This is a genomic window from Alloyangia pacifica, assembly GCF_003111685.1.
Taxonomy (GTDB): Bacteria; Pseudomonadota; Alphaproteobacteria; order Rhodobacterales; family Rhodobacteraceae; genus Salipiger; species Salipiger pacificus_A.
Window position 1 is genome coordinate 725,547 of the sequence record NZ_CP022189.1, and the last position, 56,693, is coordinate 782,239.

General features: G+C 65.8%; 47 protein-coding genes, 3 tRNA genes and 3 rRNA genes (1 of these 53 only partly in view). 27 read left to right on the forward strand and 26 right to left on the reverse strand.

All coding sequences use genetic code 11. From position 1 onward, the window contains the following. Window positions 1–89: 89 nt before the first annotated feature. From CEW88_RS03535 to argC, 7 genes are all read left to right on the forward strand, one after another. Window positions 90–2,474: a hypothetical protein gene (locus tag CEW88_RS03535; RefSeq protein WP_159099542.1), complete on the forward strand. Its 2,385-nt coding sequence runs from the start codon at window positions 90–92 to the stop codon at window positions 2,472–2,474. A 263-nt stretch (window positions 2,475–2,737) separates the two neighbouring features. Beyond that, a complete protein-coding gene (locus tag CEW88_RS03540) occupies window positions 2,738–3,535 on the forward strand; it encodes a S49 family peptidase (protein ID WP_108967520.1) in 798 nt (265 codons plus the stop codon). A 1-nt stretch (window position 3,536) separates the two neighbouring features. After that, window positions 3,537–3,716: a hypothetical protein gene (locus CEW88_RS03545; protein WP_095881157.1), complete on the forward strand. Its 180-nt coding sequence runs from the start codon at window positions 3,537–3,539 to the stop codon at window positions 3,714–3,716. A gap of 1 nt (window position 3,717) precedes the next feature. Beyond that, complete coding sequence (locus tag CEW88_RS03550; RefSeq protein WP_108964710.1) at window positions 3,718–4,677, forward strand: calcium/sodium antiporter; 960 nt, start codon at window positions 3,718–3,720, stop codon at window positions 4,675–4,677. 21 nt (window positions 4,678–4,698) lie between these two features. Further along, window positions 4,699–5,487 (forward strand): SDR family oxidoreductase, encoded by a 789-nt coding sequence (locus CEW88_RS03555; protein WP_108964711.1) that lies wholly within the window; start codon window positions 4,699–4,701, stop codon window positions 5,485–5,487. Between the two features lie 355 nt (window positions 5,488–5,842). After that, window positions 5,843–7,723 carry an excinuclease ABC subunit UvrC gene (uvrC, locus tag CEW88_RS03560; RefSeq protein ID WP_108964712.1) on the forward strand — a complete coding sequence of 627 codons (1,881 nt, stop codon included), beginning with the start codon at window positions 5,843–5,845 and terminating at the stop codon, window positions 7,721–7,723. Window positions 7,724–7,851: 128 nt separating this feature from the next. Then, on the forward strand, window positions 7,852–8,793 hold the full coding sequence (gene argC / locus CEW88_RS03565; RefSeq protein ID WP_108964713.1) for an N-acetyl-gamma-glutamyl-phosphate reductase: 942 nt from the start codon (window positions 7,852–7,854) through the stop codon (window positions 8,791–8,793). 198 nt (window positions 8,794–8,991) lie between these two features. On the opposite strand, the gene ychF is transcribed toward argC, so the two are convergent. Genes ychF through CEW88_RS03585 form a run of 4 tightly spaced genes read right to left on the reverse strand, consistent with a single transcriptional unit; the run spans window position 8,992 to window position 13,069 of the window. Then, window positions 8,992–10,089, reverse strand: a complete 1,098-nt coding sequence (ychF, locus tag CEW88_RS03570; protein WP_108964714.1) for a redox-regulated ATPase YchF — start codon at window positions 10,087–10,089, stop codon at window positions 8,992–8,994. A gap of 43 nt (window positions 10,090–10,132) precedes the next feature. Beyond that, window positions 10,133–11,518 (reverse strand): MATE family efflux transporter, encoded by a 1,386-nt coding sequence (locus tag CEW88_RS03575; RefSeq protein ID WP_108964715.1) that lies wholly within the window; start codon window positions 11,516–11,518, stop codon window positions 10,133–10,135. Window positions 11,519–11,555: 37 nt separating this feature from the next. Continuing rightward, on the reverse strand, window positions 11,556–12,461 hold the full coding sequence (locus CEW88_RS03580; protein ID WP_108964716.1) for a nickel/cobalt transporter: 906 nt from the start codon (window positions 12,459–12,461) through the stop codon (window positions 11,556–11,558). Next, the gene (locus tag CEW88_RS03585; protein ID WP_108964717.1) at window positions 12,446–13,069 is read right to left on the reverse strand and encodes a DUF1007 family protein; all 624 of its coding nucleotides are present in this window, start codon (window positions 13,067–13,069) and stop codon (window positions 12,446–12,448) included. Before CEW88_RS03585 ends, CEW88_RS03580 begins: the two co-directional genes overlap by 16 nt. Before the next feature lie 119 nt (window positions 13,070–13,188). Between CEW88_RS03585 and CEW88_RS03590 the strand changes: the two genes are divergently transcribed. Further along, complete coding sequence (locus CEW88_RS03590) at window positions 13,189–13,821, forward strand: DUF2461 family protein (RefSeq protein ID WP_108964718.1); 633 nt, start codon at window positions 13,189–13,191, stop codon at window positions 13,819–13,821. A 9-nt stretch (window positions 13,822–13,830) separates the two neighbouring features. Here the strand turns inward: CEW88_RS03590 and ppk2 are convergent, their stop codons facing one another. Then, window positions 13,831–14,811, reverse strand: coding sequence for a polyphosphate kinase 2 (gene ppk2 / locus CEW88_RS03595; protein ID WP_108964719.1), 981 nt, complete (start codon window positions 14,809–14,811; stop codon window positions 13,831–13,833). An 86-nt stretch (window positions 14,812–14,897) separates the two neighbouring features. Then, a complete protein-coding gene (locus tag CEW88_RS03600) occupies window positions 14,898–15,785 on the reverse strand; it encodes an NAD-dependent epimerase/dehydratase family protein (protein ID WP_108964720.1) in 888 nt (295 codons plus the stop codon). A gap of 176 nt (window positions 15,786–15,961) precedes the next feature. Here CEW88_RS03600 and trpA point away from each other — a divergent pair, with 176 nt between their 5' ends. After that, window positions 15,962–16,753, forward strand: a complete 792-nt coding sequence (gene trpA / locus CEW88_RS03605) for a tryptophan synthase subunit alpha (protein ID WP_108964721.1) — start codon at window positions 15,962–15,964, stop codon at window positions 16,751–16,753. Window positions 16,754–16,899: 146 nt separating this feature from the next. Here the strand turns inward: trpA and CEW88_RS03610 are convergent, their stop codons facing one another. Beyond that, complete coding sequence (locus CEW88_RS03610) at window positions 16,900–17,592, reverse strand: hypothetical protein (RefSeq protein ID WP_108964722.1); 693 nt, start codon at window positions 17,590–17,592, stop codon at window positions 16,900–16,902. Between the two features lie 305 nt (window positions 17,593–17,897). On the opposite strand from CEW88_RS03610, the gene ltnD reads away from it, so the two are divergent. From ltnD to CEW88_RS03635, 5 genes are read left to right on the forward strand one after another with little or no spacing between them, the layout of a single operon-like run. After that, window positions 17,898–18,791, forward strand: coding sequence for an L-threonate dehydrogenase (gene ltnD, locus CEW88_RS03615; protein WP_108964723.1), 894 nt, complete (start codon window positions 17,898–17,900; stop codon window positions 18,789–18,791). Next, complete coding sequence (gene otnK, locus CEW88_RS03620) at window positions 18,791–20,017, forward strand: 3-oxo-tetronate kinase (protein ID WP_108964724.1); 1,227 nt, start codon at window positions 18,791–18,793, stop codon at window positions 20,015–20,017. Before ltnD ends, otnK begins: the two co-directional genes overlap by 1 nt. After that, window positions 20,014–20,658: a 3-oxo-tetronate 4-phosphate decarboxylase gene (otnC, locus tag CEW88_RS03625; protein ID WP_108964725.1), complete on the forward strand. Its 645-nt coding sequence runs from the start codon at window positions 20,014–20,016 to the stop codon at window positions 20,656–20,658. Before otnK ends, otnC begins: the two co-directional genes overlap by 4 nt. Before the next feature lie 3 nt (window positions 20,659–20,661). Next, window positions 20,662–21,441 carry a hydroxypyruvate isomerase family protein gene (locus CEW88_RS03630; protein WP_108964726.1) on the forward strand — a complete coding sequence of 260 codons (780 nt, stop codon included), beginning with the start codon at window positions 20,662–20,664 and terminating at the stop codon, window positions 21,439–21,441. 19 nt (window positions 21,442–21,460) lie between these two features. Next, the gene (locus CEW88_RS03635; RefSeq protein WP_108964727.1) at window positions 21,461–22,396 is read left to right on the forward strand and encodes a 2-hydroxyacid dehydrogenase; all 936 of its coding nucleotides are present in this window, start codon (window positions 21,461–21,463) and stop codon (window positions 22,394–22,396) included. Window positions 22,397–22,452: 56 nt separating this feature from the next. Here the strand turns inward: CEW88_RS03635 and CEW88_RS03640 are convergent, their stop codons facing one another. The 6 genes from CEW88_RS03640 to CEW88_RS03665 form a co-directional block, all read right to left on the reverse strand. After that, entirely contained in the window at window positions 22,453–23,736 is a 1,284-nt protein-coding gene (locus CEW88_RS03640) for an MFS transporter (RefSeq protein WP_254694427.1), read from the reverse strand. Window positions 23,737–23,877: 141 nt separating this feature from the next. Next, entirely contained in the window at window positions 23,878–24,783 is a 906-nt protein-coding gene (locus tag CEW88_RS03645) for a sugar kinase (protein WP_108964729.1), read from the reverse strand. Continuing rightward, the gene (locus CEW88_RS03650; protein ID WP_108964730.1) at window positions 24,780–25,931 is read right to left on the reverse strand and encodes a fumarylacetoacetate hydrolase family protein; all 1,152 of its coding nucleotides are present in this window, start codon (window positions 25,929–25,931) and stop codon (window positions 24,780–24,782) included. Before CEW88_RS03650 ends, CEW88_RS03645 begins: the two co-directional genes overlap by 4 nt. Window positions 25,932–25,983: 52 nt before the next feature. Continuing rightward, window positions 25,984–27,357 (reverse strand): FAD-binding oxidoreductase, encoded by a 1,374-nt coding sequence (locus tag CEW88_RS03655; protein ID WP_108964731.1) that lies wholly within the window; start codon window positions 27,355–27,357, stop codon window positions 25,984–25,986. Window positions 27,358–27,484: 127 nt separating this feature from the next. After that, the gene (locus CEW88_RS03660) at window positions 27,485–28,396 is read right to left on the reverse strand and encodes a dihydrodipicolinate synthase family protein (RefSeq protein WP_108964732.1); all 912 of its coding nucleotides are present in this window, start codon (window positions 28,394–28,396) and stop codon (window positions 27,485–27,487) included. A gap of 35 nt (window positions 28,397–28,431) precedes the next feature. Next, window positions 28,432–29,031, reverse strand: coding sequence for a LysE family translocator (locus tag CEW88_RS03665; RefSeq protein ID WP_108964733.1), 600 nt, complete (start codon window positions 29,029–29,031; stop codon window positions 28,432–28,434). Between the two features lie 226 nt (window positions 29,032–29,257). Here CEW88_RS03665 and CEW88_RS03670 point away from each other — a divergent pair, with 226 nt between their 5' ends. Together CEW88_RS03670 and CEW88_RS03675 are read left to right on the forward strand one after the other, a co-directional pair. Further along, window positions 29,258–30,019: an SDR family oxidoreductase gene (locus tag CEW88_RS03670; RefSeq protein WP_108964734.1), complete on the forward strand. Its 762-nt coding sequence runs from the start codon at window positions 29,258–29,260 to the stop codon at window positions 30,017–30,019. A 22-nt stretch (window positions 30,020–30,041) separates the two neighbouring features. After that, window positions 30,042–30,965, forward strand: coding sequence for an NAD(P)-dependent oxidoreductase (locus CEW88_RS03675; RefSeq protein WP_108964735.1), 924 nt, complete (start codon window positions 30,042–30,044; stop codon window positions 30,963–30,965). Between the two features lie 22 nt (window positions 30,966–30,987). Here CEW88_RS03675 and CEW88_RS03680 read toward each other — a convergent pair whose 3' ends face one another. The 3 genes from CEW88_RS03680 to CEW88_RS03690 form a co-directional block, all read right to left on the reverse strand. Continuing rightward, on the reverse strand, window positions 30,988–31,992 hold the full coding sequence (locus CEW88_RS03680; protein ID WP_159099543.1) for a LacI family DNA-binding transcriptional regulator: 1,005 nt from the start codon (window positions 31,990–31,992) through the stop codon (window positions 30,988–30,990). 317 nt (window positions 31,993–32,309) lie between these two features. Continuing rightward, a complete protein-coding gene (locus CEW88_RS03685) occupies window positions 32,310–32,630 on the reverse strand; it encodes an AzlD domain-containing protein (RefSeq protein WP_108964737.1) in 321 nt (106 codons plus the stop codon). After that, entirely contained in the window at window positions 32,627–33,349 is a 723-nt protein-coding gene (locus tag CEW88_RS03690; protein ID WP_108964738.1) for an AzlC family ABC transporter permease, read from the reverse strand. Before CEW88_RS03690 ends, CEW88_RS03685 begins: the two co-directional genes overlap by 4 nt. 222 nt (window positions 33,350–33,571) lie before the next feature. Between CEW88_RS03690 and CEW88_RS03695 the strand changes: the two genes are divergently transcribed. From CEW88_RS03695 to CEW88_RS03705, 3 genes are all read left to right on the forward strand, one after another. After that, window positions 33,572–35,353 (forward strand): IlvD/Edd family dehydratase, encoded by a 1,782-nt coding sequence (locus CEW88_RS03695; protein WP_108964739.1) that lies wholly within the window; start codon window positions 33,572–33,574, stop codon window positions 35,351–35,353. Between the two features lie 73 nt (window positions 35,354–35,426). Beyond that, the gene (locus CEW88_RS03700) at window positions 35,427–36,161 is read left to right on the forward strand and encodes an SDR family oxidoreductase (protein WP_108964740.1); all 735 of its coding nucleotides are present in this window, start codon (window positions 35,427–35,429) and stop codon (window positions 36,159–36,161) included. 81 nt (window positions 36,162–36,242) lie between these two features. After that, window positions 36,243–37,244, forward strand: coding sequence for an SDR family NAD(P)-dependent oxidoreductase (locus CEW88_RS03705; protein ID WP_108964741.1), 1,002 nt, complete (start codon window positions 36,243–36,245; stop codon window positions 37,242–37,244). A gap of 84 nt (window positions 37,245–37,328) precedes the next feature. Here CEW88_RS03705 and CEW88_RS03710 read toward each other — a convergent pair whose 3' ends face one another. From CEW88_RS03710 to CEW88_RS03730, 5 genes are all read right to left on the reverse strand, one after another. Further along, window positions 37,329–38,237: a DMT family transporter gene (locus tag CEW88_RS03710; protein ID WP_108964742.1), complete on the reverse strand. Its 909-nt coding sequence runs from the start codon at window positions 38,235–38,237 to the stop codon at window positions 37,329–37,331. Between the two features lie 254 nt (window positions 38,238–38,491). Then, a complete protein-coding gene (locus CEW88_RS03715; RefSeq protein WP_108964743.1) occupies window positions 38,492–39,982 on the reverse strand; it encodes a UxaA family hydrolase in 1,491 nt (496 codons plus the stop codon). A 161-nt stretch (window positions 39,983–40,143) separates the two neighbouring features. Further along, complete coding sequence (locus CEW88_RS03720; protein ID WP_193989053.1) at window positions 40,144–41,739, reverse strand: TRAP transporter large permease; 1,596 nt, start codon at window positions 41,737–41,739, stop codon at window positions 40,144–40,146. A 5-nt stretch (window positions 41,740–41,744) separates the two neighbouring features. After that, the gene (locus tag CEW88_RS03725; RefSeq protein ID WP_108964744.1) at window positions 41,745–42,551 is read right to left on the reverse strand and encodes a TRAP transporter small permease subunit; all 807 of its coding nucleotides are present in this window, start codon (window positions 42,549–42,551) and stop codon (window positions 41,745–41,747) included. Window positions 42,552–42,653: 102 nt separating this feature from the next. Beyond that, window positions 42,654–43,673: a TRAP transporter substrate-binding protein gene (locus CEW88_RS03730; protein WP_108964745.1), complete on the reverse strand. Its 1,020-nt coding sequence runs from the start codon at window positions 43,671–43,673 to the stop codon at window positions 42,654–42,656. 263 nt (window positions 43,674–43,936) lie between these two features. Here CEW88_RS03730 and CEW88_RS03735 point away from each other — a divergent pair, with 263 nt between their 5' ends. The 8 genes from CEW88_RS03735 (at window position 43,937) to CEW88_RS03770 (ending at window position 52,210) form a co-directional block, all read left to right on the forward strand. Next, entirely contained in the window at window positions 43,937–44,620 is a 684-nt protein-coding gene (locus tag CEW88_RS03735; protein WP_108964746.1) for a GntR family transcriptional regulator, read from the forward strand. Between the two features lie 858 nt (window positions 44,621–45,478). Beyond that, window positions 45,479–46,940: ribosomal RNA gene (locus tag CEW88_RS03740) — 16S ribosomal RNA — on the forward strand. 255 nt (window positions 46,941–47,195) lie between these two features. Next, window positions 47,196–47,272 (forward strand) — tRNA-Ile (locus tag CEW88_RS03745). A 28-nt stretch (window positions 47,273–47,300) separates the two neighbouring features. Further along, window positions 47,301–47,376, forward strand: a tRNA-Ala gene (locus tag CEW88_RS03750). A gap of 446 nt (window positions 47,377–47,822) precedes the next feature. Next, window positions 47,823–50,654 (forward strand): 23S ribosomal RNA (locus CEW88_RS03755). 112 nt (window positions 50,655–50,766) lie between these two features. After that, a 5S ribosomal RNA gene (gene rrf, locus CEW88_RS03760) occupies window positions 50,767–50,881 on the forward strand. Together the 16S, 23S and 5S rRNA genes with 3 tRNA genes alongside form the textbook arrangement of a ribosomal RNA operon. Before the next feature lie 43 nt (window positions 50,882–50,924). Beyond that, a tRNA-Met gene (locus tag CEW88_RS03765) sits at window positions 50,925–51,001 on the forward strand. 426 nt (window positions 51,002–51,427) lie between these two features. After that, window positions 51,428–52,210 (forward strand): Crp/Fnr family transcriptional regulator, encoded by a 783-nt coding sequence (locus CEW88_RS03770; RefSeq protein WP_159099544.1) that lies wholly within the window; start codon window positions 51,428–51,430, stop codon window positions 52,208–52,210. Here the strand turns inward: CEW88_RS03770 and CEW88_RS03775 are convergent. The 5 genes in view from CEW88_RS03775 to CEW88_RS03795 are tightly spaced (at most 20 nt apart) and all read right to left on the reverse strand, a layout consistent with a single transcriptional unit that may run on beyond the window. Then, window positions 52,207–52,788 (reverse strand): class I SAM-dependent DNA methyltransferase, encoded by a 582-nt coding sequence (locus tag CEW88_RS03775; RefSeq protein WP_108964748.1) that lies wholly within the window; start codon window positions 52,786–52,788, stop codon window positions 52,207–52,209. The genes CEW88_RS03770 and CEW88_RS03775 overlap by 4 nt on opposite strands. After that, the gene (locus CEW88_RS03780; protein ID WP_108964749.1) at window positions 52,785–53,507 is read right to left on the reverse strand and encodes a PIG-L deacetylase family protein; all 723 of its coding nucleotides are present in this window, start codon (window positions 53,505–53,507) and stop codon (window positions 52,785–52,787) included. Before CEW88_RS03780 ends, CEW88_RS03775 begins: the two co-directional genes overlap by 4 nt. Further along, window positions 53,504–54,571, reverse strand: coding sequence for an acyl-CoA dehydrogenase family protein (locus tag CEW88_RS03785; RefSeq protein ID WP_108964750.1), 1,068 nt, complete (start codon window positions 54,569–54,571; stop codon window positions 53,504–53,506). Before CEW88_RS03785 ends, CEW88_RS03780 begins: the two co-directional genes overlap by 4 nt. A gap of 20 nt (window positions 54,572–54,591) precedes the next feature. Further along, window positions 54,592–55,629, reverse strand: a complete 1,038-nt coding sequence (locus tag CEW88_RS03790; protein WP_159099545.1) for a glycosyltransferase — start codon at window positions 55,627–55,629, stop codon at window positions 54,592–54,594. Next, a protein-coding gene (locus tag CEW88_RS03795) for a catalase (protein ID WP_438839469.1) crosses the window boundary here: on the reverse strand, window positions 55,626–56,693 show its 3' portion. It continues 984 nt past the right edge of the window; only the last 1,068 of its 2,052 coding nucleotides appear in the window; its start codon lies off the right edge, out of view; the stop codon is at window positions 55,626–55,628. The genes CEW88_RS03790 and CEW88_RS03795 overlap by 4 nt, the downstream gene beginning before the upstream one ends.

Genomic DNA, 56,693 nt, shown 5'->3' on the forward strand with positions numbered 1-56,693 from the left:
ATACTGTGAAAACCTCAGATTCGGTCAGCTTTGGTCTCCTAGTCGGTGGTAAACAATCTGTTGCAGATCGAGTGAAAAGTGAGCGGAACATGGTGAGTTCGAGCAAGATCCTGACGGTGTCCTACGGCACGTTCTCCTGCACGGCGGAAGGCTTCGATGATCCCCTTGGCGTGGTCAAGGACACGACGCAATTCTTCCGGGGGGTGGTGCGCGAGGACCGCTTCTTTGGGGCGGAACCACCGCAGTTCGATCCCGAGCTTGCCGCTCAGCTCCTTCAGGCGCAGTTGGATGCCGAGGCACAGGGCGGCCGGCTCGTGCTGCGCGGCCCGCTCGCCGATGTGGCCGCCCCGGTTTCGCAGGCCTCGGCACCCGCCGCCGCGCCCGATGTTTCCCGGCCCGCTCCAACCCGGCCCGCCGCCGAGGTGATCGGCCCGGACGCGGACCGTGGCATGGAAGCGGCGCTGGCCGAAACCGCGGCCCGCGCCGCCGCAGAGGCGCAAGCCGAAGCCGCAGAAACGCAAGCCACCGAATCCGAGATCGCCGACCCAGAGGCAGAGGTCGCCCTTTCGCGCAGGGATTCGCTTGCCGCCGAGGCCGCCTTCTTCGCCGCGGAGGCCGGGCAGGCCGCGGGCGACGAGTATGACTACGAGGACAGCGCCTTCGAGGTCTCCGCAGCACCGGCGCCACGTGCCGCCCCGCACGAGGCGGCGCAGGACGAGGCCGCAGACAGCGTCGCCGCCAAGCTCCGCCGCATCCGCGCGGTGGTCTCGGGCGGGGCCGCCGCCTCTGCCCTCGCCGCACAAGACGAGGCCGATCAGGACGACTCGGCGCAGCAGGATGGCGCAGATACGGTGGCCGCCGTCTCTGCCATGCTCGGCAGTCTCGCGTCCGAAGAGACTGCCTCCGCCGCGCCTTACGCAGGGGTCGCGGAGGACGGTCTCGCCGCCTGCCTGATCGACGAGGCCACGAGCCCCGGAGAAAACGACGTTATCGCCGAGTCCGAGGCCGAGAGCGCGCCGGCACCGCTGGCGCTGACCCCCGAGTTTGCCGCCAAGCCCGAGGCCCCGGCCGAGAGCCCCTCCGAATCCCAGCCGACCGAGCAGCGCCGCAGCCCGCGCCGCGTGCGCGTGGTGAAGGTGACCCGCGCCGCCTTTGACGCCGCCGTCGCCTCGGGGCAGCTCGAGCAGATGGACGAACCCAAGCCCTCGAGCAGCCTCAGCGCCGAGGACGAGGCGGAGCTGGCCCGCGAGCTGGAGGCTGTGAAGGCCGAGCTCGCCGCCGGGCTCGAGAGTGAGTGGGACGAGGTCGAGGATCTCGAGGCGCTCGCCGCTGCGCCGAGCGCCGAAATTCCGCTGGAGGCCGAGCAGGTGCTCGCCGATCTCGAGACAGAGGCGGCAGAGGACGACGCGGAGGACTCCGCCTGGGGCGACGAAGACCGGGATGACGAAGACCGGGATGAAGAAGACCGGCAAGACGAAGACCGGGATGACGAGAACTGGGACGACGAGGCCCTCGACGACACCGACTGGGACTTCGAGGCGGCCGAGCCTGACGACCACGTCAAGGGTACGGCCGGTGCCGACGTCGCAGAATACGATGACGCGGATGAGGACGACCACGGCGCCGAGGACGCCGCGGCCTTTGCCGCCGCCTTCGACGAGGCCCCCGATGCGCAAGACGCAGGCCAGCAAGAGGACGCGCTCGAGGATGCCGTCGCGCGCATGGCCCATGAGGACGTGCGCAAGGCGGTGAAACTGTCGAGCCTGGCGCGGGTCATGCTCACCGAGCAGAGCGTCGAGGACAATGACACCTCGCGCATCCTCGACGAGACCAACACCCAGATGGAAGAGCCCGAGGGCAACCGTCGCCGCAGCGCCATCGCGCATCTGCGCGCCGCCGTGGCCGCGACACGCGCGGACCGGCTGCTGGGCCGCAAGAAGGATGCCGAGGCGCAGGCCCAGCCCTACCGCGAAGATCTCGCAGACGTCGTGCGCCCGCGTCGCCCTGCGGCCCCGAGCCGCGCCGAACGCCCCGATGCGCCGTCGGTCGAGACCGCCATCGAATCGCGCCCTGCGCCGCTCAAACTGGTGGCAGAGCAGCGGGTGAATGTCGCCGCCGAGGCAGCCGCCACCCCATTGCGTCCGCGCCGCGTGACCTTGGCGGACATCGACACTGCAGATGCCAGCGGGGGCGATTTCGCCGATTATGCAGACAGCGTCGGCGCCCACGATCTGCCGGAGTTGCTCGAGGCGGCCGCGGCCTACCTGTCCTATGTCGAGGGCCACGCGCAGTTCTCGCGCCCGCAACTGATGACCAAGGTACGGCAGGTCGAGGGGCAGGACTCGAGCCGCGAGGACCGGCTGCGCAGCTTCGGCCAGCTGCTGCGCGACGGTAAGATCGAGAAGACCGGCGGCGGGCGGTTCACCGTCTCCGAGCGGATCAGCTTCAAGCCCTCGGCGCGCGCCGTCGGCTGAGCCGAAGATCATCACGATCAAGAAAGGGCGGGGCGCGGCTTCCGCCCTTTTTCGTTGCCTTGGAGGGGGACTTGGTGCCGCTGGGGCAGCGCGGGGTCCGCCCCGCGCGGCCCTTGGGAGCCATGCTTCCCCGGGATGTTTCTGCCCAGAAGACAAGACTTTTTCGGGTGCCGCGTGGCGTGTGGGCGGGCCGTGCCGCATCACGCAAGAGTTCTTTTTGCCTCCGTCTTGTCGTTGCGGTGGGGCGTGTCTACATCACGCGCATGCAAATCCCGATCCCCTTCGTGAAATCAAAGCCCCTCGTCTCGGTCGTCCGCCTGCAGGGCGCCATTGGCCCGCAGGGGCGCGGCGCGCTGAACGACGCGGCGCTGGCGCCGGTGCTCGAACGGGCCTTTCGCCGCGGCAAGCCCAAGGCGGTGGCGCTCGAGATCAACTCGCCCGGCGGCTCGCCGGTGCAGAGCTCGCTGATCGGCGCGCGCATCCGCCGCCTGTCGGAAGAGACCAAGGTCCCGGTCTTTGCCTTCGTCGAGGATGTGGCGGCCTCGGGCGGCTACTGGATCGCCTCGGCAGCGGATGAGATCTTCGCTGACGAAAGCTCGATCCTCGGCTCGATCGGGGTGATCTCGGCGAGCTTCGGCGCGCAGGTCTTCCTCCACCGGCAGGGCATCGAGCGGCGGGTGCACACCGCCGGCAAATCCAAGAGCATGCTCGACCCGTTCCGCCCCGAGACCGAGGAAGATGTGGCACGGCTGAACCGCATCCTCGGACAGCTGCACGAAACCTTCATCGCGCAGGTCAAGGCGCGGCGCGGGGGCAAGCTGAAGAACGATCCCGACCTCTTTACCGGGGAGATCTGGATCGGCCGCTCGGCGGTCGAGGTCGGGCTCGCCGATGGCGTGGCGCATCTCGTGCCCGGGATGAAGGCACGCTACGGCGACAAGGTGAAATTCCGCCGCTACGGCATGAAAAAGCGGCTGATCCCGCGGCTCGGTCTGAGCCTCGCGGAAGAGGCGCTGGGGCTGATCGAGGAACGCGCGGGCTACGCGCGCTTCGGGCTCTGACATGCTGGCAAAGGTCGTCGCCCTCTTTCTGGTGGTCATCGCGGTGCTGGGGATCTTCGGCAAGCTGCGCATGCCCGGGATCGGGCGGCTGAGCCGCCGCGAGGCGGGAAGGAAATGTCCGCGCTGCGGCCGGTACCGGATCGGCAAGGGGCCGTGCCCCTGCGGCGAACGAAAGGTCTGAAATGGTATTTCTCTACGCGGCCCTGGGCCTTGTGATCCTGCTTCTTGCGGGGGATGCGCTGGTCAAGGGGGCGGTGAACCTGTCCTTGCGCATGGGCATCCCGGCGCTGATCGTCAGCCTCACGATCGTTGCCTTCGGCACCTCGGCGCCCGAGCTGCTGATCTCGATCCAGGCCGCGCTGGACGGAGTGCCGGGGATCGCGCTGGGCAACGTCGTGGGCTCGAACACCGCCAACGTGCTGCTGGTGCTGGGCATCCCGGCGCTGATCACGGTGATCCATTCTTCGACACATGACACGCGCAAGAGCTATGCCATCATGCTCGGTGCCACGGGTCTTTTCATCGCGCTCGCCTTCCGCGGGGTCTTTGACTGGATCGCCGGCCTGATCATGCTGGCGGTGATGGCGGCGATCCTCTGGGATTCGGTGCGCGACGCGCTCTGCCATCGCAAGAATGGCAAGGAGGCGTCCTGCGAGCCGGACGAGCTCGAAGAACCCGAAGGGGCGGACCCGGACATGCCGGGCTGGAAGATCGCATTCTACCTGGTGCTGGGCCTTGTTGGCCTGCCGGTGGGGGCGAACCTGCTGATCGACAGCGCCACCGAGATCGCCGCCATGTTCGGTGTGCCCGACACGGTGATCGGCCTGACACTGGTGGCGCTCGGCACGTCACTGCCCGAGCTTGCCACCACGGTCATGGCGGCGATCCGCAAGCAGGCGGATGTCGCGCTTGGAAACGTGATCGGCTCGAACGTCTTCAACCTGTTGGCGATCATCGGGGTGGCCTCGCTGATCAAACCGATGCCGGTGGACCCGCAATTCCTCAGCTTCGATCTGTGGGTGATGCTCGGGGCCTCGCTGATCCTGGTGCCCTTCGTCTTCCTTGGCCGGGACATCGGCCGGGTCTGGGGGGTTATCCTCTCGGCGCTCTACGTCGGCTATGTGACGGTGGTTCTGATTTAAACGGTTTCGGGGGAGAAACGCATGGGACTCGAGAAACGTGCGCTGGTCACCGGCGCGGGCAAGCGGCTGGGCCGCGCAATGGCGCTTTACCTCGGTGAGCGTGGCTTCGACATGGCGGTGCATTACGGCGGCTCTGCCGAGGCGGCGGACGAGGTGGCGCAGGCGCTCCGCGCCATGGGCCGCACCGCGGTCACCCTGCAGGCGGACCTGCTCGATGAGGCGCAGAGCGAGACGCTGGTGGCGCGCGCCGCCGAGGCGCTTGGCGGGCCGCTCGGGCTGCTGATCAACAACGCCTCGATCTTCGAGCACGACGACATGCAGACCGCGACCCGCGCCAGCTGGGACCGGGCGATGGAATCCAACCTGCGGGCGCCCTTCGTGCTGCTGCAGGGGTTTGCCGCCCAGGCACCGGAGGCCGAGACCGACGACCGTGGCGAGCCGCGCGCGCGGGCGCTCTGCGTCAACATGCTCGACCAGCGGCTGCGCAAGCTGACGCCTGAGTTCATCAGCTACACGCTGGCCAAGTCGGCGCTCTGGACGTTGACCCAGACCGGAGCACGGGCGCTGGCGCCGAAGGTGCGGATCAACGCCATCGGGCCCGGGCCGACCCTGCAGGGGGCTGACCAGAGCGCCGAAGGATTCGCCCGGCAGCGCGCGGCGACGGTGCTGCAGCGTGGTTCCAACCCAGAGGACATCTGCGGTGCGCTGGGGTACTTCCTGGACGCTCCGGGGGTTACCGGGCAGTTCCTCTGTACCGATGGCGGGCAGCATCTCGCCTGGGAAACCCCGGACACCTGCGACCGGGAATAAGGTCGCGGTTTGACCAGCTTGGGGAGTCCTTGCGGCACCCTCCCATGCAGTCGCTGCGGCAAGTTGTGCACGTGTCACACTTGCTTCACGAAACCGTTGGGAAAGCGTCAAGCTTTCAAGGGTTTGAAGGTGGATATCGAAATCTTTTTCGCGATATCAATGGGTTATAATTCCGCCTAATAATTGGGCAATTTAACGAAACCGTCCAAATACAAGGGAAAATCAGCGAAGCCGGGATTTGACCCTCAGGGTTATCCACAGGAATGGTGGATGCATTCCTCCTTGATCTCGGGGGGCCGGCATTGCAGCGAGGCGCAGAATCAAGGCATGCCGTGAACAGACCGGAAACGACGTGATGGACGACGAAGCAGACATCCAGAAAACGGCCCCGAAGCGCGGCTACGAGGTGATCCAGGGCTACCTGCGGACGCTGGATTCGAGCCCCGGTGTCTACCGCATGCTCGATGACCAGAGCCGCGTGCTCTACGTCGGCAAGGCGCGCAATCTCAAGGCGCGGGTGTCGAGCTATTCGCGGCCCTCGGCGCAGCATTCGCGGCGGATCACCCGGATGATCTCGGACACCGCTTCGATGATGTTCCTGACGACGCGCACCGAGACCGAGGCGTTGCTGCTCGAACAGAACCTGATCAAGCAGCTCAAGCCGAAGTTCAACGTGCTGCTGCGCGACGACAAGAGCTTCCCGAACATCCTTGTCACCACCGGGCACGATTACCCGCAGATCAAGAAGCACCGCGGCGCCAAAACCGAGAAGGGCGCCTACTACGGTCCCTTCGCCAGCGCCGGGGCGGTGAATCGCACGCTGACCCAGCTGCAGCGGGTGTTCCTGCTGCGCAATTGCACCGACTCGATGTTCGAGAGCCGCACGCGGCCCTGCCTGCTGTTTCAGATCCGTCGCTGCTCGGGGCCTTGCACCGGCGAGATCAGCCGCGACGACTACGCCGAATCCGTCGCCGATGCGCAGCGGTTCCTCTCGGGCAAATCGACCGAGATGCAGGCGCGGCTGGCGGACCAGATGATGGCGGCCTCCGAGGCGATGGAGTTCGAGCGCGCCGCGGCCCTGCGCGACCGCATCCGCGCGCTGACGCAGGTGCAGTCGGTGCAGGGGATCAACCCGCAGGGCGTGGAGGAGGCCGATGTCGTGGCGCTTCATCTCGAGCACGGACAGGCCTGCGTGCAGGTCTTCTTCATCCGCTCGGGTCAGAACTGGGGCAACCGCGACTTCTACCCACGCGTCGGCGAGGACGTGGAAGAGGCCGAGGTGCTCGAGGCCTTCCTCGGCCAGTTCTATGACAGCAAGGAGCCGCCGCGCCTGCTGCTGCTCAGCCACGAGATCGAGAACGCCGACCTGATGTCCGAGGCGCTGACGGGCAAGCTCGGTCGCAAGGTCGAGATCGCCGTACCGAAGCGCGGCGAGAAGGCCGAGCTGATCGAGGGCGCGGCGCGTAACGCCCGCGAGAGCCTCGCCCGGCGCATGGCCGAGACCGCGACGCAGGCCAAGCTGCTGCGCGGCGTGGCCGAGGCCTTCGGGCTCGACGGGCCACCGCAGCGCATCGAGGTTTACGACAACTCGCACATCATGGGCACCAATGCCGTCGGCGGGATGATCGTTGCCGGGCCCGACGGCTACATGAAAAACCAGTACCGCAAGTACAACATCCGCGGCGAGGACCTCGTACCGGGCGACGACTTCGGCATGATGAAGGAGGTGCTGACGCGCCGCTTCACCCGGCTGCTGAAAGAGGACCCGGACCGCTCGAAGGGGCTCTGGCCCGACCTGCTGCTGATCGACGGCGGTGCCGGTCAGGTCTCGGCGGTCTGGGAGATCATGCAGGAATACGGCGTCGAGGACATCCCCATGGTGGGCGTGGCCAAGGGTGTCGACCGCGACCATGGCAAGGAAGAATTCCACCGCATCGGCACGCGGCCCTTCGCGCTGCAGCGCAACGATCCGGTGCTCTACTTCATCCAGCGCCTGCGCGACGAGGCGCACCGCTGGGCCATCGGCACCCACCGCGCCAAGCGCGCCAAGGCGCAGATGGCCAACCCGCTCGACGAAGTGCCCGGCGTCGGTGCGGCCCGCAAGCGCGCGCTGCTGCAGCACTTCGGCTCGGCCAAGGCGGTGGCGCGGGCGAATCTCGCGGACCTCAAAGCGGTGGATGGCGTCAGCGAAGCGCTGGCCGAGCGAATCTACGACTTTTTCCACGAGAAGGGGTAGGAGCTCGTTTCTTCGAGGAAACGTGCAATAGGGTTCGAAGGCTTTTGATCCGCGCCTGAGGGCAGCGTAGTTCCACTGGCGCGCGGTCCATGCTATGGCGGCGCGACGTTTACCCAAGGAGAGAGGCCATGGCCCACAAGGTGTTCATCGACGGCGAGGCTGGCACGACCGGTCTGCAGATCCGCGAGCGGCTGGAGCAGCGCGCGGACATCACGCTCGTTCAGGTGGACCCGGCTCGACGCAAGGACGCCGGCGCGCGCTCCGAGGCGCTGGCCGAGGCCGATGTGGCCATTCTCTGCCTGCCCGACGATGCCGCGCGCGAGACCGTGACGCTGGCCGAGCCGCATGGCACCAAGATCATCGACGCCTCGACCGCGCATCGCGTCGCCGAGGGCTGGGTCTTCGGCTTTGCCGAGATGGCCGAGGGCCAGCGCGAGGCCATTGCGGCGGCGCAGTATGTCTCGAATCCCGGCTGCTGGTCGACCTGTGCCATCGCGCTCATTCGCCCGCTCGTCGGCGCCGGCCTTATCGACCCGGCCTCGGCCCCGGCGATCTCGGGCGTTTCGGGCTACACCGGCGGCGGCAAGGGCATGATCGCCGAGTACGAGAGCGGCGAGACCTCTGGCTCGTTCCTCTATGGTGCGTCGCAGGGTCACAAGCACCTGCCGGAGATCGTCAAGCACGGTCTGCTGAGCGCGGTGCCGCTCTTCGTGCCCTCAGTCGGCGCCTACGCACAGGGCATGGCGGTCGCGGTGCAGCTGCCGGCGATGGGTACGGATGGCATGGAAGCGGCAGAGGCCGCGCTCAAGGCGGCCTATGCCGGCGAGCGCTTCGTGTCGGTGGTTGATGCCTCAGTGCACGCGCCGCGCGTCATGCCGCAGCGGCTGAACGGCACCAATACGCTGGAGCTGTCGGTGCACGGCAACCCGGCAACCGGGGCAGTGACGCTGATCGGCGTGCTCGACAATCTCGGCAAGGGCGCCTCGGGCGCGGCGGTGCAGAACCTTAACATCATGCTCGGCTGCGACGAGGCGGCGGGGCTGCAAGCCGGGACGGCTGCGGCGGCCTGATGGCGCAAGGAGGGGCGCTGCCCCTCTTGGCCTTCAGCCAATGCACCCGGCGTGTTTGGACATGGAAAAAGGGCGCGGGCCACGGGGGCCGCGCCTTTTTTCGGGTGCGCAGAGGGGGCGTGAGGTGGCGCAGACCCCACAAAAAGCGCGGCGCCCCTCGGGGAGCGCCGCGCCGGATGTCCGGAGATGCCGGAGCGGTCAGGTGTTGAACAGGAAGTGCAGCACGTCGCCATCCTTGACCACGTAGCTCTTGCCTTCAGCGCGCATCTTGCCCGCTTCCTTGGCGCCCTGTTCGCCCTTGGCGGCGACGTAGTCGTCATAGGCGATGGTCTCGGCGCGGATGAAGCCACGCTCGAAGTCGCCATGGATCACGCCGGCGGCCTGCGGCGCCGCTGTTCCGTGCTTGATCGTCCAGGCGCGGGCTTCCTTGGGGCCGACGGTGAAATAGGTCTCGAGGTGCAGCAGCTCGTAGCCGGCGCGGATCAGCCGGTCGAGCCCGGCCTCTTCGAGGCCCAGTTCCGACAGGAACATTTCGGCTTCCTCGGCGTCGAGCTGGCTGATCTCTTCCTCGATCTTGGCAGAGATCACCACGTGGCTGTTGCCCTGCGCAGCGGCCATCTCGGCGACCTTTGCCGAGAGCGCGTTGCCGGTGGCGGCCTCGCTTTCGTCGACGTTGCAGACGTAGAGCACCGGCTTGGAGGTCAGCAGCTGCAGCATGCGCCACTGCTTGAGGTCCTCGGCATCGACCTCGACGAGGCGCGCCGGCTTGCCCTGCTCGAGCATCGCCATGGCGTCCTTCATCAGGCGCTCCTGTTGGACCGCCTCCTTGTCGCCGCCGCGCACCTTGCGCACGATGTTCTGCAGGCGCTTTTCAAGGCTCTCCATGTCGGCGATGATCAGCTCGGTCTCGATGGTCTCGGCATCGGCGACCGGATCGACGCGGCCGTCGACATGGGTGACGTCGTCATCTTCGAAGCAGCGCAGCACGTGGGCGATGGCGTCGGTCTCGCGGATGTTGGCGAGGAACTGGTTGCCGAGGCCCTCGCCTTTCGACGCACCCTTCACCAGCCCGGCGATGTCGACGAAGGTCATCCGGGTGGGGATGATCTGCTTCGAGCCGGCAATTTCCGCCAGCGTGTCGAGCCGCGGATCGGGCACGGCCACGTCGCCGACGTTGGGCTCGATCGTGCAGAAGGGGAAGTTGGCCGCCTGTGCGGCGGCGGTCTTGGTCAGGGCGTTGAACAGCGTTGATTTGCCCACGTTGGGCAGACCCACGATCCCCATGCGAAATCCCATGTCGTGCTCCTTGGCTCGGGCTTGGCGTATGATCGCGCCGCTTCTAGTCGCCGTCCGCGCCCCTTGCAAGCGCGAGGCCCGACAGATGCGGCACCTGGCGGTGCCAGAAGCGCCAGTAGAGCAGCGCCGAGGCCAGCCCGAGGCCAAAGCTCAGCCCCATCCAGACCCCGCCCGCGCCGAAACCGAGCGGGAAGCCCAGCACATAGGCCGCGGGCATGCCGACAATCCAGTAGGAGACGGCGGCGATCAGCATCGGCACGCGGGTGTCCTTCATGCCGCGCAGCACGCCCAGCACGATCACCTGGACCGAGTCGACCAGTTGGAAGATCGCGGCCATGGCCAGCAGCAGCGAGCCGAGGCGCAGGATCTCATTGTGATGGGGGTCTTCGGCCGACAGGAAGAGGTTGATCAGCGTCTCGGGGATGCCGAGGAAGAGAATCACGGTGATCACCACGATCCCGAGAGACAGGATCTGTGCGGCGACCGTGCTGCGGGTGAGGAACGACAGATCGCTCCGGCCCATGGCCTGTCCGGCGCGCACGGTGGCGACGTTTGAGAGCCCCAGGTGCACCATGAAGATCGCGCCCGAGAGCTGCATGGCGATGCCATGCGCGGCCAGCGGCACGGTGCCGAGCCAGCCGACCATCACCGCGGTGGCGGCGAAAAGGCCGACCTCGGCCAGCGTGGTCAGCCCGATCGGCCAGCCGAGGTGGAACACCTCGCGCAGCATCTCCATGTCGGGACGCCAGAAATGGAACCAGATCTGGTGCTCGGGCAGTTGCAGTCGGGCGTAGATGACAACTCCGGCGAAGGCGGCGCCATGGGCGAAGAGCGAGGCGATGGCGGCGCCGGTGATCCCGAGTTCCGGCGCGCCCCAGTTGCCGAAGATCAGCGCGTAGTTGGCCAGCCCGTTGACCACCGCGGCGGCCACGGTGATCCAGAGCACCGCGCGGGTGTGCTCGAGCGCGGCGAGGTAGCTCTTGAAGACCATTACGCCGAGGGCCGGCAGCAGCCCGACGCCGGCGATGCGCAGGTAGGTCTGGGCGTTGGCGGCGACCAGCTCGGCCTGGCCGAGCAGCAGCAGAAGCGGCCTTGAGTACCAGAACAGCGGCAGCGCCAAGAGGAAGAAGGCAATCGACAGCCAGAGCGCCATGCGCGTGGTGCGGCGCACGTTCGGCTCGTCGCCGCGCGCGGCATATTGCGCGACCATCGGCATGACGGCGAAGGCGAAGCCCGATCCGAAGAGGAAGAGCACCGAAAAGACCGTCATCGAAAGGCTCAGAGCGGCAAGTTCGGGCACCCCGTAGCGGCCCATCATCACCATGTCGGTCAGGCCGATGGTGAGCTGCGCCAAATGGCCGCCGATCAGCGGCAGGCCCATCATCAGAACGGCGCGGATGTGGGCGGAATAGGGGAGAACTTGCGACATAATTGGGCTTTAGAAGGCGGTCGGGCTTCGCGCAACCTCAGAGTGAGCCGAGCAGCAGTTGCCCCGCCAGAAGTGTGACCAAAGCGCCCGCCGCGGTCTCGAGCAGGGCCAGCGCGCGGGGCATGCCGGGGCCGATGGCGTGGCGCGTGAGCGCGCCTTCGCGAAGCGTGACAGAGGCGAGGGCGACGACCAGCGTCACGCTCGCGGTGCCGAGCCCCATGGCAAAGGCGCCAAGGATGCCGGCGCCGGCGATGCCCATGCGCCAGGTGAGGATCAACAGGAAAAGCGCGCCGGTGCAGGGGCGCAGGGCGATGGCCCCGACCAGCAGCAGCGCGTCTCGGAGCGAGTGGACCTCCTGCGCCTGCTCAAGGCTCGGGCCATGGGCATGGCCGCAGCTCGGGCAGAGGTTGTCGTGGTCGTGGTCGTGGTGGTGATGAGCGTGCGGCCGGGGCACCGCCCGCAGCCTGCGCGCCCCACGCAGCAGCAGCCAGAGGCCGATTGCTGCGATCGCGGCGTAGCTGGCCGGGGCGAACCAGACCTCGGCCGCCGCAGTCATCCGTTCGCGGCCCCAACCCAGCAGGCCGACCCCGGCGTAGACCAGCAGCACTGCTGCGGCCGCTTGGGCAACGCTCGAGGTCACCGCCAGAACCGAGAGCCTCCAGAGCGCCACCCGCCGGCCGAGCCCGTAGCCGCCGATCAGCAGCTTGCCATGGCCTGGCCCCGCCGCGTGGAAGAAACCGTAGCCAAAGCAGACCGTCATCAGCGCGAGAAGCGCACCCGGCTCGCCCGCGCGCAGCGCCCGCAGACCCCGCGCCATGGCGTTCTGCGCCTCGCGCTGGCCCTCGATGGCCATGAGCGCAATCCGCTCCGCGCCGCCGAAGCCCCAGAGCCAGATGGCCAGCCCCAGCACCGCGAGCGCTGCGAGGGTCAGGAGCCGGCGCATGTCACCTCGATGCGATCGGCAAAATTCCGGCCGGGTTCGATTTCGAGGAACTGGTCTTCGGGGATCTGCGCCAGCTCGGCCTGCATCTTCTTCGCGGCCGCGTCGAGATCGGGCTTGCGCACCTCCGCGCGGCAGGGGGCGGGCAGCGTGATCGGCAGGCTGGCCTCGAAGGCGATATAGTAGGTCGGATCATAGGGCTCGATCACCAGCCCCTCGGCGGGGGCGGGGGTTACGCTGCGGCGGTGCACCGAGGTGATCCGCCCCTCGTCGATCGCCACGGAGACGAACTCGGGCGCTCCGAGCTCCAGCTTCGCGCCATCGGAGTACATATAGAGGTCACCCTCGAAACCCTCGTACCAATTGTCGAGATCAAAGCGTTCCAGCGCGGTCAGCTCGGCCGCTGTCAGCGCACCGTCGCCGTCGGGGTCGAGCCCCATGTCCTCGAGGATCAACAGCGAGAAAAAATCGTCGTAGCGCCACGTGACCTCCACCGAGGTGACCCGCCGGTCCGCACCGACGTCCAGCGCCAGCCCGACATCGGCGAAAACATGAGGGTGCGCGAGTGCCTGTGCACCGATGCTGATCCCGGCCATGGCAATGCAGAGCATCGCGACTCCTCGCGGCCCGGCGGAGCGATGAAGCCTTAGTTTACCTAAGGGCATGCCATTTCCCGTGGTCATGTTAGGCTGGCCATATTTGAGACATGATTCCCTTAGGAAGTTTTTTTATGGCTAGTTTGATTGATCTGACGGCGTTTGCGCCCCAGGCCCGGCGTTTTCTGACCGAACTCGAAGCAAACAACGATCGCGCGTGGTTCAGCGCCAACAAGCAGCGCTACGACAGCGAGGTCAAGCGCCCGGCGGAGCTTATGATTGCGCAGATCACCCCCGAGCTCGAAATCCTGAGCGGAGACCTGCCGAGACCGAAACTCTTCCGCCCGCAGCGCGACGTGCGCTACAGCGACGACAAGCAGCCCTTTCACACGCATCTGCACGCGCTCTGGTCCCTGCCGGACGGGCGGGCCTGGTATTTCGCGCTGTCGAAGGATTACGCCACCGCGGGCGCGGGTATCCTCGCTTTCGACGGCCGTAGGATGCTGGCTTGGCAGGCAGCGCTGATGGGGCCGGAGGGCGACGAGCTGGAGCGGATCATCGCGCGCAGCGGCGCGCGGATCGATCCGGCGCCCAGTCCGACCTCCGAGGTGCCGCCGGGGCCGCGGGCCAAGCTGATGCGCCGCCCGGGCTGCGTGCTCTGGATCGACGAAATATATGAGGACCTGGTGCCCGACCCGGTGGCGACGCTGCTTCAGTGCTATAGCCGGCTGCAGCCGTTGCAGGACTGGCTCGGCACACGTCTCTGAGCGTGCCGCTCAGGCGCCGTTGCCCGGCCCCGGCGTGGCGCCGAGGATATGGTCGGAGCGGTGAATGACGTGCCCCGCGCCGCCGACGATGAGCGGATCGGGCGGCGTGGCGATGCGGTGGTCCTTGCCGGGATAGTCCAGCGTCGACAGGAAATGCCGCATGCAGTCGAGCCGGGCGCGTTTCTTGTCGTCGGATTTCACCACGGTCCAGGGCGCATCGGCGGTGTCTGTATAGAAGAACATCGCCTCCTTCGCCTCGGTGTACTCGTCCCACTTGTCGAGGCTCGCCTTGTCAATGGGCGAGAGCTTCCATTGTTTTAGCGGATCGGTCTCGCGGCTCTGGAAACGGGCCTTCTGCTCGTCGCGGGTGACCGAGAACCAGTACTTGTAGAGCCTTATCCCCGAGCGCACGAGCATCCGTTCCAGTTCCGGGGTCTGGCGCATGAACTCGAGGTACTCGTTGGGCTCGCAGAACCCCATGACCCGCTCGACCCCGGCCCGGTTGTACCACGAGCGGTCGTAGAGCACGATTTCGCCTGCGGTGGGAAGGTGCTCGACATAGCGCTGGAAATACCATTGCCCGCGCTCCTGCTCGCTGGGCTTGTTCAGCGCAACGACGCGCGCGTGGCGGGGGTTGAGATGCTCGGTGAAGCGCTTGATCGTGCCGCCCTTGCCGGCGGCGTCGCGGCCCTCGAAGAGCAGCACGAACTTCTGCCCAGTCTGCAAGGCCCAGAGCTGCACCTTCAGCAACTCGGCTTGCAGTCGCGCCTTTTGCACCTCGTAGCCGCGCCGGGCCATTTTCTTGGCGTAGGGGTATTCGCCAGTCTCGAAGGCGCGGCGGATTTCGTCCTGCGTGGGTCCGTGCCGGTGGGCCGCGTGCACCGGCGCCTGCAGTGGCACGGAGCCGGCCGACCGGGTCGACGCCGTTTGCGGATCGGCACCGGGCACGTCAGGCTCTTCGGGCCCGGAGGCTTTCGGCATCTCGGTCATGGCGGATCCCTTCGGACGGGGGACGGTGTCAGCCTGGGGTGCCAGCCTGCGCCCTGCCATGCGCCCTGTCAAATCCGGCGGGGCGATCAGCCCGCAAGCTCGCTGCGCCAGTCGTGCTTTGGCGAAAACCCGAGCATGCGCTTGGCCTTGGCATTGCTGTAGAAGGCCTGGCGCGGCTGCATCGGGCTCTTCACCGGCACCCCGTCATAGAACCGCGCGCGGATCTCCTCGTTGTCCTGCGGCACCGCCAGATCGTCGTTGGCCACGTTGAAGATCTGGAAGCCGAGCCCATCCACCTCGAGGCAGCGGCTGACCATCTGGGCCAGGTCGCGCACGTCGATGTACCCGAAGATGTTGCGCAGCCGCGGGGCGGGGTCGTCGGCATAGGCTGGAAAATCGCGGTGGTAGTCCTCGATCTCGCAGACGTTTGAGATGCGCAGACCGTAGATGTCCTGCCCGCTGCGGCGCTGGATGCCGCGCGCGGTGACCTCGCCCGCGACCTTCGACAATGCGTAGGCGTCTTCGGGGATCACCGGGTGCTCCTCGTCGATGGGCAGATACTCGGGCTTGCGGTCGCCCCGCGCGAAGCAGACGCCATAGGCCGTTTCCGAGCTGGCGAAGACCACCTTGGGAATGCCGAGCGTCGCCGCCGCCTCCAGCACGTTGTAGGTCGAGAGCGTGTTGACCCGGTAGCTCTCGCAATCGGGCTTGATGAGGATGCGGGCGAGGGCGCCGAAATGCACCACGGCATCGAACTTGAGCGGCCCCGTGCTGTCGAGCTCGTCGAAGCCCGCAAGCGAGGTCATCGCGCCGAAGACCTGCCCGGGGTCGGTCAATTCGGTGATCAGGTCGTGCACGCCCGGATGACCCAGCGGTGCGAGGTCCGCGTTGAGGATGCTGTGACCCTCTTCGGCAAGATGCCGTACCACGTGCCGCCCCGCCTTGCCGCTCCCGCCGGTGAACAGAATGCGCATGTCGTCCTCCCTCTTTCTCTGGCCACACCATCCCGAGCAAATCCGCGAAGGTCCAGAGGGGGGCAGTCGATTTTCACCCCATTGATTTTCCCGGACGTATCCGGCACAGGTTTCGCGACATTCCGGAGGTCGCCGCGCCTTTCGCCAGTGACCCGCCTCTGAAGGGAAGGACCGCCATGACCCGTATCGACGCCAAGTTCGCCGCGCTGAAGGCCGAGGGGAAGAAGGGCTTCGTTGCCTACGTGATGGCCGGGGACCCGGATTACGACAGCTCGCTCGAGCTTGTGCGCGGTCTGCCGGGGGCCGGTGTCGACGTGATCGAGCTGGGCCTGCCCTTCACCGATCCCATGGCCGATGGCGAGACCATCCAGCTCGCCGGCCAGCGCGCGCTCGAGGCGGGCATGACGCTGAACCGCACGCTGCAGCTCGTGCGTGACTTCCGCACTGGAGACGACACCACCCCGATCGTGCTGATGGGGTATTACAACCCGATCTACAGCCACGGCGTCGACCGCTTCCTTGTCGAGGCGCGCGAGGCCGGCATCGACGGTCTGATCATCGTCGACCTGCCACCCGAAGAGGACGAGGAACTCTGCATCCCGGCGCAAAAGGCAGGCCTCAATTTCATCCGCCTCGCCACGCCCACCACCGACGACAAGCGCCTGCCCAAGGTGCTGCAGAACACCTCGGGCTTCGTCTACTACGTCTCGATCACCGGCATCACCGGCGCCGCCGCGGCGCAGGCCACCGACGTCGGCCCCGAGGTCGCGCGGATCAAGGCCGGCACCGACCTGCCGATCATTGTCGGCTTCGGTATCCGCACACCGGAAGCCGCCGAGAGCATCGCTTCCGTCGCCGACGGCTGCGTCGTCGGCTCGGCCATCGTCGGGGCCATGGCCGAGGGCAAGCCCGTCTCGGAGGTGCTGGCCTTCGTGAAGTCCATCGCCGACGGGGCCCACCGCGCCTGAGCGCCGCACTGCGCCACCTGAGAGCCGCGCCGGTTGCCGTGCGCGGCTTTTGCATGTCCGCCGCCCCGTGCGACGTTAGGCCCCGGCATTTTCCACCAACCGGTGTGCCGCGCGAAATTGCGGGCAATAAACACTGGAATCCGGCATCAGGGTTCTATCAGGCCCTGACGCGGAAAAACTCTCGAAAGGGCTTTGCCTTGGTATTTGCGCGCGGTTTGAAGCGCCTTGCTAAAAGGTTGGCGCAACCAGGAGTGGTGTCTTTCCAAGGGTAGTTCGCTCCAGGCTGAATAAATGCCCGTCGAACGTTCATGGTAGAGAGTCTCGACGAGTGCCGCGTAGTCGGCGCTGGCAAAGGCGCTGACATGCCTGCGGACGAGATGAAGGTCGGCCACCGGGTAGACACCCTCGAGGTCGATCATCGAGGATTGCCCTTGCCACTCCAGCGTATGAGCCTGCCCGAACTGAACCGCGAAATACTGTGTCTCGACGGTGCGCCGCGCCACGAGGTCGAAGAAATCATTGTTCCTTTTTGTGGGCTTGACGCATTCGTCCATGACATAGCCCCGACAGAGCCCGTCCGAAAGGATCAGGGCCCGCAGCGCTGGCACGGTCGAGGAGTCGTAAAAGCCGCTTTGAAGCGCGCCGAGCAGATTGTCCCGGCGAACGTGATTGCGGTTCCACACCTTGTAGAAGAGCCGATTGCCGGTCGCGGACGCCCCGCGACGGGTCGAAAAGACCCAGCGGGAATGATCCTGTGTACCGTATTGCGCCCTGACCACCTTTTGCACGTCCAGTGTTCGAAAATTAATTTGAGACAATTCAATGGTCTCAATCTGCATGTGCCACTCCGGTACACAAAAATAAAAAAATGCTACGTGGTCCATATTCCAGCTGTCAAGATATCCCGCGCGAGCCGTAAGGGAGACGCGCTCATATCCGGTGTTGCTGTCACGCAAAGGTTTGCGAGAGTGAAGGTCGCGCGTTTGGCGGAGCCCGCCGCGCGGAGGAACAGCCCTCCTGCCGAAACCCCAACCCAAGGATGCGCGGCTGACGCCCGCCTTTGCCGGGGGGCGGCCACCCGGATTGACTCTCCCACGCGCAGACGTCATCCTCATTTGGTATACCATTTTGCGGGGGGAGCGCTTTGGCAGAGATCACGGTGATCGGGCTCGGCTCGATGGGCATGGGCATGGCGCAGTCGCTGCTGCGTGCCGGGCACGTTGTGCACGGGCTGGATATTTCAACCGAACGCACGGCGGCCTTCGAGGCCGAGGGCGGCGCGCCGGGCAGTCTCGCCGAGGCGCTGGGCGCGAGCTCGGTGCTGGTCTGCGTTGTGCTCAACGCGGCGCAGACGCGCGAGGTGCTCTTCGGTCCGGGCGGCGCGGCGGAACATCTGGCCGAGGGCGCGGCGATCATTTCCTGCGCGACCATCGCGCCAAGCCAGGCGCGCGAATTGGCCGAAATGGCCTCGGCGAAAGGCTTGCACTACCTCGACGCGCCGATCTCCGGCGGGGCGATCAAGGCGGCGCAGGGGCAGCTCTCGGTCATGGCCTCGGGCACGCCAGAGGCCTTTGAGGCCGCCGCGCCCGCGCTCGACGCCATGGCCGCCACCGTGCACCGGCTCGGCGACGCGGCCGGCGCGGGCAGCGCGATGAAGGCGGTGAACCAGTTGCTGGCGGGCGTGCATATCGCCGCCATGGGCGAGGCGATGGCGCTCGGCATCAGCCAGGGGCTCGACCCGGCGCGCATCGTCGAGGTGATCTCGGCCTCCGCAGGCACCAGCTGGATGTTCGAGAACCGCGGGCCGCATGTGGTGGAGGGCGACTACACGCCGCGCTCGGCGGTGAATATCTGGCCTAAGGATCTCGGCATCGTCGGCGGCATCGCGGGCGAGGCGCAGCTTCCCGTGCCGATGACCGAGGCCGCTCTGTCGCAGTTCAAATCCGCTGCCGAGGCGGGCGACGGGCTGATCGACGATGCCGCGGTGATCAAGGTCTACGCCCGCGCCGCAGGGCTCACCCTGCCGGGAGACGCGTGATGCTGCTGGGCTGTATCGGCGACGATTTCACCGGCTCGAGCGATCTTGGCAACACGCTGGTCAAGCAGGGCATGCGCACCGTCCAATACGTTGGCGTGCCGAAAACCGACGCCGCGCCGGATGTCGAGGCCGGGGTGGTGGCACTCAAGTCGCGCTCCATTCCCGCCACCGAGGCGGTGAAACTGTCTCTGCAGGCGCTGGAGTGGCTGAAGGCGCAGGGCTGCGAGCAGTTCCTTTTCAAGTATTGCTCGACCTTCGATTCGACGGCCGAGGGTAACATCGGTCCGGTTGCCGAGGCGCTGGCCCATGCCCTGGGCACCCAGAGCGTGATCTTCTGTCCGGCCTTCCCGGCGACGGGGCGGACGATCTATCAGGGCCATCTCTTCGTGCAGGACCGCCTGCTGTCGGAGAGCGGCATGGAAAACCACCCGCTCACACCGATGAAAGACCCGGACCTGCGCCGCGTGCTCGCCGCGCAAGTGTCGCGCGGGGTTGGCCATGTGCCCGCCAGCACGGTGTGGCAGGGGGCCGAGGCGATCCGCGCACGGCTGACCTCCGAGACGGAGGCGGGCCGCGGCTTCGTCATTGCCGATGCGATCCGCGACGAGGATCTCCTGACCTGGGGCAAGGCGCTCGAGGGCGTGAAACTGCTCACCGGCGGCTCGGGCATCGCGCTCGGCCTGCCGGGCAACTTCGCGCTGTCCGGCAAGGCGGGCGCATGGACCGGGCAGGGCGGGCAGGTGGTCGCGCTGTCGGGCTCCTGCTCCAACGCCACGCGGGCGCAGGTGGCTGCCCACGGCGGGCCGAAGCGCGAGATCACGGCCGAGGAGGCGCTTGGCGTGCTCGAGGCCGAGACCCTCGCCGACTGGGCGCTGGCGCAGGACGGGCTGCCGCTGATCTACTCCTCGGCTGAGCCTGCCACGGTCGCCGCCGCGCAGGAAAAGCATGGTCGCGAAAAGGTCGCCGCCGCGCTCGAGGGGCTGTTCGCCCGGACCGCCGCCGCGCTGACCGCAAGGGGCGTCAAGCGGATCATCAGCGCCGGGGGCGAGACCTCGGGCGCGGTGGTCGAGGCGCTGGCCCCCGAGGCGCTGGAAATCGGCCCCGAGATCGACCCCGGCGTGCCGGTCATGCGCGCGGGCGAGATGGTGCTGGCGCTGAAATCCGGCAACTTCGGCGCCGAGGACTTTTTTGCCAAGGCCGCCAGGGTGATGGAGCAGGGGGCATGACCGAGAGCAAGCTGCGCGAGCAGATCTGCGAGATGGCCGCCTCGATGTTCGCGCGTGGCCTGACCGGTGGCGCCTCGGGCAATATCTCGGCCCGTACCGAGGACGGCGGTCTACTCGTCTCGCCCACCGGCTCGAGCTTCGGCAGTCTCGATCCGGCACGGCTTTCGCGCTTCGACGACAGGGGCCAGCTGATCGGCGGCGACCAACCGACGAAGGAAATTTCGCTGCACAGCGCCTTCTACGAGACGCGCGGCAAGACCGGGGCGGTGGTGCATCTGCATTCGACCCACGCCGTGGCCTGGTCGATGATGCCCGATATCGACCCGCAGAACCTGCTGCCGCCGCTCACCGCCTATGCGGTCATGCGGCTCGGCAAGGTGCGGCTGCTGCCCTTCTTCGTGCCCGGCGATCCGGCCATGGGCGACGCGGTGCGCGGGCTGGCGGGCAAGCGCTCGGCAGTGGTGCTGGCCAATCATGGCCCCGTGGTCGCGGGCAAGGACCTCGAGGCCGCCGTCTACGCGATGGAAGAGCTCGAGGAGACCGCCAAGCTCGCCTTGCTGCTGAAGGGCCACCAACCGCGCATGCTCACCTCGGGGCAGGTGCAGAAGGTGGTCGACAAGTTTGACGTGGACTGGGACTGAGACATGAAGTTTTCCGCCAATATCGGCTTTCTCTACACCGAGCTGCCGCTGCCCGAGCGCATCCGCGCGGCGGGGCGTGACGGCTTCGACGCGGTGGAGTGCCATTTCCCCTATGACGTGCCGCCCGAGCAGGTGAAGGCCGCGCTCGACGAGACGGGTTTCGACATGCTCGGGCTCAACACCATTCCCGGCACCCCGGCGGCGGGTGATTTCGGCCTCGCCGCCTTGCCGGACCGCCGCGAGGACGCCGCGGCGGCAGTGCGGCAGGCGGTGGCCTATGGTGCGGCGATCGGGGCAAGGAACGTCCATGTGATGGCGGGGCGCACCGATGGCGGGTCCGAGGCCGAGGCGGCCTACCGCGAGACTCTGAGCCTCGCCTGCGATCTCGCGGGCGCGGCGGGCATGGGGGTGCTGATCGAGCCGATCAACCATCGCGACGTGGCGGGCTATCACCTCAGCCGTGTCGAGCACGCCGCCGAGATCATCGAGGCGCTGGGGCGGGACAACCTGCGCATCATGTTCGACTGCTATCATACGCAGATCATGCAGGGCGACCTGACCGAGCGCTTCAAGGCGCATCTGCCGATGATCGGCCACGTGCAGATTGCCGCCGTGCCGGACCGCGGCGAGCCCGATGGCGGCGAGATTTGCTTCGAACGCCTGCTGGCCTCCTTTGCCGAGGCCGGGTGGGAGGCACCGGTGGGCGCGGAATACAAGCCGCGCGGCGGGGATACCAAGGCGGGCCTCGGCTGGCTCGCCCCCCTGCGCGCGGCGCTGGCTTGAGTTGAAAGGGATCGAAGAGATGACGGATGTACTGGCAGTCGGCAAGCCCGACCAGATGAGCCGCGCGCCGCTGGCCGAACTGGGCTGGACCCATGTGGAGAGCCTCGACGCCGCGCAGGGGCTGGACGAGGACACGCGCAAGGCCGTGAAGGCGATCGCGTTCTACGGCCACAGCCCCTTTGCGGGCGCGCAGATGGACGCCTTCCCGAACCTCGGCCTCATCGCCAATTTCGGCGTCGGCTATGACGCGATCAATGTTCCCGACGCCTCGGCGCGCGGCATCAAGGTGACCAACACGCCTGACGTGCTGAACGACGACGTGGCGGACCTCGCCGTGGCCATGCTTCTCGATTTCTGCCGCGACATGCGCGGCGCCGAGGCACGGGTGCGCTCGGGGGCCTGGAGCAAGGACGGCGCGCATCCGCTGCAGCGCAAGATGAGCGGACAGAAGGCGGGCATCCTCGGCATGGGGCGGATCGGACGCGAGATCGCGGACCGGCTCGCGGCCTTCAAGATGGAAATGCACTACCATTCGCGCTCCGAGAAGGAGACGCCCGGCTGGACCTACCACGCCGATCCCGTCTCGCTGGCACGCGAGGTGGACTTCCTGGTGATCGCCCTCGTCGGCGGTCCGGCCACCGAGGGCTACGTGTCGAAGGAGGTGATCGAGGCGCTGGGACCGACCGGCGTGCTGATCAACATCTCGCGCGGCACGACCGTGGACGAGGAGGCCCTGATCGAAGCGCTGCAGAAGGGCACCATCGAGGGCGCGGGTCTCGACGTGTTCCTCAACGAGCCCAACCCCGACGCGCGCTTCCTGACTATCGAGAACGCCGTACTGCAGCCGCACCAGGCCTCGGCCACGCGCGAGACGCGCACCGCCATGGGCCAGCTCCAGCGCGACAACATCGCGGCCTTTATCGCTGGCAAGGAGCTGCTGACGCCGGTCAACTGAGGCGCAAACTTTCTTTGAAGAGATTTGGCCCCTGCGTGACGCGGGGGCCTTTTCGTTCAGGCCGCGCGGGTGCCGGTCGTGTCGACCCCGGCAAAGCCCGCATCAAGCCGCCGCCACGCCCAGGCGGTCAGCACGATCACGCCCGCAGCCGCCACGTAAAACGGCATCTGCAGCGCCAGGCTGCGCGGCATCACCGCCTCGGCGGCGCTGACCACAAGCCCGGAGGCCAACAGGCCGACCGGCATCATCCCCCAGGCGAAGAGCCGGTAGGTGGCATTGACCCGCCCGAGGATCTCGTCGGGCACGTGCCGCTGGCGGTAGGAGACCGAGACCGTGTTCCACACCAGCCCGCAGAACTCGAAGGCCGCGAGCACCGCCGCCACCGCCCAGCTGTTCGGCGCCAGCGGCAGCGCGGCGAAGGCCAGCGCCGATGCCAGGGTCATCCATTGCGCCGAGGCGCCGCTGCCCAGCCTGCGCACGATACGCTCGGCGAAGAACCCGCCCAACACCCCGCCAAGCGCCCCCGCCGCCAGCACCAGACCGTAGCCCGAGGCTCCGAGACCGAGGTTCTCCTGCACGTGCAGAACCAGCGCGATGACCACCATCTGGTGCAGCAGGTTCCACACGCCGGTGATCACCGCCAGCAGCCGCAAGAGCCCCGAGCCGCGCAGGAAAGCGAGCCCGTCGCCAAGCTCCTTCTTCCAGTCGCGGGTCCCGGTCCGTCGGGGCGTGAAACGCCCCTTGAGCGAGTGCATCAGCCCCACTGCAATCAGGAAGCACAGGGCGTTCAGCGCGAAGGGCAACCAGACCACCGAGGCGATGAGGAAGGCCCCGACCGCGGGGCCGAGCAGCGCGTTGCCGACCATCTCGACGCTCCAGAGCCGGCCGTTGGCGCGTTCGAGCTTATCATGCGGCACAATGGCGGGCAGCATGGTCTGCGCGGCGCTGTCGCGGAACACCTCTGCGGTGCCCACAAGCAGCGCGCAGCCGAGGAGGGCGGCGAAGAGCGCGGGGTCGGCGGTGCCCGTGTCCGGGGCCGGCGCGAGCGGCAGGGCAAGCCAGATCGTGACCGCCGCAAGCGCAAAGGCGCAGGCGCGCACAACATCCATACAAAGGATCAGCCGCCGCCGGTCCACCCGGTCGGTGACCACTCCGGCGGGAAGGGCGAAGAGGAACCACGGCAGCCGCAGGGTGATCGGCATCAGCGTGACCAGCAAGGGATCGCGGGTCAGCAGCGTCGCGAGCCAGGCCCAGACCACCACGGCGACGCCATCGGCGAGATTGGTCATGCCACTGGCAAGTATGAAACGGTGCAGGGGGCTGGGAGGGGAAGGGGTCACGCGGTGTCCTTGGGAAGCTTCATCTGAGTCGGGGTGAGCCTAATTCCTCAAGTCCAGTTGAGGTCAACCCGAGGCCCGCGCGCCGGGACATCTCTTCCGCCTTCCTTCGCGGCAGGTGGGTGTCCCCGCCCGTGGCGGGGCTCAGCCGAAGATCGCGGGCACCAGCGCACCGCGAGCCTGGATCACCTTGGCGGCGAGCCGCATGGCCTGGGCGGCGGCGTCCTGCGGTGCCATGCCCTGTGCCAGCCCGGCCAGCAGCCCGGCGGCAAAGCTGTCGCCCGCCGCGGTGGTGTCGACCACCTCGGCCACGGTCTCGGCGGCGATCTCGTGCCGCCCGGCCTCGCGCTGCCATAAGTGCAGCGCTGCGCCGCCCTGTTTCACCGCCACCATGTCTGCGCCGCCCTTGCGGTAGCGCTCGATGGTCTCGGAGGGGCTCGCGTCGCCGAAGAGCTCTTCTTCCTCGTCGAAGCTCGGCAGCACGATGTCGGCGGTGCGCGCGCCCATGGTCAGGCCGGCGCGCATCGCTTCGGTGCTTTCCCACAGTCGGGGCCGCAGGTTGGTGTCGAACGACACGATCGCCCCCCTCGAGCGCGCCTTGGCCAGCGCGCCGCAGAAGGCCTCGCGCTGCTTCGGCGGCAGGATCGCCAGCGTGATGCCCGAGAAGTGGATCATGTCGCGCCCCTTGAGGATGCCGTCGAGCCAGCCGAGGTCATCGGCCATCAGCTTCGCCGCCGACTGGCCGCGCCAGTAGGAAAAGCTGCGCTCGCCGTTCTCAAGCGAGATCATGTAGAGCCCGACGGTGCGGTCGGGAATGCGCCGGATGGTCGAGACATCCACGCCTTCGCCCGAGATGAACTGGAGCATCTCGCTGCTCACCGCATCCTCGCCCACGCAGGTGCCGTAGCTCACCGTCCACTCCTCAGGGAGCAGGCGGCGGGCATACCATGCGGTGTTGAACGTGTCGCCGGCAAAGCCGCGCTTGTAGAGGCCGTCTCCGGCCTGCGACAGTTCCACCATGCATTCTCCGAGGGCGAGGAAAGCGGTCACAGAAGATTTCTCCGGGCAAGGTTACGCATCAGCGCCCCGGTGCCGAAGGTCCATTCCGGGGCCTCGGTGGAGAGCCGGACTGTGTTCTGCAGCGCGCCGAGCGCGGGTTCGGAGATGCTTACAACGTCTCCGACGTGATGTGTAAACCCCTGACCGGGTGCGTCGCGGTCCTCGGTGGGGGCAAAGAGCGTGCCGAGGAACAGCAGGAAGCCGTCCGGGTACTGGTGATGCCGCCCGATGGTCTGTGCCACGATGGAGGCCGGATCGCGGCTGATCTGGCTCATCGACGACGCGCCATTGAGGACGAATCCGTCCTCGCCCTTGACCGTCATCGTCAGTTCCGCCTTGCGCACGTCGTCGAGCGTGTAGCTCTCGTCGAAGAGGCGGATGAACGGGCCGATGGCGCAGGACGCGTTGTTGTCCTTGGCCTTGCCGAGCAGCAGCGCCGAGCGGCCCTCGACGTCGCGCAGGTTGACATCATTGCCCAGCGTCGCGCCGAGGATGTCGCCGCGCGAGTTGATCGCCAGCACGATCTCGGGCTCGGGGTTGTTCCACTTGCTGATCGGGTGCAGGCCCACCGTCGCGCCCCAGCCGACCGCCGCCATGGGCTGCGACTTGGTGAAGACCTCGGCGTCGGGGCCGATGCCGACCTCGAGGTATTGCGACCACATGCCTTCCTGCTGCAGCACGCGCTTCACCTCCATCGCCTTCTCCGAGCCGGGCTCTATGCCCGAGAGCGAGTCGCCGATGATGGATTTGACCTTGGCGCGGATCGCCTCGGCGGCGTCGGGATCGCCCGCGGCCTGTTCCTCGATCACCCGCTCGACCATCGACTGCGCGAAGGTCACACCCGAGGCTTTCACCGCCTGCAGATCGCAGGGGGCGAGCAGGTGCAGCACGTCCTCGTCCGCGCCCTCGTTCGAGCCCGTCAAGAGGTCGGCCAGCGTGCCGATCTCCTCGCCGGTGGCGGCGCGCAGGGTGGCGGCGGGGTCTTCGCTCTCCAGCAGGTCGCGCATGGTGGGAATGGTCTTGCTGGTGATGTCCACCAGCACCTCGCCGCGCAGGGCGACCAGCGCGGGGCCGACGCCGGGGCGCCAGACGCGGCCAACCAGAAGGGCATCGGGGGTAGGGTTGCTCTGTGGCAGCATGGGGGTCTCCTCCGTCTTCAGTCTTTTCTCATGGGTGTTCGGGCGCGGACGATCAGTCCGCGGGCGGCAGCAGCTTGCCCGGGTTCAGGATGCCCTGCGGATCGAAGGCGGTCTTGATCCGCCGCATCCAGTCCAGCGCCGGGCCGTGCTCGGCCTTCATGTATTTCTGCTTGCCGATGCCGATGCCGTGCTCGCCGGTCACCGTGCCGCCGAGCCGCAGCGCGGTGTCGTTGAGCTTGCCGGCAAAGGCGTGGACGGCCTCGACCTCGGCGGGGTCCTTGGGGTCGAAGCGCGCGGCACAGTGGAAGTTGCCGTCGCCGACATGGCCGACGATGGTGCTGACAAGACCCGCCGCGCGGGCATCGGCCTGCGCCTGCAGCACCGCCTCGGCTAGTTGCGAGATCGGCACGCAGACATCGGTCGCGAGCGTTCCATATTGCGCGCCGGGCCGCAGCGCGGCAGAGGCGAAATGCGCGCCGTGACGCATTTTCCACAGCGCGTTGCGGGCCTCGGTGGTATTGGCTTCGGCCCAGGCTTCCATGCCGAAATCCTCGGCGATCTCGCGGAAGCTCTGCGCCTGCTCGGCGACGCCCGAGGGGCTGCCGTGGAACTCTACGAAGAGATGCGGCTGCTCGGGCAGGTCCGATCCGGCGTGGATGTTGAAGCCGCGCACCATCATCTCGTCCACCAGCTCGATCCGCGCCATCGGCAGGCCGGACTGAATGGTCAGGATCACGCAGTTCACCGCCTGCTCGACCGAGGGAAAGCGGCAGGTGGCCGAGGCGATGCCCTCGGGCAACCCGTGCAGCTTCAGCGTCAGCTCGGTGATGATCCCGAGCGTGCCCTCGCTGCCCACCAGCAGGTGCGTCAGGTCATAGCCGGCCGAGCTCTTGCGGGCCTTGGTGCCGGTGCGGATGATGCTGCCGTCGGACATGACCGCTTCGAGCGCCAGCACGTTCTCGCGCAGCGTGCCGTAACGCACCGCCGTGGTGCCCGAGGCGCGGGTCGCCGCCATGCCGCCGAGCGAGGCGTCGGCGCCGGGATCGATCGGGAAGAAGAGGCCGGTGGCGCGCAGCTCCTCGTTCAGCTCGGTGCGGGTGACGCCGGGCTGGACCACCACGTTGAGATCCTCGGCGTTGATCTCGAGCACTTTCTTCATGCGCGAGAAGTCGAGGCTGATGCCGCCCTTCACCGCAAGGTGTTGGCCCTCGAGCGAGGTGCCCGTGCCAAAGGGGGTGATCGGCGTGCCGGTTTCGGCGCAGAAGCGGACGATGGCGGCGACCTCTTCGGTGGTCTCGGGGAAGGCCACGGCATCGGGCATGGCGAGGGGGAAATGCGCCTCGTTGCGCGCGTTCTGCTCGCGGATAGCGTCGCTGGTCGACAGGCGCTCGCCGAGGAGCTGTTCGAGGGGCGCGAAGAGGGTCATTGCGTGGGTCTCCAAGTTGAGGTGCCGGGCGCGGGTCCGCCCGCTACGGACGGAAGCCAGCACCTCGGGAGCCGGGCGAATGCCCGCCCGGCGGCATTGCCGTGCGTCCGGGCGGGCCGGCGCGGGCTTACTTGCCCCAGTTCAGCACGAGCGGATCGAGCGGCTTGATCAGCTCGATCAACATCGAAGCGGTGTCCGGATGCAAGGGGGCAATCGGGTGCCGGCAGAAGGCCGACTTGATCACGCCGCCCACCTGCATCGCGTGCTTGGCCGAGCGGAAGCCACATTGCCGGTTCTCGTGGTTCACCGCCGGCAGGATGCGGGCGTAGCCGTCGAAGGCCGCCTGCCGGTTGCCGGCAAGGAAATCCACCACGACCGGCCGGATCTGGTCGGGGATCATCGCCGAGGTCATGCAGCCCGTGGCGCCGGCGTCGAGGTCCGCGAGCAGGGTGATTGCCTCTTCACCGTCGAAGGGCGCCTCGATGGCCGCGCCGCCCTCGGCGATCAGGCTGCGCAGCTTGGCTGCGGCCTGCGGGCACTCGATCTTGAAGAGCTTCAGCATCTCGATCTCGTTGGCCATCTTGACCAGCAGCGGCACCGGCAGGTCGACACCCGAGAGCGGCGCATCCTGCAGCATGATCGGAATGCCGACCTCGCCCACCTGACGGAACTGCTCGAAGGTCTGCTCGGCGGTGCCCTTCAGCAGCGCGCCGTGGTAGGGCGGCATCATCATGACGATGTCGGCGCCAAGGTCCTTGGCGTATTGTGCCCGCTCCACGACGATCGGCGTGGCATAGTGCGAGATCGTCACGATCACCGGCACCCGGCCTGCCACATGCTCGAGGCAAAGCTTGGTGAGGATGGCGCGCTCCTCGTCCGAGATCAGGAACTGTTCCGAGAAGTTGGCGAGGATGCAGATGCCGTCGACACCCATGTCGATGGTGCAGTCGAGAACGCGCTTCATGCCCTCGAGATCGAGCGTGCCGTCCTCGTGGAACGGCGTCGGCACCACGGGCCAGCATCCGGTGTATTTCGTCATGGGTCAGGTCCTCCCGAAAAGTCTGTGTGTCTGTGTCAGGTCGCGCCGAAGGCCGACACGAGGGCCAGCGCGACGACGCCCAGCATGGCGAGCGCCATGCCGTAATTGATCCACCGCTGGGTGCGGTAGCTGAGGTTGAGCCGGTGCAGGGTCACCCCTGCCTTGAGCCAGCCGAGGTGCACCGGGATCCAGATCGCGTTCATGATGAGGATCTTGGCGGCGGTCTCGAAGCCAAGGCTCTCGGGCGCAAAGGAAAACCCGGTGAACATGGCGGTGTTGACCGCATAGGCCTTGGGGTTGATCGCCTGCAGCAGCAGACCGGCGCGGATACCCGGCGCGGACTTGGCCTCGATGAAGGCGATGCGGCTTCCCGCGAGCGCGATGCGCGCGGAAAGATAGAGCAGGTAGCACACCGACAGCGCCATCAGCACCACCCGCACCGCGGGGGCCGACAGGATGATCGCGGCGAAGCCGGTGAGCACGAGGGTCATCACGAGGTTGGTGCCGATGAAGAGCCCCGTGCCGTAGCGCAGACCGTCCCGCCAGCCATAGGCCGAGCCGACCCCGGCGATCGACAGCACTCCCGGCCCGGGGGTGATGAACAGAAGGAACACGGCGGCGGCAAAGCTCAGCATGGGCCGCGCTTTCGGTCCAACAGGGCTGCGCCGGGTCTGCTCACCTCGTCTCGTCCTCCTCGCCGTGCCTTAAGCCGGGTTTGCGGTTTCGCGCCTCGCCCGCTTGCATCCGGGGTCATTTGGTATACCATTTTCCTGAATACGGTCCCGCCCCGTTTTGTCAATGGTTGTTGCGGTTCTCCGCAGGACCCGGCCGCGCGGTGGGCGCATGGGAAGAGGAGCCATCATGTCCCTGTTTGATCTGACGGGCCGCACCGCGCTGGTGACCGGCTCGACCATGGGTATCGGCCATGCGCTGGCGCGCGGTCTCGCGCAGGCCGGCGCCAAGGTTCTGCTGAACGGGCGCAATCCGCAGCGGCTGGAAGAGGCCGTCGCGGCGCTGCGATCCGAAGGGTTGGAGGCCGATGCGCTCGGCTTCGACGTCACCGACCATGACAGCGTTCGCGCCGCCATCGACGGCTACGAGGCCGAGCACGGCCCCATCGACATCCTGATCAACAACGCCGGGATGCAACACCGGGGCCCGCTGGAGGAGTTCGAGCCCGAGGCCTTCGACCGGCTGATGCGCACCAATGTCTACTCGGCCTTCTACGTCGGGCAGGCGTGCGCGCGGCACATGATCGGGCGCGGGCAAGGGCGGATCGTCAACATCGCCTCGGTACAGAGCGCGCTGGCGCGACCGGGCATCGCGCCCTACACCGCCTCGAAGGGGGCGATCACCAACCTGACCAAGGGCATGGCGACGGACTGGGCGAAACACGGGCTCAACTGCAACGCCATCGCGCCGGGCTATTTCAAGACGCCGCTCAACGCCGCGCTGGTCGCCGACCCCGAGTTCAGCGCCTGGCTGGAAAAGCGCACCCCGGCAGGCCGCTGGGGCGAGGTCGACGAGCTCGTCGGCGCCTGCGTCTTCCTCTGCGCGCCGGCGTCCAGCTTCGTGAACGGCCACACGCTCTTCGTCGACGGCGGCATTACCGCCTCGTTGTAAGACATCCTAGGGAGGACAGAACATGAGTGACAAACCCGTAGTGGGCTTCATCGGCGTAGGCCTCATGGGCCACGGCATGGCCAAGAACATCCTCAAGGGCGGCTACCCGCTCTGGGTGAAGGGCAACCGCGACCGTGCGCCGGTCGAGGACCTGGTGGGGCAGGGGGCGCAGGAGGCGGCCTCGCCCAAGGCCATGGCCGAGGCTTGCGACATCATCCACCTGTGCCTGTCGAACTCGCCGCAGGTCGAGGCGGTGATGCGCGGCGAGGACGGCATCCTTGCCGGCGCGCGGCCGGGGTTGATCGTGGTCGACTGCTCTACCGCCGATCCCGCCTCGACCGAGGCGCTGGCCGCCGAGCTGGCCGAAAAGGGCGGGGCGATGGTCGACGCGCCGCTCGGGCGCACGCCGAAGGAGGCCGAGGAGGGCCAGCTCGATGCCATGGTCGGCGCCGATGACGAGAGCTTCGCCAAGGTGCAGCCGGTGATCCAGTGCTGGGCCGGCAACATCAACCGCGTCGGCGGGGTCGGGGCGGGCCACAAGATGAAGCTGGTGATGAACCTCATCTCGATGAGCTATGCCGCGCTTTATGCCGAGGCGACGGTGCTGGCGGCCAAGTCCGGCATCTCGCCGCAGACCGTGCGGCAGGTGATCGGCTCGAGCCGGCTCGGCAACGGCTTCTTCGACACCTTCATGCGCTACGCGGTGGACCGGGACAAGGAGGCGCATAAGTTCAGCATTTTCAACGGCGGCAAGGACGTGCGCTATGCGGGGGCCATGGCCGCCAAGGTGGGCGCCCCGGCGCTGATCTCGAGCGCGACGCGGCACTATTTCGCCACCGCCGAGGCGACGGGGCATGGCGCGGACTACGTGCCGAGCCTGTCGGACCGCATCGCCGAGATGGGCGGGATCGATCTTGCCGAGGAGGTGAAGAAGGGCGAGTCGTAAGGCGCGCCACCGGTCTGCCGCGTCAGGTCGTGGCGCGGCGGACCAGGCTGAACCCCATGTCCTCGCGCAGGCCACGGGGAATGTCCCCGGCGAGGATCAGCTCGGCGGCACGGCGGCCAATGGCGGCGCCGTCGATGTGGATCGTGGTCAGCGCCAGCGCCGAGTCCTGCGCCATGTCGAAATCACCGAAGCCCGAGATCGCCAGCCGCCCGGGCACGTCGAGCCCGCGCCGCCGCGCCTCGCAGAGCGCGCCCATGGCCACCATGTCGCTGACACAGACCACCGCCTCGGTGTCGGGCCAGCGGCGCAGGATCTCTGCCAGGCCCTCGGCGCCGTAGTCCGGGCCCACAGCCCCGGGCCGGGCCTTCACCGCGACCACGCGCTCTGAGGCCAGGTGCCCGGCGCAGTCGCGGTAGCCCTCCATGCGCAGCCGGGCGCGTCGGTCGTGCTGCCGGTCCAGCCCGAGGAAGGCGACGCGGTGCCGCCCGGTCTCGACCATGTGGCGGGTCAGCGCGGCCCCGGCGGCGCGATTGGAAAAGCCCACCGCCGCATGCACCGGCTGCTTCGGCAATTCCCAAAGCTCGAGCACCGGCAGGCCGGACCGGGACAGCATCCGGTGCGCCGCCTCGGTGTGATCGTCCGAGGTGAGCACCAGCGCCTCGGGACGTCGGCCGAGCATCGTCGGCAGCAGCGCCGCCTCGGCCTCGGGGTCGTATTGAGTGGTCGAGAGCATCAGCTGCAGCCCGCCCTTCGCCAGTCCCTCGGTGAGGCCGCGCACGGTTGCGGCAAACACGGCCTCTTCCAGCGTCGAGACCAGCGCCCCCACCACCCGCGAGCGCTGGGAGCTGAGCGCGCCCGCCGTCTCGTCGAGCACATAGCCAAGCTCGTCGACCGCCGCCTGCACCTTGCGCAGCGTGGCGGGGCTGACCTTGGAGGGGGTGCGCAGGGCGCGGCTCACGGTGATCTTGCCGACCCCGGCGCGGGCGGCCACGTCGCCCATCGTCACCCATTTCCTGCCGTCTGCCATGATCTGCCTGCCTGCCCCTGTTGACGGCCTCTCATACCCGGTGGTATCGATACCATGAAGACGCGAAGCCGTATCGGAGAATCGCAGTTTCGTGAGCGTGCCGGTCTGGCTGCTCGTGAATCGGGCAGGATCACCGCGGCGCGTCATTCCTGAGCAGGTGCAGGTCAGGATATATTGCCGGGGCGCGTATCGTCTCCGCCCGGCAAAGCGCGAAGCCCGCCGCCCTCGCAGCCGGTGGTGTTTCGCAGAGGGTCGGTCTCGGAGGAGGGGGCCGGCCCTCTCTCTTTTGCGCCGCAGGTCTTCGCACGGGGTTCAGATCAAAGCAGCGCCTGCATCAGGTAGAGCGTGCCCATCCCGGCCACCAGCGCGCCGGTCACCGACAGGCGCAGCGCCACGAGGAAGGTGACCAGCGCGGCGATGATCCGCGCCGGCTCGGTCTCGCCGCCCGAGGCCTGAGGCCAGAGCACCAGGGGTGTCACCATGGCGGGCAGCACGCCGACGCCGACGTACTTGAGGTGCAGCACGAACCAGTCCGGCAACTGCCGGCGTCCGAAGAAGCCGAGGAAGGAAAAGCGGATCAGGAACGTGCCGATGCCAAGCAGGATGGTCAGCGTCCAGAAGGTTGCATCGTCGATCATGCCCGTCCTCCCGAGGCGCGCCGCGCGGCCCTGCGGCGCAGCGCCAGCTCTGTTTGCGCGCCGACCAGCATCGCCACCAGCGCCGCCGCGATCAGCCCGAGCCCGGCCGGAAAGCCCGCAAAGAGAATCGCGCAGACCACCGAGACCGCGGCGGCCAGCATGTGCGGCAGCGTCCGCAGCAGCGGCGCAGTGATGGCGATGAAGCAGACGGGGGCGGCGAAATCGAGGTGCAGCGAAGCCGGAATCGCTGTGCCGATCACTGCGCCGAGCAGCGTGCAACCGTACCAGAACGGGCAAATCAGGGCCATCACGCCGAAGTAGTAGGCGACCCGCTCCTCGCGGCTCATGCCGGGCTTTTCCTCGTAGGTCTTGACCGCCACGGCATAGGCCTGGTCGACCATCAGATAGGCCATCAACGCCCGCATCCCGAGCGGCGCGTGGCCCACGTGCGGCACCAGCGCCGCCGAGTAGAGCGCCATGCGCAGGTTGACGGCCAAGGCGGCGGTGAGCGCGACGAAGACCGGCGCATGTTCTTGCAGCAGCGCCAGAGCGGTGAACTGCGAGGCGCCGGCGATCACCAGCACCGACATGGTCATGACCTGCAGGATGTCGAGCCCGGCGTCGCGGGCGACGACTCCGAAAAGAAGCGAAAAGGGCACGACCACGGTGACGAAGGGCGCGCAGTCGCGATAGCCCTGCCAAAAGGCGGCGCGGGTCATGCGGTGCGGCTCGTTCGGCACGTCTTTGCGCGCCTTAATGTGCTGCGAATAAAGGGTAATGTTCCGTTGCTCGGCGGCTCGGCACGCATTGGCAACCGCTCCTCCCATGATTGCTCTTGCATTTGGTATACCAAATTGGGAAGCTGCTGCAAGAACGAGCGCGTCACGCGGCGCGCCTAGGCAAGGCGCGCGGGGAGGCGCGTCAAGGAGAGGAAGCTACCCGTGTCCGACACACGCGCCAACAAACGATTCCGCTCGCAGGAGTGGTTCGACAACCCCAACAATCCCGGCATGACCGCGCTCTATGTCGAGCGTTATCAGAACCAGGAATACACCCGCGAAGAACTGCAGGGCGAGAAGCCGGTCATCGGCATCGCCAACAGCGGCTCGGACATCGCGCCCTGCAACAAGATCCACGTCTTCCTGATGGACCGGATCAAGGCGGGCATCCGCGAGGCGGGCGGTATTCCAATGGAATTCCCGGTCCACCCGATTCAGGAGACCGGCAAGCGGCCCACCGCGGCGCTCGACCGGAACCTGTCGTATCTCGGCCTCGTCGAGGTGCTGCACGGCTACCCGATCGACGGCGTGGTGCTGACCACCGGCTGCGACAAGACCACCCCCGCCATGCTGATGGGCGCGGCGACGGTCGACATCCCGGCCATCGCGCTCAACGGCGGGCCGATGCTCGACGGCTGGTGGAAGGGCAAGCGCGCCGGCTCCGGCACCATCGTCTGGGAATCGCGCCGGCTGCTGTCCGAGGGCAAGATCGACTACGAAGAGTTCATGTCGCGGGTCTGCTCCTCGGCGCCGTCGCTGGGGCATTGCAACACCATGGGCACCGCCTCGACGATGAACGCAATGGCCGAGGCGCTCGGCATGTCGCTCACCGGCAACTCGGCCATTCCCGCTCCGTTCCGCGAGCGCATGGCGATGGCCTACCAGACCGGCAAGCGCATCGTGGAAATGGTCTACGAGGATCTCAAACCCTCCGACATCCTGACCCGCGAGGCCTTCGAGAACGCGATCGTCGTCAACGGCGCCATCGGCGGCTCGACCAACGCCCCGCCGCACCTGCAGGCCGTCGCCCGTCACGCCGGGGTCGATCTGAACGTCAAGGACTGGGAGACCATCGGCTTCGACGTGCCGCTGCTGGTCAACATGCAGCCGGCCGGTGAATATCTCGGCGAGAGCTTCTTCCGTGCCGGCGGCGTGCCCGCGGTGATGGAAGAGCTGCGCAAGGCAGGGCGCATCCATGAGGGCGCGATGACCGCCACCGGCAAAACCATGGGTGAGAACGTCACCGGACTGGGCAGCCAGGACACCGACGTGATCAAGACCTACGACGCGCCGATGCGGGCCAATGCCGGCTTTAAGGTGCTCTCGGGCAACCTCTTCGATTCGGCGCTGATGAAGACCTCGGTGATCTCCGCCGACTTCCAGAAGCGCTTCCTGTCGGAGCCGGGCAAGGAGGGCATCCTCGAGGCCCGCGCCATCGTCTTCGAGGGGCCGGAGGATTACCACGACCGGATCAACGATCCCGATCTGAAGATCGACGAGCATTGCATCCTCTTCATCCGCAACGTCGGCTGCGTCGGCTATCCCGGCTCGGCCGAGGTGGTGAACATGCAGCCGCCGGATGCGCTGATCCGGCAGGGCATCAACCACATGCCGACGGTGGGGGATGGGCGCCAATCCGGCACCTCGGAAAGCCCCTCGATCCTCAACGCCTCGCCCGAGGCGGTGGTCGGCGGCGGGCTCGCCTATCTGCAGACCGGCGACATGGTCCGGCTTGATCTCAACGCCAGCACGATGAACGCGCTGGTTGAGGACGCCGAGTGGGAGAAGCGCAAGGCCGACTGGACCCCGCCCGAGATCGTCAACCAGACGCCCTGGCAGGAGATCTACCGCAAGAACGTGGGCCAGCTTTCCGACGGCGGCTGCCTCGAACTGGCGACGGCGTACCAGAAGGTCGCCCGCAGCCTGCCCCGCGACAACCACTGACGACACAGAGTTCCGGCGCGGGCGTGACACACGCCCGCGCCGTTTCCTTGGCAAATCTCCCGGGAGGAGTTTTATGCAGAGCATCATCATCACCGGTGCGGGCAGCGGCATCGGCCGGCTGACCGCGAAGGCCTTTCTCGACGCGGGCTGGAAGGTCGGCCTTGTCGGCCGCCGCGAGGCGCCGCTGGAAGAGACCGCGGGGGGCAACCCCAATGCGCTGGTCCTGCCCTTCGACGTTGCCGATCCCGAGGCTGTTGAGGCCGGGTTCGACAAGGCAATGGCCGAGTGGGGCCGCATCGACGCGCTCTTCAACAACGCGGGTGTCGGCCTCAAAGGCGCGATGATCGACGAGATCCCGGCCGAGGAGTGGATCAAGCTCAGCTCGATCAACATCACCGGCATGTTCCTCTGCGCCCGTGCCGCCTTTGGCCGGATGCGCCGCCAGGACCCGCAGGGCGGCCGGATCATCAACAACGGTTCGGTCTCGGCGCATGTGCCGCGCTGGGGCTCGGCGCCCTACACCACCTCCAAGCACGCGGTGACGGGTCTCACCCGGTCGCTGTCGCTGGACGGGCGCGCCTTCAACATCGCCTGCGGCCAGATCGACATCGGCAACGCGTTGACCGACATGGCGCAGGCGATGACCCAGGGCGTGCCGCAGGCCGACGGATCGATCGCCGTGGAGCCGGTGATGGACGCGGCGCATGTGGCCAGCACGGTCCTGCACATGGCGACGCTGCCGCTTGAGGCGAATGTGCAGTTCGTCACCGTCATGGCGCCCGGAATGCCCTATATCGGCCGCGGCTGAGCGCTGCGGCGGACCCCGGCGATTTACAATCGGCGGGGTCTGGCCTATCGGGGGCGCGACGACAGAATGAGGCGGCCCCTGATGCCCAAGACACTCGTGACCGGCGCAGCCGGTTTCATCGGTTTCCATCTTTGCAAACGCCTGCTTGCCGAGGGCCACGAGGTCGTCGGCCTCGACGCGGTGACGGATTACTACGACACGGCGCTGAAACGGGCGCGGGTGGCGTTGCTCGAGGGCGAGGGTTTCAGTTTTGTGGAGGGGCGGGTCGAAACCGGCGGGCTGCTGCTGGGCCTCTTCGAAAATCACCGTTTCGACTACGTGTACCACCTCGCGGCGCAGGCCGGGGTGCGCCATTCGATCGAGAAGCCGCGCGAGTATCTCGACAGCAACATCACCGGCACCTTCGAGCTGCTCGAGGCGGCGCGGGCCTATCCGCCGAGGCACATGCTGATCGCCTCGACCTCCTCGGCCTACGGGTCGAACACCGAGATGCCCTATCTCGAGACGATGAAGACGGACCACCAGATGTCCTTCTACGCGGCGACGAAGAAGGCGACGGAGAGCATGGCGCACAGCTATGCGCATCTTTACGATCTGCCGACCACCATGTTCCGCTTCTTCACCGTCTACGGCCCCTGGGGCCGGCCGGACATGGCGCTTTTCAAGTTCACCAAGGCCATCCTCGAAGGCGCGCCGATCGACGTCTACAACCACGGCGACATGATGCGCGACTTCACCTTCGTCGACGACCTGGTCGCGGCACTGCACCGCCTCGCCCCGGTTGCCCCGCAGCGCGGCGCGCCAGCCGGACCGGAGGACAGCCTCTCGCCGGTCGCGCCCTGGCGGGTGGTGAACATCGGCAACGGCAGCCCGGTGAAGCTCGGCGAGTTCATCGAGGCGATCGAGGCGGCCACCGGCCTTCCGGCCAAGCGCAACCTCTTGCCGATGCAGCCCGGCGACGTGCCGGCGACCTGGGCGGGAACCACGCTTCTGGCGCGGCTCGCGGGCGAGTCGCAGTACACGCCGGTCGGCGAGGGCGTGCGCCGCTTCGTCGAGTGGTACCGCGGCTACTACGGTGTCTGAGCCGCATCGGCGGGCATTTCTTCAGTCAGAATTGTCCTGAGCGGAGCCTGCAGGTCGGGAGCCGCGCCTCCCGTTGAGCCGCGCTCAGAGCCGCGGCGGGATTTTCGAATGCGGCACGCCGCGCTGGCGTTCGCGGTGCCAGATGTAAAGCCCCGCGCCGATGATGATCATCGCGCCGACCAGCGTCCAGACCGTCGGCCAGGTGCCGAAGACCAGCAACCCCGCCGCCGCCGCGCTCATCAGCTGCAGGTAGACCATGGGCGCCAGCACCGAGGCACCCGCATAGCGGTGCGCCGCGGTGGCCAGCAGGTGCGCCACCGCCCCGAAGACGCCGATCACCGCCAGCATCGCGCCGGTGCCGGCGCTCTCGGGCGCCTGCCAGTCCGGCAGCACGACGGGCGCCAGCAGCAGCGTCGGCAGCGCGCCGCCCCAGACCTGCGAGGTGGCGTTGCTTTCGACGCCGGCGAGCTGCCGGGTGAGGATGAAATAGACCGCCGCGCAGCACAGCGCGCCCATCGACAGCAGCATGGCGGGGTGGAAGTCCGCCCCCCAGGGCTGCATCACCACCAGCACCCCCAGGAAACCCACGCAGACGGCGCCGATGCGATGCGGGCCGACCTTTTCGCCCAGCAGGGGGATCGCCAGCAGGGTGACCACGATCGGCCCGGCGAACATGATCGTCGTGGTCACGGTGATCGGCAGGTAGGCAAGTGCAAGGAAGTTGAGCATCGTGCTGCCGAAGAGACCGGCGGCGCGGAAGGTCTGTTTCCAGGGGTGCGCGGTGCGCAGCAGCGCGGCCCCCTCGCGCGGGAGGAAGGTCATCAGCACCAGCACCAGGTGCCCGGCATAGCGGCACCAGACCACCTGCAGCGCCGGGATGCCGTGCTGCAGCAGCCATTTCGCCGATGTGTCGATGCAGGTGAACCCGATGACGGCCAGCGCCATCAGCATCAGGCCGAAACCCGTCCGGTCTTCGCAGGGGGCAATCGCCATGGCTCAGCGCGTCCGCGCCGGAAAGAGGGACATGAGCGGGGCCTTTCAGATGCGTGCAGTGGGGGAGGTCATTCGCGGCACCCTGTGCGCGGGCGTACCGAAGCGCAAGGCAGCGGCCGCCGATTTGTGTGCACAGCCGGGCCTGCGGGATCGCACGCCCGGCGGGCGCCCCCATGCGTGGCTGAGGGGCGCGCGCCGGGGAGGGCTGTGGCTCACGCCGTGCTCCTCCGGGCCTGAGCGGGCGCGCCGAGGGATCACATTACCGCGCCGACCTGCCAGGGGACAAACTCGTAGTCGCCGAGCCCCAGCGCCTCGGATTTGCTCTGCTCGCCAGAGGCCATGCGGAGCCACATCTCGTAGATCTCGCGGCCCACTTCCTCGATCGTCGCTCCCTCGGTGAGGATGCGCCCGGCGTTGACGTCCATGTCCTCGGTCTGGCGCTGGAAGAGCTCGTTGTTCGAGGCGACCTTCATCGAGGGCGAGGGCTTTGCGCCGAAGGCCGAGCCGCGCCCGGTGGTGAAGCACACGAGGTTGCAGCCCGAGGCGATCTGGCCGGTGACCGACGCCGGGTCGTAGCCGGGGCTGTCCATGAAGGTGAAGCCCTTCGCGGTGACCTGCTCGGCATATTTGTAGACGCCGTTCAGCGGCGTCGTGCCGCCCTTGGCCGCCGCGCCGAGGGACTTCTCGAGGATTGTCGTCAGCCCGCCCTTCTTATTGCCGGGCGAGGGATTGTTGTCCATCGAGCCGTGGTTGCGCGCGGTGTAGTCCTCCCACCAGTGGATCAGGTCGATCAGCTTGTGGCCCACCTCCGGCGTGGCGGCGCGGGCTGTCAGAAGGTGCTCGGCGCCGTAGATCTCGGGGGTTTCGGCAAGCACGCCGGTGCCGCCCTGCGCGACCAGAAGATCGCAGGCGTAGCCGACGGCCGGGTTGGCGGTGATGCCGGACCAGGCGTCCGAGCCGCCGCATTGCAGGGCGACCATCAGCTCGGAGGCGGGGCAGGGGGTGCGGGTGGCCTTGTTGACCTCGGGCAGCATCTTCTCGACCTGCGCGATGCCATGCTCGACCGTCTTGCGCAGCCCGCCCTCGTCCTGGATGTTCATCTTCTGGAACAGCGGACCGGGCTCGAGCCCGTAGGCCTGCACCAGCCAGTCGATCTGCATGACCTCGCATCCAAGGCCCGCCATCAGCACGCCGCCGACATTGGGGTTGCGCGCGTAGCCCCAGAGCACCCGCTGCAGGAATTCAAAGCCGGTGCCGTCGCCGCCCATGGCGCAGCCGGTGCCATGCACGAAGGCGACGACGCCGTCGACGTTGGGATAGGCGGCAAGCTTCTCGGGGGTGAAATGCTGGGCGATCATCCGCGCGGCGGTGGCCGAGCAGTTCACCGAGGTCAGAATGGCGAGATAGTTGCGCGTGCCAACCCGTCCGGTCGAGCGGCGGTAGCCCATGAAGCTGTCCTGCGTCTCGGCAGGCGGCACGGGGCGCAGGTTGGTGCCGAACTCGTAGTCGGCCTCGACATTGCGGAACTCGAGGTTGTGGGTGTGGATATGCGCGCCTGCCGGGATGTCCTCGGCGGCATAGCCGATGATCTGGGCGTATTTGCGCACGGCCGCGCCCTTGGGGATGTCGCCGATCGCCATCTTGTGGCCGCGCGGGATCAGCGTGGTTGCGCCCTCGTCGCCCACTTCCAGCGGGACGACTGCGGTGACGACGTTGTCATGTTCGGAGAGGCGGACGGTTTTCATATTGGCTGTAGCTCCATGGAGCGGCTGGTGAGGTCTCCGGCAGAGGCGCGGCGCGCAGAGGGCCAGCGTCGCTCGGGCGGGGATCGGTGGGGAAACTCTCTGCCCTCCGCGTCGGAGGGTCAAGGCGAGGGGGCGGCGCGGGCCGCCCCCTCGGGATCACGTTACAGGAACAGCGTGACGATCGGCGGCCAGGCCAGCAGCACCAGCAGCGCCAGCAGCTGCAGACCGATGAAGGGCAGGAAACCGCGGAAGATGTCGGTCAGAGAGATATGCGCCGGGGCGACGGACTTCAGGTAGAAGGCCGCGGGGCCGAAGGGCGGCGACAGGAAGCTGACCTGCATGTTCATGCAAAAGACCACGCCGAACCAGATGCCGACATAGCTGCTGTCGACATGGCCGAGCCAGCCGATCTCTTCGGCGGGCAGACGCATCACGATGGGCAGGAACACCGGCATGATCAGCAGCACGATGCCGACCCAGTCCATGAACATCCCCATGATGAGGAAGATGAACATCATCACCAGGATGATGCCCATGGTGGGCAGGTCCGAGCCGACGATCATGTTGGCTACGTAGGTCGGGCCGCCCGCCAGCGTGTAGGCCGCCGCGAGGGCTGCCGCGCCGATGGTCACCCAGATGATCGTTCCAGTCGACTTGAGCGTGCGCATGACCGCATCCCAGACCACCTCGAAGTTCATCTCGCGGCGGATGAGGCCGATGACGAAGACCGCCACCACGCCCATGCCCGCGGCCTCGGTGATGCCGGTGATGCCGCCGTAGATCGAGCCCAGGACGACGCCGATCACCACGGTGGGGGCAATCAGCCCCTTGCCCATCTGCCAGCCGATGGCGGTGCGCTCTCGGCCGACGATGAAGAAGACCACGATGGCAAAGACCACCAGCGCGCCGACCAGCCAAGGGATGTCCGACACCATGCCGAGCGGGATCGGGTCCACGCCCTCGGTCACCGTGTTGGCGCCGGTCACGGTGAAGAACAGCGCGCGCAGGGTGAGCGCGGCCACGATCCACATGCCGAAGCGCGACAGGAAGCCGAGGAACATGAGGGCCTTCTCGCCGCCCGCCGGGGCGTCGGGGTCTGCCGGGGGCAGGGGGGCCTCTTCAGGATTCATCCGGGTGCGGATGAAGATGTAGATCATGAAGAACGAGGCCAGCATGAAGCCCGGCAGGAAGGACGCGGTGAACAGCGCCTTGATCGAGGTCTCGGTGACCAGCCCGTAGAAGATCAGCACGATCGACGGCGGGATCATCGTGCCGAGCGAGCCAGACGCGCAGATCGTGCCGATGGCGAGGTTCTGGTTGTAGCCGAGCCGCAGCATCTGCGGCAGGGCGATGAGGCCCAGAAGTACGACCTCGCCGCCGATGATCCCGGACATGGCGGCCATGATGACGGCCATGATCGAGGTCACGAATGCGATCCCGCCCCGGGTGCGCGACAGCCACACATTGAGCGAGCTGTACATGTCCCGGGCGATGCCGGAGCGTTCGAGTAGCGAGGCCATGAATATGAACAGTGGCACCGATATGAGAACGTAGTTCACCATCTGGCGGTAGACTGCTTGGCCGAGCACCGCGAAGGGCCCCATGCCGAAGCGCCCGAACAACAGGTCGGGGCCGAATTTCATCACGAGCGTCGCGACCGCCAGGAAGGCGGAGGCGAAGCCCAGCGGCATCCCGATCGCCAGCAGGGCAAACATGCCCAGCAACAGGATCAGGCTGAGTGTGCCGATATCCACCATGTAAGTCAGTCCTCCAGCGTGCGGCGGATATTCTCGATCTCGACTTCGTCGATCTCGTCCGCAGGCGAATGGTGTTCGGGGGCCTTGTTCCAGTCGGCGATGAGGTTGGACAGCGCCTGCAGGGCCACGAGGCCAATGATGATGATGAGCCCGATCTTGAGCGTTGCCGGCAGGGGCGGATCCCAGGCGGTGCCGAAGGTCTCCATGCGGCCGAGCTTTTGCATGGCCTCGTTGTAGCCACCCCAGAACAGGCACAGGAAGAAGACCCAGATCAGCGAGACCGAGATCACGTCGGCCAGCTTCTGCAGCCAGCGCGGGAACATGTCGTAGATGATGTAGATGCGGATGTGGCTGCGCTGCTGCATGGCGTAGAGACCGGCGAGCAGGAACAGGAAGGACGCGATCCACAGCGACAGCTCGTTGGCCCAGAGCGTGGGCTTTTCGAAGACGTAACGCGCCACGACCTCGTAGAACATCACCAGCACCACCGCGATGATGCCGATCATCGACAGGCGCGAGAGCACCAGCGACAGGATGTCGAGCGGCCCGGTGGGCGCGATCTCGATCGAGCCGCGCCGGTCGGACAGGTAGAGCGAGCTGAAGATCAGGGCGGCGAAGAGCGACCAGAGCATCACCGACACCAGCGGCCGACCCTCGGGGCGGAGCATTTCGTACATGCCGATCGGTTCTGCCGAGGTGAACTGGCCGAGCACGAGCCAGGCGAAGACGGCCAGCGCCAGCCCGGTGCTGACCATCGCCAGCAGGCGGACCGGTCCGCGCAGCGCGCCGAGCCAGAGGCTTTCATGGGACATTGGGTAACCCTTTCGGAGGAGTAACAGGGTTCGTGAGACAGGAACGGCGGGCCCGTAGCTGGGCCCGCCGCATGGCCTTTTCAGGTCAGGCGCGGGCGCGCCTTATTCCGACGACAGCAGGCCGAGCTGGCCGAGATAGGCCTTGTGGCTCTCGACGAGCGCCTTGGCTTCCGGCGACTTCTCGGCCCAGACGTCCCAAGCGGACTGAGCCGCCTTGCGGAAGGTGGCGCGATCCTCGGCCGACCAGTCGTGCAGGGTGACGCCGGCTTCGGTCAGGCGGGCAGCCGCCTCACTGTTGGCCTTCTCGAAGTAGAGCGACGAGCGCAGCGCCAGCTTTTCCATCGCGGTCTCAATGATGCGCTGGTTCTGCTCCGACAGGCCGTCCCAGACGGTCTTGTTGCAGGCAAGGTGGTCCGACGGCATCGAGTGGAAGCCGGGGTAGGAGGCGTGCTTGGCAAGATCGAACAGGCCGATGGATTCGTCGTTGGCCAGTCCCGAGTAGTCGGTGCCCTCGATGATGCCGGTTTCCATCGCGGTGAAGACCTCGGTGAAGTCCATCACGATCGGCGAGGCGCCGAGGTTCGCGAAAATCTCGGTTTCCATGCCCGGGGGCGAACGGAATTTCCAGTCCTTCAGGTCGTCGGGGCCGGCGATCGGGGTCGAGGAGACCAGCGATTCCTGGCCGTAGACCCACCAGCCGATCAGCTGCATCCCGAACTCGTTGTAGAGCTCCTGCGCCTGCTCGAGACCACCGCCGTAATAAAGCCACGACAGCTGCTGGTAGGGGGTGTCATAGCCGCCCATGATGTCGCCGACGAACTGGAAGCCGGCGTTCTTGCCGGTCTGGTAGGCACCGCCGGTCATGTCGCAATCGAGAATGCCGTTGGCCGCCGCGTCGAAGGTTTCCACCGTGGCCACCACGGAGGAGGCATAGAACATCTCGATGTCGATGGCACCGCCCGACATGGTCTCGACGTCCTCGACGAATTCCGCCGCCAGTTTGCCCGAGGTCTGCTCGGGGTTGTAATGCGTCTGGATGCGCAGGGTCACGTCCTGCGCCAGCGCCGGGCCGGCAAGGACCGTGGCCGCGGTCGCAGCCTTCAGCAGGGTTTTGATTTTCATGTCTTCCTCCCAGAAGATTGGGGTTTTTCCCCGGTTGCGGCACTCCCTCACAGCGCCGGATGGTATACCATCTGGAATCGAGGCTACCCCAACGTGGGATCGACAATCAACAATTTTTGGTATACCAAATGAGAAATAGGCGGCCGCCTTCCCCTCAGGGGTGGCCTTGGTCTATAGACCGGACCGCTCCGCGCCGCGGGGCGCATGACAAGAGCCGTACCGGCTGACGACGCGCCGTACGGGCTGACACTGAGAGGCCACCCATGCCCGAGAGCACCGCCGAGACTTCCTTGGCCGAGCAGATCGCCGACCAGCTCCGGCGCGATATCCTGCGCGGCAAGCTGCCGCCGGACACAGCGATCAAGGAACGCGACAATGCCGCCGAGCTGGGGGTGAGCCGCACGCCCATGCGCGAGGCCATCCGCATCCTCGCGCAGGAAGGCCTCGTGGTGCTGCGCCCCTCGCGCAGCCCCATCGTCGCCCGTCCCACGGTCAAGGAGGTGCATGACCAGGTGGTGGTGCTGCTGGCGCTGGAGAAGCTCTCGGCGCAGATCGCCTGCGAACGCGCCACGGAGGAAGACCTGTCACGCCTCGCCGAGCTCAACGAGAAAATCGCCGATGCCTATGACCATGTGGATGCGCTCGATCTCTTCGAGATGGACATGGCCTTTCACCGGCTGATCGCCGAGGCAGCCCACAACGAGGCGCTGGCCGAGACCCACCACGCCTATCTCGCCCGGCTGTGGCGTGCGCGCTTCCTCTCGGCCACCATGCGCCGCAACCGGGAGCGGGTGGTCTCGCACCACGGCGCGATCATGGAGGCGCTGCGCGCCCGCGACCCCGGGGCGGTCGACGCGGCGCTGGACCAGCACCTGTCGAACCTCGCGGAGGATATCTCTGCCGCGATCGAGGCGGAGAACGCCGCAGCCGGCAGGGCAGGTGGGTAGCGCGCGCTCAGCTCGGCGCTCGCCTTACAGGTACGGAACACAGGCGGCCGCGGAAGCGGCCGCCTTTTTGGTGTCCGGGGGATGCGCCTTGGCTGCTGCATGGTCTGTGCGTCGGATGTGCAGGATCGGTGCCCGCGGGTGAGGGGTGACTCGGGGGTGACTTGGGGGGGCGACTCGGGCCGACTCCGGGGCTGAGTGTGGACACGCTTGTTGATAACTCTGTGGACGTCGCAAGATGTGGGTTTCGGGGCGTTTGGCGGACCCTGCGGAAGCCGCGCCGTCGGGTGGGGATACGCAGAAAAATATCATTGTATCTTGTTGTTATTGCGCAGTTATTCAGGAAGATCGCAAAAACTTCCGTCTCTTCGGAAAAATCCGCTTGCAGGCCCCGGGGGGTATCCGTAAAAGGCCCCTCACCGGCGGCGCTGAGGCGCACGACGGGACGCCAGACGGGGCGGCGGCGAGCGGAAACGCGGAGCCGGCGCAGACGAGGCGGACAAGAAATTCGAGAGACGGGCAGGCGGGCGCGCCGAAAGTTAGGGCGCACTGGTCTGGTTTTGTCTCTCACGCTCTTTGACATCGCAGATATCTGAAGAGATATGCGGGCGGCACTGGTTCATTTCGATGGATCAAGCCTGGCATATCAACGCTTCTAGGGTTTCGACCCGATGATGAAGTGTCAGCTTCACTGTTTGTCGGTCTTCGGTGCCTTTGGTACTGAAGCACGAGAAACAGAAAGTTTGATTGCGCTCCTTTCCTTAGCCGGGTGGAGCAGCCACGGACCTTCCCGGTTCGAGGGTGATGCAATCAAAGATGTGCTGAGGTTCGAACGTCAAGGACAACCGAGCAATCGGTTTTCAACTTGAGAGTTTGATCCTGGCTCAGAACGAACGCTGGCGGCAGGCCTAACACATGCAAGTCGAGCGAGACCTTCGGGTCTAGCGGCGGACGGGTGAGTAACGCGTGGGAACGTGCCCTTCTCTACGGAATAGTCCCGGGAAACTGGGTTTAATACCGTATACGCCCTTCGGGGGAAAGATTTATCGGAGAAGGATCGGCCCGCGTTAGATTAGGTAGTTGGTGGGGTAATGGCCTACCAAGCCTACGATCTATAGCTGGTTTGAGAGGATGATCAGCCACACTGGGACTGAGACACGGCCCAGACTCCTACGGGAGGCAGCAGTGGGGAATCTTAGACAATGGGGGCAACCCTGATCTAGCCATGCCGCGTGAGTGATGAAGGCCTTAGGGTCGTAAAGCTCTTTCGCTGGGGAAGATAATGACTGTACCCAGTAAAGAAACCCCGGCTAACTCCGTGCCAGCAGCCGCGGTAATACGGAGGGGGTTAGCGTTGTTCGGAATTACTGGGCGTAAAGCGCGCGTAGGCGGATTGGAAAGTTGGGGGTGAAATCCCGGGGCTCAACCTCGGAACTGCCTCCAAAACTCCCAGTCTTGAGTTCGAGAGAGGTGAGTGGAACTCCGAGTGTAGAGGTGAAATTCGTAGATATTCGGAAGAACACCAGTGGCGAAGGCGGCTCACTGGCTCGATACTGACGCTGAGGTGCGAAAGTGTGGGGAGCAAACAGGATTAGATACCCTGGTAGTCCACACCGTAAACGATGAATGCCAGTCGTCGGCAAGCATGCTTGTCGGTGACACACCTAACGGATTAAGCATTCCGCCTGGGGAGTACGGTCGCAAGATTAAAACTCAAAGGAATTGACGGGGGCCCGCACAAGCGGTGGAGCATGTGGTTTAATTCGAAGCAACGCGCAGAACCTTACCAACCCTTGACATCCTCGGACCGCCAGAGAGATCTGGTTTTCACTTCGGTGACCGAGTGACAGGTGCTGCATGGCTGTCGTCAGCTCGTGTCGTGAGATGTTCGGTTAAGTCCGGCAACGAGCGCAACCCACATCTTCAGTTGCCAGCAGTTCGGCTGGGCACTCTGGAGAAACTGCCCGTGATAAGCGGGAGGAAGGTGTGGATGACGTCAAGTCCTCATGGCCCTTACGGGTTGGGCTACACACGTGCTACAATGGCAGTGACAATGGGTTAATCCCAAAAAACTGTCTCAGTTCGGATTGGGGTCTGCAACTCGACCCCATGAAGTCGGAATCGCTAGTAATCGCGTAACAGCATGACGCGGTGAATACGTTCCCGGGCCTTGTACACACCGCCCGTCACACCATGGGAGTTGGTTCTACCCGACGACGCTGCGCTAACCTTCGGGAGGCAGGCGGCCACGGTAGGATCAGCGACTGGGGTGAAGTCGTAACAAGGTAGCCGTAGGGGAACCTGCGGCTGGATCACCTCCTTTCTAAGGATGTTTCTAGTATCGTCGATCTCGATCGACGGTCATGAAACACTTAGCAAGCATCGGTTAGTCGCCGATGCGCATCAAAGAACCAGGCCGTCCTCATATCTCTTCAGAACATGGAACACACGAGCCACCGGCTCGTATGCAGTTGCCTGATCCCCCGAGCGGGACGGCCCTCTCGGCAGATTTTTTCCAAGCTTTGCTTGGCCAAAATCGCCTGTCGGGCAACGTCGATTTTGCTATGCAAAATCAACTGGGTCGGTAGCTCAGGTGGTTAGAGCGCACGCCTGATAAGCGTGAGGTCGGAGGTTCAAGTCCTCCTCGACCCACCAATCCTTCGGGACCATCCCGGGGGTATCCGGGGCCTTAGCTCAGCTGGGAGAGCGCCTGATTTGCATTCAGGAGGTCAGGAGTTCGATCCTGCTAGGCTCCACCACTTCCCCGCGGGAAGAGCCGGACAGCTTCAAAGACAGCCTTTCGATTAGATCGATAAGCACCTTCGGGTGTTTATCCGTCCAATCGGACGCATTGACATCGTTTAGAGAGATACAAAATCAACACTGTTTGATTGCCGCGAGTGTGCGGCGATCTCTGGTTGGTTCCCCGCGAGGGGAAGGTTTTGCACAACGGTTGTTTCCTCGACCAAGCGCAAGATATCCCGATCAGAAAAAGAACAGAGTTGTCCAAGTCAAGTACACTAACCCCTCATTCACTTTGCATAGGGTGAATGAGAATGTCCTCGCTGCACGCGAGGGCGGGAAAGTATGCTTCTGATCCGGAAATAGACGACATCACACGAACCAGCGTGGTGTTCGCAAGGCTCTGCGCTCAAGTAGCCGAAAGGCGGTAGCGCGAATATCCAGCCTTGCTCTTTCTGGATCGGATCAAGCGCGAGAAGGGCGTTTGGTGGATGCCTTGGCAGTAAGAGGCGATGAAGGACGTGATACTCTGCGATAAGTCCTGGGGAGCTGAGAATAAGCTTTGATCCAGGAATTTCCGAATGGGGCAACCCACCTGAAAGTTCGTTATAATTGCCTTCGGGCAGCCTATAACGAGCTTAAACAGGTACTTTTAACCTGAACACATAGGGTTTTAAGAGCAAACCCGGGGAACTGAAACATCTAAGTACCCGGAGGAAAGGACATCAATAGAGACTCCCCTAGTAGCGGCGAGCGAACGGGGACCAGCCGAGTCCTGAGAGTGAACAGAATGGTCTGGAATGGCCAACCACAGCGGGTGACAGTCCCGTATGTGAAGCTCGATGGAACGTATTAAGTAGGGCGGGACACGTGAAATCCTGTTCGAAGATCGGAGGACCACCTCCGAAGGCTAAGTACTCCTTACTGACCGATAGCGAACCAGTACCGTGAGGGAAAGGTGAAAAGCACCCCGACGAGGGGAGTGAAACAGTACCTGAAACCGAACGCCTACAATCAGTCGGAGGCTCCTCGAGAGCTGACGGCGTACCTTTTGTATAATGGGTCATCGACTTGGTCTATCTAGCAAGCTTAAGCCGTTAGGTGTAGGCGCAGCGAAAGCGAGTCTTAATAGGGCGTCGAGTTAGATGGATCAGACCCGAAACCGAGTGATCTAGGCATGACCAGGATGAAGGTTAGGTAACACTAACTGGAGGTCCGAACCCACACCTGTTGAAAAAGGTCGGGATGAGTTGTGCCTAGGGGTGAAAGGCCAATCAAACTCGGAGATAGCTGGTTCTCCGCGAAATCTATTTAGGTAGAGCGTCATCCGAATACCCCTGGGGGTAGAGCACTGGATGGGTAATGGGGCCCCACAGGCTTACTGATCCTAACCAAACTCCGAATACCAGGGAGTACTAGATGGCAGACACACTGCGGGTGCTAACGCCCGTAGTGGAGAGGGAAACAACCCTGACCTCCGGCTAAGGCCCCCAATTCATGGCTAAGTGGGAAAGCAGGTGGGACGACCAAAACAACCAGGAGGTTGGCTTAGAAGCAGCCATCCTTTAAAGATAGCGTAACAGCTCACTGGTCTAATTAAGTTGTCCTGCGGCGAAGATGTAACGGGGCTCAAGCCATGAGCCGAAGCCGAGGATGCGCATAGCGCATGGTAGCGGAGCGTAGTGTGACATAGGACTCCTCCTCTTCTGCATCCTTCGGGATGTAATGGAGGAGATAGTCCTTTCTGTGAAGCCGGGCTGTAAGGCATCCGGTGGAGAGATCACTAGCGAGAATGATGACATGAGTAGCGACAAAGAGTGTGAGAGACACTCTCGCCGAAAGTCCAAGGGTTCCTGCTTAAAGCTAATCTGAGCAGGGTAAGCCGGCCCCTAAGGCGAGGCCGAAAGGCGTAGTCGATGGGAACCAGGTCAATATTCCTGGGCCATGTGGTGGTGACGGATCGCAAAGGTCGTTCTTCCTTATCGGATTGGAAGGGCTGCTGAGCGGTTCCTGGAAATAGCCCCACTTTGAGACCGTACCCTAAACCGACACAGGTGGACTGGTAGAGAATACCAAGGCGCTTGAGAGAACGATGTTGAAGGAACTCGGCAAAATACCTCCGTAAGTTCGCGAGAAGGAGGCCCAGTTTCAACGCAAGTTTTGGCTGGGGGCACAAACCAGGGGGTGGCGACTGTTTACTAAAAACACAGGGCTCTGCGAAGTCGCAAGACGACGTATAGGGTCTGACGCCTGCCCGGTGCCTGAAGGTTAAAAGGAGGGGTGAGAGCTCTGAATTGAAGCCCAGGTAAACGGCGGCCGTAACTATAACGGTCCTAAGGTAGCGAAATTCCTTGTCGGGTAAGTTCCGACCTGCACGAATGGCGTAACGACTTCCCCGCTGTCTCCAACATCGACTCAGCGAAATTGAATTGCCTGTCAAGATGCAGGCTTCCCGCGGTTAGACGGAAAGACCCCGTGCACCTTTACTACAGCTTCACACTGGCATCAGGCCATGCATGTGCAGGATAGGTGGTAGGCTTCGAAGCAGACACGCCAGTGTCTGTGGAGCCTCCCTTGAGATACCACCCTTGCATTGCTTGATGTCTAACCGCGATCCCTTATCGGGTTCCGGGACCCTGTGTGGCGGGTAGTTTGACTGGGGCGGTCGCCTCCTAAAGCGTAACGGAGGCGCGCGAAGGTTGGCTCAGAGCGGTCGGAAATCGCTCGTTGAGTGCAATGGCAGAAGCCAGCCTGACTGCAAGACTGACAAGTCGAGCAGAGTCGAAAGACGGCCATAGTGATCCGGTGGTCCCAAGTGGGAGGGCCATCGCTCAACGGATAAAAGGTACGCCGGGGATAACAGGCTGATACTGCCCAAGAGTCCATATCGACGGCAGTGTTTGGCACCTCGATGTCGGCTCATCTCATCCTGGGGCTGGAGCAGGTCCCAAGGGTATGGCTGTTCGCCATTTAAAGAGGTACGTGAGCTGGGTTTAGAACGTCGTGAGACAGTTCGGTCCCTATCTGCCGTGGGTGTAGGATACTTGAGAGGAGTTGCCCCTAGTACGAGAGGACCGGGGTGAACGATCCACTGGTGGACCAGTTGTCGTGCCAACGGCAGTGCTGGGTAGCTATGATCGGACAGGATAACCGCTGAAGGCATCTAAGCGGGAAGCCCCCCTCAAAACAAGGTATCCCTGAGGGCCGTGGAAGACCACCACGTCGATAGGCCGGAGGTGTAAGCGCAGCAATGCGTTCAGCTGACCGGTACTAATGGCCCGATAGGCTTGATCCGATCCAGGAACAGCAAGGCTGTTCCAGATCAGACGAAGCATACAACCCCTACAAAATACCTGACTTGGTCCACGTCGCGCTCAAAACAGCGCGACAATGTGGGTTTTTCTCGGTTTGGTGGTCATAGCGCAAGCAAAACACCCGGCTCCATTCCGAACCCGGCCGTTAAGTGCTGCCGCGCCAATGGTACTGCGTCTCAAGACGTGGGAGAGTAGGTCACCGCCAAACCTAGTAAAACCCACAGTATCTCTCCTAAACGATCTCATCCTGTCGCGGGATGGAGCAGCCCGGTAGCTCGTCAGGCTCATAACCTGAAGGTCGCAGGTTCAAATCCTGCTCCCGCAACCAACGCCACCAAAAAAAACACCACGCTCAGCGCCCTAAGGGGCGCTTTTTGCGTTCGAGCGTAATAGGTGCGGGCGATTTCTATTGCCGAGCCTTGGCTCTGCACCAGGTGCTTTTTGGAACTCGTCCGTAAGGCCTCGAAGGCCTCGGGTTGCAAGAGTTCGCATCCACTCAGGTTTCCGCGGCGCTCAGCTCCAAAGCGGGCATCGGTCAAAGGGCACAGACTCCGAACAATGACCTGCCTTCGGTAGGGGTGTGCTTTTCAACCTTCCGGATAAGAGGGGCCTTTCCATTTCGAGATGTCCGAGCCGCGAGGGAACAGGGCCTTCGCAGGCTCGTTAAATGGTAGTGTGCCACCCAAGGTTTGGCGCGGAGCCATTATGGACCACTGGTTTCTTGATTGATCGACTGCGGTGCAGGAGGCGATGGATGAAAGGCGAATGGTTTGGAAGGCCGGAACGTGCGATTGTGAAGACACTCTCAAACGCCGGTGAAAGCGTCTTGAAGGATCATGACCGACGCGGCGTCGTGCGGCGTCTGGAGCCGGAACTTTGGCAGCTGTTGTGTGCGGCCTGTTCCGAGATACGTTTGCTCGACTCACGCGAAGTGCTCTCGAAAGCGGGCGACAGGATCGACGTCAGCGCGCTGTTGCTGGAGGGGCTGATGGCGCGATATGTCCGCAGCTCACAACGGGGCGAGTTGCAGAGCGCGATCGTCTCCATCAGCGTGCCGGGGGATTTCGTCGACCTGCACGCCTTGCCGCTGAAACGTCTGGACCACGATATCGGTGCCTTGACGCCCGCGCGTATCGCGATCTTTCCACACGCGGCGTTGGACCAGATCATTGATCGCTCCTGCTGCCATGCACGGCAATTGTGGGGTTTGACCATGATCGATGCTTCGATCCACCGCCATTGGATTTTCCGTTCAAGCCGGTTGCGCGCATTGGCGTCCGTGGCCGATTTCGTGAGCGAGATGGATCTGCGGCTTCAGGAGGCGGGAGAGATCAGGATCGACCGGCTTCCCTTGCCGCTTCTGCAGACCGATCTGGCCGAGATCGCCGGGCTCTCCCCGGTCCATGTCAGTCGCATCTGCAAAGAGCTTCGCGAGAGCGGCGCCTGCACGATCCGGGACGGACACGCCGAGATCCATGACAGGGCACTCTTGCATCATCTGGCGCATTTCGATCCGTCGTACCTCTACCCGGCCTAGGAGTGAGCGCCTTTGCAGGCGAAGGCCGCCGCGATCCAGATGGTCTGTGCGTCACGGCGGATGTCATGATCCGGGCGGTCGGTCGAAAGCGCAGCCAGCAGACGGGCTTCGACCTCTGGCGCGCTCAGCGTTGTCTCGGTCGGGCCGAGGTAGCCCGCAACAAGACAAACGCCCCCGGGCGCGAGGGTGTCGACAACCCTGCGGATGGCCTCGTCCAGCGCGGCGGGGGCAAGGTAGTAGAGAACTTCCGACAGCACGATCAGGTCCCAACGACCCTCCGGCCAGCCTTCGGGGACTGCGGCCACCTCGAAGCGGGCGCCCGGGATACGCCTCGCGCGGGCCCTTTCGACAGCCGTGGGGGCGAAATCGAGCCCGAGAAGGCTGTCGCAGCGACGCGCGATCGCTTCGCTCATCACCCCGATCGAGCATCCGACCTCCAGCGCACGGCCGAAGCGGCGTGGCGGCAATAGGGCGAGGCACCGGGCGTATTTCTCAGCCTCGTAGGGGCTTGTCTCATAGTTCCAGGGGTCGGCGGTCTCGCGGTAGAGACGGTCGAAGGAGGCGGCGTCGCGGCTCATGCTGGGATGAAAATCTCATCTGCCACGACGAAATGCGCGGCGAGGTTCTGCGGCATCCGGAAGCCGGACGGGTCATCGTCGATAAGCCCGGTCATCTGGGACACGTGGGCAGCGACGGCGCGCGCCTTCAGGTCGCGGAACGCCGCCGTTTGAAAGCGCCTGAGGCCGATGCTGGAAGCCCCTGCCACAGGCGTTTGGACCCGTCCCCAGACCGGGCAGGCGAACATCGCGCACGCCAGCCGGTCCGCCATCGAGCGGGCAAGCCTCCATACGCGCTGGTGGTCACTGTGCGGATCGCCGTTCCAGGTGGTCCAGATCGCCGTGACCTCGCCAAGATGGGGACGCAGCCGAGTCTCGACTTCGGAAAAGGAGCCGGGATCATCCGGCGTGTCCTGATCGGGATAGCCCAGCCAGATCGGCGCCTCACGTCCTTCGGTGAGGACCCGGACCGCCGCCTCGACCTCCGCCCTGCGCAAGGCTGACAGTGCGGCGGCGGGATATGCCCTGGACCTGGGGTGCGACAATACTCCGTCCGAAACGACTGCTATATGTACGCGGTGGCCGGCTGCAGAGGCTGCCGCAATGGCCCCTCCCATCGCGAGCGATTCATCATCGGGGTGAGGGGCCAGAACCAGCACGGCACCGGGTCCGGTCAGGTCCGCGAGCTGGGCGTAGGGCGCGTTTTCCGCCTGTGCGACAATCCCGGTGAAGGTCATCATCCTGCCCAGACCTCTCCGACTGGGGCCTTGGCCGCGCACAGTGCCGCGCCAACCTGCCGAAGCTTGCCGTCGAGGTCTGCCTGCCGCAGGAAGAACCCGAGGTCGCGGCGGACCAGCTCGGCCCGATGACCTTTGACGAAGGACCGGGTGCCGAGAGCACGGTCGGCCAAGGCGAGACCTTCGAGGCAGGCCACCTCGACCTCTTCTCGTGCGGCCAGGCTGAGCGCGACGGCCTCTGGCCCCGCGCCGGGCGCCTCGACCCGGGCGGCAGCATCCTCGACCATCAGGCGGGCACGATGGGCCAGGCTGGCGATCCGGGCCAGGCGGTGCAGTTGCGCCTCGCCCGGCGCATCTGTCGCGCTGACGGCGCGACGCACCTCTTCAGCCAGCGCCTCCAGCCCGCCGGTCTGAACGGCGGCATAGCGCCAGACACCGCCTTGGAAATGCGGCTCGCGCAGGTAGTCATCCGCAGCCCCAAGGGCTTCTGCCATGACACCGTTGAAATCGTAGCTGCCCGAGGCCGTCGCCCGCATGCCGGAAGTGTCCCAGGCGGCGGCATCCGCGCGTCCGGGGTGCCCCAGCTCCGCGATGGCAAGGCGCAGGCCATCGGGATGTTTTGCTGTCACCACGGCATGGCTGACGGTCCCGAGGCCCGAGGCAAAGCGCTTGCCCCCGGCGAGGCGGAGCCGACCGTCAAGGTCTGTCACGACGCTCACCGCTGGGTCGGCGTCAGCGCCCCAGACGCCGTAGATCGCCCCATTCCGTGCAGAGGTGGTGTGGCGCCGCACCTGATCGGGCGTGCCGTAGAGGGTGACGAGTTTGAGGGCGTTCATATGCCCCTCGGCCAAGCGTCCAACCGACAGGCTGGCGCGGCCGATCCGGCGCAGCACGGTGGCCTGCGCCTGTGCCTCCCGGGGGTGTCCATCGAAAGTGCAGAGCCGAGCGAGGATGCCGGAGGACGCCAGGCGACGCATGTCGTCCGACAGGTCGCAGCCGCCTGCGTCGGCCTTCAGCGCACCGTCCGCGACGGCCTTGAGGGCGTCGGCTTCGGTCAGCGTTGGCATTGCTGTTGCGGGGGCTTCTCTCATGCAGTCAGCCTTTCCGTGTCCGCCCGCGCTGCGCGGACTGCTGCGGCCAGAAGAGGCAATTCGCGCGCGACGTCCGAAAGTCGCATTCGGGTGCGTTCCAGTCCGGCCAGTTGCCTATCGATCCGCGCCACCTGCAGCGACCCGGGGCCGAACTGTGCCACGCCATCCCGCCGCGCCCTCTGCAGACGCGAACGCTGCACTGTCCGGTGGGCAGGTTCGAGCGCGCTGTCCACCATGGGATCAGGGTCGGAAATGCGCCGCGCCAGGGCTTCGGCCATGCCGCCCGGCGCTCGCCCGTCCAGTCGACAGGACGTCGAGACACGCACGTCTGGGCTATGCCGGACGCGCCAGCCACGACCCTCTGCCAGTGCGGCAAAGGCGCGGTCCTCGTTTCCCGGCAGCGCCGGGATGCCGCCGGTATCGGTATAGAGCGGCATCCGGAACGCGAGGCTGGCGCCCGCGGCACCGAGCCCGCACGGGGCGGGGTCATGCGCCAGCGGGTCGATCAACGCACGGAGCGCGAGGGTCAGGCCGACGTACTCACCCTCGGCGGCGCCGCGCTGCGCGATGATCGGAGGCAATTGCGCGAACTCATCACGATCCGGAAGGACAGAACCGCAAATGAGGTCGGCCCGCGTCAGCTCTGACAGGTTGGTGTCAAGCCAGTCGGGCAACACCCGGCTGTCGGCATCGGTGGTGAGCACCACGCCTCGGCTGGCGAGACGGGGGGCCGCGGCGGCGACGGCCTGCCGCCGCACTGCGCCAACACCCCCCTCGGGGGTGTCAGCCAGATCGATCAGCAGCCCCGCCGTGCCCGTGGCTTCGAACCAGTCCCGGGCGCGGGGAAAGGTCGCGTCGTCCGAGCCGTTGACGACCACGACGATTCCTCCGCGCCCCCGCAAGGCCATGCGCGCCGCCTCGAGGCAGGGCACGATCCGCTCCGCCTCGTTTCGGGCCGGGACTGTGATCGCCGCAGGCCAAGGGGTCTCCGGACCGAACGCAAGGCTGCGCGCGGCAAGGGGGCGGCGGTTCACGATGCCCGTTCCCAGAACCGAAGAGCTTTGCAGGCGGCGATGAAGTCGTCCGGTTTGCCGTCGAGAATGAACACCCCCTCATCGGCCTTTTCCGGAACTGCGTCAGACCAGAAGCCGGATTTGGCCTCTGCCGTCAGCGCGATGAACTTCATGTGCGCGAAGGCGTCGCCGAGGAATGTGCGCGCGCCGTGCATGTTTGCCAGCTTGGCTGCGCCATCCTCGGAGGCGAGGACGGCTACTGCATCGAACAGGACCGACGGCGCGCCATCGAGCTTTTCATCCGCGGCGATGGTCTTGCCACGCGCGGTGGTCACGCCGCCGACCTTCTCGGCGATCACCGTGACCTGCGCGCCGGCGCTTTCGGCTGCCGACTTCAGCGCCTCGAAGGCACCGCCGTCGATCCCGTCGGTCACCAGCACGCCCAGCTTGCGGCCGGCAAAGCTGTCGGGCGGGTTGGCCAGCATGCTGAGCGCGGGCGAGGCGTCGGTCTGGATCACGTCGCGCGCGGGGGTGGCCGCGCTCGGCATCTGGGTCAGGCCCAGGCCATCGGCGACCGTCTTGGCAAGGTCCTCGTCGACGACCATCAGGTGGCCGACCATGCGCTGGCGGATCGACAGGCGCTCGACCTTGGAGAGCTCGAAGACGAAGGCGTCGGCGATGTGCCCTTTTTCCACATCAGTCTGGCTGAGATAGAATTGCCGGGCCTGGCTGTAGTGGTCGGCAAAGGTTTCTGACCGGATGCGCCGTTTCTCTCCCGCCTCCTCGGCCGGGTAGGAGGTGAAGCCGCGCTCCAGGTCCTCGCGTGGGCCCTCGCCAAGGCTGTTGGGCTCGTAGTTCACCCGGCCCTTGGGATTGTGCATCGCCATGTGGCCGTCCTGTTGCAGGTGGGCAAAGGGACATTTCGGCGCATTGATCGGTATGTGGTTGAAGTTCGGCCCGCCCAGCCGCTTGAGCTGCGTGTCGAGGTAGGAGAAGTTCCGCCCCTGAAGCAGTGGGTCGTTGGAATGGTCGATGCCGGGGACGATATTGCCGGTCTGAAAGGCGACCTGCTCGGTCTCGGCAAA

What these genes read in the sequence shown, in the direction of transcription:
- CEW88_RS03535 (WP_159099542.1), top strand. Translation starts at nt 90, where the DNA reads ATGGTGAGTTCGAGCAAGATCCTGACGGTGTCCTACGGCACGTTCTCC.
- CEW88_RS03540 (WP_108967520.1), top strand. Translation starts at nt 2,738, where the DNA reads ATGCAAATCCCGATCCCCTTCGTGAAATCAAAGCCCCTCGTCTCGGTC.
- CEW88_RS03545 (WP_095881157.1), top strand. Translation starts at nt 3,537, where the DNA reads ATGCTGGCAAAGGTCGTCGCCCTCTTTCTGGTGGTCATCGCGGTGCTG.
- CEW88_RS03550 (WP_108964710.1), top strand. Translation starts at nt 3,718, where the DNA reads ATGGTATTTCTCTACGCGGCCCTGGGCCTTGTGATCCTGCTTCTTGCG.
- CEW88_RS03555 (WP_108964711.1), top strand. Translation starts at nt 4,699, where the DNA reads ATGGGACTCGAGAAACGTGCGCTGGTCACCGGCGCGGGCAAGCGGCTG.
- uvrC (WP_108964712.1), top strand. Translation starts at nt 5,843, where the DNA reads ATGGACGACGAAGCAGACATCCAGAAAACGGCCCCGAAGCGCGGCTAC.
- argC (WP_108964713.1), top strand. Translation starts at nt 7,852, where the DNA reads ATGGCCCACAAGGTGTTCATCGACGGCGAGGCTGGCACGACCGGTCTG.
- ychF (WP_108964714.1), bottom strand. Translation starts at nt 10,089, where the DNA reads ATGGGATTTCGCATGGGGATCGTGGGTCTGCCCAACGTGGGCAAATCA.
- CEW88_RS03575 (WP_108964715.1), bottom strand. Translation starts at nt 11,518, where the DNA reads ATGTCGCAAGTTCTCCCCTATTCCGCCCACATCCGCGCCGTTCTGATG.
- CEW88_RS03580 (WP_108964716.1), bottom strand. Translation starts at nt 12,461, where the DNA reads ATGCGCCGGCTCCTGACCCTCGCAGCGCTCGCGGTGCTGGGGCTGGCC.
- CEW88_RS03585 (WP_108964717.1), bottom strand. Translation starts at nt 13,069, where the DNA reads ATGCTCTGCATTGCCATGGCCGGGATCAGCATCGGTGCACAGGCACTC.
- CEW88_RS03590 (WP_108964718.1), top strand. Translation starts at nt 13,189, where the DNA reads ATGGCTAGTTTGATTGATCTGACGGCGTTTGCGCCCCAGGCCCGGCGT.
- ppk2 (WP_108964719.1), bottom strand. Translation starts at nt 14,811, where the DNA reads ATGACCGAGATGCCGAAAGCCTCCGGGCCCGAAGAGCCTGACGTGCCC.
- CEW88_RS03600 (WP_108964720.1), bottom strand. Translation starts at nt 15,785, where the DNA reads ATGCGCATTCTGTTCACCGGCGGGAGCGGCAAGGCGGGGCGGCACGTG.
- trpA (WP_108964721.1), top strand. Translation starts at nt 15,962, where the DNA reads ATGACCCGTATCGACGCCAAGTTCGCCGCGCTGAAGGCCGAGGGGAAG.
- CEW88_RS03610 (WP_108964722.1), bottom strand. Translation starts at nt 17,592, where the DNA reads ATGCAGATTGAGACCATTGAATTGTCTCAAATTAATTTTCGAACACTG.
- otnK (WP_108964724.1), top strand. Translation starts at nt 18,791, where the DNA reads ATGCTGCTGGGCTGTATCGGCGACGATTTCACCGGCTCGAGCGATCTT.
- otnC (WP_108964725.1), top strand. Translation starts at nt 20,014, where the DNA reads ATGACCGAGAGCAAGCTGCGCGAGCAGATCTGCGAGATGGCCGCCTCG.
- CEW88_RS03630 (WP_108964726.1), top strand. Translation starts at nt 20,662, where the DNA reads ATGAAGTTTTCCGCCAATATCGGCTTTCTCTACACCGAGCTGCCGCTG.
- CEW88_RS03635 (WP_108964727.1), top strand. Translation starts at nt 21,461, where the DNA reads ATGACGGATGTACTGGCAGTCGGCAAGCCCGACCAGATGAGCCGCGCG.
- CEW88_RS03650 (WP_108964730.1), bottom strand. Translation starts at nt 25,931, where the DNA reads ATGCTGCCACAGAGCAACCCTACCCCCGATGCCCTTCTGGTTGGCCGC.
- CEW88_RS03655 (WP_108964731.1), bottom strand. Translation starts at nt 27,357, where the DNA reads ATGACCCTCTTCGCGCCCCTCGAACAGCTCCTCGGCGAGCGCCTGTCG.
- CEW88_RS03660 (WP_108964732.1), bottom strand. Translation starts at nt 28,396, where the DNA reads ATGACGAAATACACCGGATGCTGGCCCGTGGTGCCGACGCCGTTCCAC.
- CEW88_RS03665 (WP_108964733.1), bottom strand. Translation starts at nt 29,031, where the DNA reads ATGCTGAGCTTTGCCGCCGCCGTGTTCCTTCTGTTCATCACCCCCGGG.
- CEW88_RS03670 (WP_108964734.1), top strand. Translation starts at nt 29,258, where the DNA reads ATGTCCCTGTTTGATCTGACGGGCCGCACCGCGCTGGTGACCGGCTCG.
- CEW88_RS03675 (WP_108964735.1), top strand. Translation starts at nt 30,042, where the DNA reads ATGAGTGACAAACCCGTAGTGGGCTTCATCGGCGTAGGCCTCATGGGC.
- CEW88_RS03680 (WP_159099543.1), bottom strand. Translation starts at nt 31,992, where the DNA reads ATGGCAGACGGCAGGAAATGGGTGACGATGGGCGACGTGGCCGCCCGC.
- CEW88_RS03685 (WP_108964737.1), bottom strand. Translation starts at nt 32,630, where the DNA reads ATGATCGACGATGCAACCTTCTGGACGCTGACCATCCTGCTTGGCATC.
- CEW88_RS03690 (WP_108964738.1), bottom strand. Translation starts at nt 33,349, where the DNA reads ATGACCCGCGCCGCCTTTTGGCAGGGCTATCGCGACTGCGCGCCCTTC.
- CEW88_RS03700 (WP_108964740.1), top strand. Translation starts at nt 35,427, where the DNA reads ATGCAGAGCATCATCATCACCGGTGCGGGCAGCGGCATCGGCCGGCTG.
- CEW88_RS03705 (WP_108964741.1), top strand. Translation starts at nt 36,243, where the DNA reads ATGCCCAAGACACTCGTGACCGGCGCAGCCGGTTTCATCGGTTTCCAT.
- CEW88_RS03710 (WP_108964742.1), bottom strand. Translation starts at nt 38,237, where the DNA reads ATGGCGATTGCCCCCTGCGAAGACCGGACGGGTTTCGGCCTGATGCTG.
- CEW88_RS03715 (WP_108964743.1), bottom strand. Translation starts at nt 39,982, where the DNA reads ATGAAAACCGTCCGCCTCTCCGAACATGACAACGTCGTCACCGCAGTC.
- CEW88_RS03720 (WP_193989053.1), bottom strand. Translation starts at nt 41,739, where the DNA reads ATGGTGGATATCGGCACACTCAGCCTGATCCTGTTGCTGGGCATGTTT.
- CEW88_RS03725 (WP_108964744.1), bottom strand. Translation starts at nt 42,551, where the DNA reads ATGTCCCATGAAAGCCTCTGGCTCGGCGCGCTGCGCGGACCGGTCCGC.
- CEW88_RS03730 (WP_108964745.1), bottom strand. Translation starts at nt 43,673, where the DNA reads ATGAAAATCAAAACCCTGCTGAAGGCTGCGACCGCGGCCACGGTCCTT.
- CEW88_RS03735 (WP_108964746.1), top strand. Translation starts at nt 43,937, where the DNA reads ATGCCCGAGAGCACCGCCGAGACTTCCTTGGCCGAGCAGATCGCCGAC.
- CEW88_RS03770 (WP_159099544.1), top strand. Translation starts at nt 51,428, where the DNA reads ATGAAAGGCGAATGGTTTGGAAGGCCGGAACGTGCGATTGTGAAGACA.
- CEW88_RS03775 (WP_108964748.1), bottom strand. Translation starts at nt 52,788, where the DNA reads ATGAGCCGCGACGCCGCCTCCTTCGACCGTCTCTACCGCGAGACCGCC.
- CEW88_RS03780 (WP_108964749.1), bottom strand. Translation starts at nt 53,507, where the DNA reads ATGATGACCTTCACCGGGATTGTCGCACAGGCGGAAAACGCGCCCTAC.
- CEW88_RS03785 (WP_108964750.1), bottom strand. Translation starts at nt 54,571, where the DNA reads ATGCCAACGCTGACCGAAGCCGACGCCCTCAAGGCCGTCGCGGACGGT.